At 69.2% G+C, this 52,516-nt stretch carries 49 protein-coding genes; 28 read left to right on the top strand and 21 right to left on the bottom strand.

What is annotated here, in order from left to right:
• On the top strand, nt 1-4,009 hold a 4,009-nt coding region (locus EOD73_RS17425), incomplete at its 5' end, for a cadherin-like domain-containing protein (protein WP_127684317.1).
• Between the two features lie 11 nt (nt 4,010-4,020).
• A complete protein-coding gene (locus tag EOD73_RS17420) occupies nt 4,021-4,356 on the top strand; it encodes a hypothetical protein (protein WP_240660773.1) in 336 nt (111 codons plus the stop codon).
• 94 nt (nt 4,357-4,450) lie between these two features.
• On the opposite strand, the gene EOD73_RS17415 is transcribed toward EOD73_RS17420, so the two are convergent.
• From EOD73_RS17415 to EOD73_RS17350, 14 genes are all read right to left on the bottom strand, one after another.
• Nucleotides 4,451-5,164, bottom strand: a complete 714-nt coding sequence (locus tag EOD73_RS17415; protein ID WP_127684332.1) for an RNA polymerase sigma factor FliA — start codon at nt 5,162-5,164, stop codon at nt 4,451-4,453.
• Between the two features lie 37 nt (nt 5,165-5,201).
• On the bottom strand, nt 5,202-5,957 hold the full coding sequence (locus EOD73_RS17410; RefSeq protein WP_127684316.1) for a MinD/ParA family ATP-binding protein: 756 nt from the start codon (nt 5,955-5,957) through the stop codon (nt 5,202-5,204).
• Between the two features lie 11 nt (nt 5,958-5,968).
• The gene (flhF, locus tag EOD73_RS17405) at nt 5,969-7,651 is read right to left on the bottom strand and encodes a flagellar biosynthesis GTPase FlhF (protein ID WP_127684315.1); all 1,683 of its coding nucleotides are present in this window, start codon (nt 7,649-7,651) and stop codon (nt 5,969-5,971) included.
• Nucleotides 7,648-9,735 (bottom strand): flagellar biosynthesis protein FlhA, encoded by a 2,088-nt coding sequence (gene flhA, locus EOD73_RS17400; protein WP_127684314.1) that lies wholly within the window; start codon nt 9,733-9,735, stop codon nt 7,648-7,650. Before flhA ends, flhF begins: the two co-directional genes overlap by 4 nt.
• Nucleotides 9,732-10,898, bottom strand: a complete 1,167-nt coding sequence (flhB, locus tag EOD73_RS17395) for a flagellar biosynthesis protein FlhB (RefSeq protein WP_127684313.1) — start codon at nt 10,896-10,898, stop codon at nt 9,732-9,734. The genes flhA and flhB overlap by 4 nt, the downstream gene beginning before the upstream one ends.
• Nucleotides 10,899-11,054: 156 nt before the next feature.
• On the bottom strand, nt 11,055-11,693 hold the full coding sequence (locus tag EOD73_RS17390; protein WP_240660772.1) for a protein phosphatase CheZ: 639 nt from the start codon (nt 11,691-11,693) through the stop codon (nt 11,055-11,057).
• Between the two features lie 16 nt (nt 11,694-11,709).
• Entirely contained in the window at nt 11,710-12,099 is a 390-nt protein-coding gene (gene cheY / locus EOD73_RS17385) for a chemotaxis response regulator CheY (RefSeq protein WP_127684312.1), read from the bottom strand.
• 24 nt (nt 12,100-12,123) lie between these two features.
• Nucleotides 12,124-13,047 carry a flagellar motor protein MotB gene (gene motB / locus EOD73_RS17380; RefSeq protein ID WP_127684311.1) on the bottom strand — a complete coding sequence of 308 codons (924 nt, stop codon included), beginning with the start codon at nt 13,045-13,047 and terminating at the stop codon, nt 12,124-12,126.
• A 29-nt stretch (nt 13,048-13,076) separates the two neighbouring features.
• Nucleotides 13,077-13,934 (bottom strand): flagellar motor stator protein MotA, encoded by an 858-nt coding sequence (gene motA / locus EOD73_RS17375; RefSeq protein ID WP_127684310.1) that lies wholly within the window; start codon nt 13,932-13,934, stop codon nt 13,077-13,079.
• Nucleotides 13,935-14,057: 123 nt separating this feature from the next.
• Nucleotides 14,058-14,795, bottom strand: a complete 738-nt coding sequence (locus EOD73_RS17370) for a class I SAM-dependent methyltransferase (RefSeq protein ID WP_127684309.1) — start codon at nt 14,793-14,795, stop codon at nt 14,058-14,060.
• Complete coding sequence (locus EOD73_RS17365) at nt 14,785-15,834, bottom strand: glycosyltransferase (protein WP_127684308.1); 1,050 nt, start codon at nt 15,832-15,834, stop codon at nt 14,785-14,787. Before EOD73_RS17365 ends, EOD73_RS17370 begins: the two co-directional genes overlap by 11 nt.
• Before the next feature lie 4 nt (nt 15,835-15,838).
• On the bottom strand, nt 15,839-16,375 hold the full coding sequence (gene flhC / locus EOD73_RS17360; protein ID WP_127684307.1) for a flagellar transcriptional regulator FlhC: 537 nt from the start codon (nt 16,373-16,375) through the stop codon (nt 15,839-15,841).
• A gap of 9 nt (nt 16,376-16,384) precedes the next feature.
• Nucleotides 16,385-16,699, bottom strand: coding sequence for a flagellar transcriptional regulator FlhD (gene flhD / locus EOD73_RS17355; RefSeq protein ID WP_127684306.1), 315 nt, complete (start codon nt 16,697-16,699; stop codon nt 16,385-16,387).
• Nucleotides 16,700-16,838: 139 nt separating this feature from the next.
• Nucleotides 16,839-17,333 (bottom strand): tetratricopeptide repeat protein, encoded by a 495-nt coding sequence (locus EOD73_RS17350; RefSeq protein WP_164846124.1) that lies wholly within the window; start codon nt 17,331-17,333, stop codon nt 16,839-16,841.
• Nucleotides 17,334-17,745: 412 nt separating this feature from the next.
• Between EOD73_RS17350 and EOD73_RS17345 the strand changes: the two genes are divergently transcribed.
• From EOD73_RS17345 to EOD73_RS17310, 8 genes are all read left to right on the top strand, one after another.
• Entirely contained in the window at nt 17,746-18,579 is an 834-nt protein-coding gene (locus tag EOD73_RS17345) for a flagellin N-terminal helical domain-containing protein (RefSeq protein ID WP_127684304.1), read from the top strand.
• A gap of 346 nt (nt 18,580-18,925) precedes the next feature.
• On the top strand, nt 18,926-19,762 hold the full coding sequence (locus tag EOD73_RS17340) for a flagellin N-terminal helical domain-containing protein (RefSeq protein WP_127684303.1): 837 nt from the start codon (nt 18,926-18,928) through the stop codon (nt 19,760-19,762).
• 164 nt (nt 19,763-19,926) lie between these two features.
• A complete protein-coding gene (locus EOD73_RS17335; protein WP_127684302.1) occupies nt 19,927-20,793 on the top strand; it encodes a flagellin N-terminal helical domain-containing protein in 867 nt (288 codons plus the stop codon).
• A gap of 144 nt (nt 20,794-20,937) precedes the next feature.
• Nucleotides 20,938-22,359, top strand: coding sequence for a flagellar filament capping protein FliD (gene fliD / locus EOD73_RS17330; protein ID WP_127684301.1), 1,422 nt, complete (start codon nt 20,938-20,940; stop codon nt 22,357-22,359).
• Between the two features lie 170 nt (nt 22,360-22,529).
• On the top strand, nt 22,530-22,958 hold the full coding sequence (gene fliS, locus EOD73_RS17325) for a flagellar export chaperone FliS (RefSeq protein WP_127684300.1): 429 nt from the start codon (nt 22,530-22,532) through the stop codon (nt 22,956-22,958).
• A 44-nt stretch (nt 22,959-23,002) separates the two neighbouring features.
• Complete coding sequence (locus EOD73_RS17320) at nt 23,003-23,302, top strand: flagellar protein FliT (RefSeq protein ID WP_127684299.1); 300 nt, start codon at nt 23,003-23,005, stop codon at nt 23,300-23,302.
• 34 nt (nt 23,303-23,336) lie between these two features.
• Nucleotides 23,337-24,056 (top strand): flagellar brake protein, encoded by a 720-nt coding sequence (locus tag EOD73_RS17315; RefSeq protein ID WP_127684298.1) that lies wholly within the window; start codon nt 23,337-23,339, stop codon nt 24,054-24,056.
• Between the two features lie 75 nt (nt 24,057-24,131).
• Complete coding sequence (locus EOD73_RS17310; RefSeq protein ID WP_127684297.1) at nt 24,132-26,252, top strand: DUF1631 family protein; 2,121 nt, start codon at nt 24,132-24,134, stop codon at nt 26,250-26,252.
• A 26-nt stretch (nt 26,253-26,278) separates the two neighbouring features.
• On the opposite strand, the gene fliE is transcribed toward EOD73_RS17310, so the two are convergent.
• A complete protein-coding gene (fliE, locus tag EOD73_RS17305; RefSeq protein ID WP_375137445.1) occupies nt 26,279-26,602 on the bottom strand; it encodes a flagellar hook-basal body complex protein FliE in 324 nt (107 codons plus the stop codon).
• A gap of 111 nt (nt 26,603-26,713) precedes the next feature.
• Here fliE and fliF point away from each other — a divergent pair, with 111 nt between their 5' ends.
• The 13 genes from fliF to fliR all read left to right on the top strand — a co-directional run bounded on the left by fliF (nt 26,714) and on the right by fliR (nt 38,448).
• Complete coding sequence (gene fliF, locus EOD73_RS17300) at nt 26,714-28,429, top strand: flagellar basal-body MS-ring/collar protein FliF (RefSeq protein ID WP_127684296.1); 1,716 nt, start codon at nt 26,714-26,716, stop codon at nt 28,427-28,429.
• Nucleotides 28,430-28,441: 12 nt separating this feature from the next.
• Nucleotides 28,442-29,437: a flagellar motor switch protein FliG gene (gene fliG / locus EOD73_RS17295; protein WP_127684295.1), complete on the top strand. Its 996-nt coding sequence runs from the start codon at nt 28,442-28,444 to the stop codon at nt 29,435-29,437.
• 18 nt (nt 29,438-29,455) lie between these two features.
• Entirely contained in the window at nt 29,456-30,253 is a 798-nt protein-coding gene (locus tag EOD73_RS17290) for a FliH/SctL family protein (protein ID WP_240660771.1), read from the top strand.
• A gap of 6 nt (nt 30,254-30,259) precedes the next feature.
• Nucleotides 30,260-31,687, top strand: coding sequence for a flagellar protein export ATPase FliI (fliI, locus tag EOD73_RS17285; protein ID WP_127684294.1), 1,428 nt, complete (start codon nt 30,260-30,262; stop codon nt 31,685-31,687).
• Nucleotide 31,688: 1 nt separating this feature from the next.
• Nucleotides 31,689-32,156, top strand: a complete 468-nt coding sequence (fliJ, locus tag EOD73_RS17280) for a flagellar export protein FliJ (RefSeq protein WP_127684293.1) — start codon at nt 31,689-31,691, stop codon at nt 32,154-32,156.
• Nucleotides 32,157-32,177: 21 nt separating this feature from the next.
• Complete coding sequence (locus EOD73_RS17275) at nt 32,178-33,632, top strand: flagellar hook-length control protein FliK (RefSeq protein WP_127684292.1); 1,455 nt, start codon at nt 32,178-32,180, stop codon at nt 33,630-33,632.
• A gap of 71 nt (nt 33,633-33,703) precedes the next feature.
• A complete protein-coding gene (locus EOD73_RS17270; RefSeq protein WP_127684291.1) occupies nt 33,704-34,309 on the top strand; it encodes a flagellar basal body-associated FliL family protein in 606 nt (201 codons plus the stop codon).
• Nucleotides 34,310-34,451: 142 nt separating this feature from the next.
• Complete coding sequence (gene fliM, locus EOD73_RS17265) at nt 34,452-35,456, top strand: flagellar motor switch protein FliM (RefSeq protein ID WP_127684290.1); 1,005 nt, start codon at nt 34,452-34,454, stop codon at nt 35,454-35,456.
• The gene (gene fliN, locus EOD73_RS17260; RefSeq protein WP_127684289.1) at nt 35,446-35,901 is read left to right on the top strand and encodes a flagellar motor switch protein FliN; all 456 of its coding nucleotides are present in this window, start codon (nt 35,446-35,448) and stop codon (nt 35,899-35,901) included. Before fliM ends, fliN begins: the two co-directional genes overlap by 11 nt.
• Nucleotides 35,902-35,974: 73 nt before the next feature.
• Complete coding sequence (locus EOD73_RS17255) at nt 35,975-36,301, top strand: FliO/MopB family protein (protein WP_127684288.1); 327 nt, start codon at nt 35,975-35,977, stop codon at nt 36,299-36,301.
• Entirely contained in the window at nt 36,298-37,035 is a 738-nt protein-coding gene (fliP, locus tag EOD73_RS17250) for a flagellar type III secretion system pore protein FliP (RefSeq protein ID WP_127684287.1), read from the top strand. Before EOD73_RS17255 ends, fliP begins: the two co-directional genes overlap by 4 nt.
• Before the next feature lie 266 nt (nt 37,036-37,301).
• Nucleotides 37,302-37,571: a flagellar biosynthesis protein FliQ gene (fliQ, locus tag EOD73_RS17245; RefSeq protein WP_127684286.1), complete on the top strand. Its 270-nt coding sequence runs from the start codon at nt 37,302-37,304 to the stop codon at nt 37,569-37,571.
• Nucleotides 37,572-37,683: 112 nt separating this feature from the next.
• On the top strand, nt 37,684-38,448 hold the full coding sequence (fliR, locus tag EOD73_RS17240; protein ID WP_127684285.1) for a flagellar biosynthetic protein FliR: 765 nt from the start codon (nt 37,684-37,686) through the stop codon (nt 38,446-38,448).
• A gap of 17 nt (nt 38,449-38,465) precedes the next feature.
• Here fliR and EOD73_RS17610 read toward each other — a convergent pair whose 3' ends face one another.
• From EOD73_RS17610 to EOD73_RS17215, 5 genes are read right to left on the bottom strand one after another with little or no spacing between them, the layout of a single operon-like run.
• Entirely contained in the window at nt 38,466-39,017 is a 552-nt protein-coding gene (locus EOD73_RS17610; protein WP_164846123.1) for a YfiR family protein, read from the bottom strand.
• Complete coding sequence (locus EOD73_RS17230) at nt 39,014-40,972, bottom strand: TonB-dependent receptor (protein WP_164846122.1); 1,959 nt, start codon at nt 40,970-40,972, stop codon at nt 39,014-39,016. Before EOD73_RS17230 ends, EOD73_RS17610 begins: the two co-directional genes overlap by 4 nt.
• Before the next feature lie 4 nt (nt 40,973-40,976).
• A complete protein-coding gene (locus EOD73_RS17225; RefSeq protein ID WP_127684283.1) occupies nt 40,977-42,254 on the bottom strand; it encodes a sensor domain-containing diguanylate cyclase in 1,278 nt (425 codons plus the stop codon).
• Between the two features lie 10 nt (nt 42,255-42,264).
• Nucleotides 42,265-42,906 (bottom strand): response regulator, encoded by a 642-nt coding sequence (locus EOD73_RS17220; protein WP_127684282.1) that lies wholly within the window; start codon nt 42,904-42,906, stop codon nt 42,265-42,267.
• Entirely contained in the window at nt 42,903-44,042 is a 1,140-nt protein-coding gene (locus EOD73_RS17215) for an ATP-binding response regulator (RefSeq protein ID WP_127684281.1), read from the bottom strand. The genes EOD73_RS17220 and EOD73_RS17215 overlap by 4 nt, the downstream gene beginning before the upstream one ends.
• A 169-nt stretch (nt 44,043-44,211) precedes the next feature.
• Here EOD73_RS17215 and EOD73_RS17210 point away from each other — a divergent pair, with 169 nt between their 5' ends.
• The 5 genes from EOD73_RS17210 (at nt 44,212) to EOD73_RS17190 (ending at nt 49,908) form a co-directional block, all read left to right on the top strand.
• Complete coding sequence (locus EOD73_RS17210) at nt 44,212-44,703, top strand: hypothetical protein (protein ID WP_240660770.1); 492 nt, start codon at nt 44,212-44,214, stop codon at nt 44,701-44,703.
• Nucleotides 44,704-44,748: 45 nt separating this feature from the next.
• Nucleotides 44,749-45,111, top strand: a complete 363-nt coding sequence (locus EOD73_RS17205) for a response regulator (protein WP_127684280.1) — start codon at nt 44,749-44,751, stop codon at nt 45,109-45,111.
• A gap of 19 nt (nt 45,112-45,130) precedes the next feature.
• A complete protein-coding gene (locus EOD73_RS17200) occupies nt 45,131-47,272 on the top strand; it encodes a chemotaxis protein CheA (protein ID WP_127684279.1) in 2,142 nt (713 codons plus the stop codon).
• 33 nt (nt 47,273-47,305) lie between these two features.
• Complete coding sequence (locus tag EOD73_RS17195) at nt 47,306-47,806, top strand: chemotaxis protein CheW (protein ID WP_127684278.1); 501 nt, start codon at nt 47,306-47,308, stop codon at nt 47,804-47,806.
• 107 nt (nt 47,807-47,913) lie between these two features.
• Complete coding sequence (locus tag EOD73_RS17190; protein ID WP_127684277.1) at nt 47,914-49,908, top strand: methyl-accepting chemotaxis protein; 1,995 nt, start codon at nt 47,914-47,916, stop codon at nt 49,906-49,908.
• Nucleotides 49,909-49,933: 25 nt separating this feature from the next.
• On the opposite strand, the gene EOD73_RS17185 is transcribed toward EOD73_RS17190, so the two are convergent.
• Complete coding sequence (locus tag EOD73_RS17185; protein WP_127684276.1) at nt 49,934-52,438, bottom strand: ABC transporter permease; 2,505 nt, start codon at nt 52,436-52,438, stop codon at nt 49,934-49,936.
• Nucleotides 52,439-52,516: the final 78 nt, after the last annotated feature.

Below are 52,516 nucleotides of genomic sequence, written 5' to 3'. Positions count from 1 at the left end.
GGCGGTGTTCGTGCCGCAGACCAACGTCGCCGGCGCCCACGGCACCTTCTCGGTCAACGCCGCCGGCCTGTGGACTTACACGCTGAACAACGCCGACCCGGCGGTGCAGGCCCTGGGCGCGGGCCAGACCCTGCCCAATGAGACCTTCACGGTCACGACGGCGGACGGCACGAGCAGCACCGTCACGGTGTCCATCACGGGCACCAACGACGCGCCGGTCATCACCAGCGATGGCGGCGGCGACACCGCCGCCCTGAACGTGGCCGAAAACACGACGGCCGTCACCACGGTGACCAGCACCGACGTCGACACCGGCGACACGCGCAGCTACGCCATCGCCGGCGGGGCGGACGCGGCGCGCTTCACCATCGACCCCACCACCGGCGCGCTGCGCTTCGTCACGGCGCCCAACCGCGAGGCCCCGACCGACGCCGATGGCAACAACGTCTACGAGGTGCAGGTGCGCGTCACCGATGCCGCCGGCGGCAGCGACCTGCAAACCTTGCGCGTCACCGTTACCAATGTCAACGAGGCCCCCGTGGCGCTCGTCGATGCCCTGAGCTTCAACGAAGACACCGTGGGCAGCGGCAACGTGCTGGCCAACGACAGCGACCCCGAAGGGACCGCGCTGAGCGTGCTCAGCTACAGCGTGGCCGGCGTGGCCACCAACGTCGCCGCGGGCACGCCCACCACCATCGCTGGGGTGGGCACCCTGACCCTGGCGGCCAATGGCGCCTACACCTTCACCCCGGTGGCCAACTACAACGGCCCGGTGCCGGTGGTGACTTACACCGTGAGCGATGGCAGCCTGCAAAGCACCGCCACCCTGACCTTGACGGTCAACCCGGTCAACGACGCGCCCGTCGCCGCCGGGGGCGCCGTGAACGGCACGGAAGACACCGCCCTGGTGCTGGGCTGGAGCGCCTTCGGCGTGACCGACGCCGACTCCAGCACCCTGAGCGTGCAAATCACGACCCTGCCGGCCGACGGCCAGCTGCAGTTCTTCAACGGCAGCGCCTGGGTGGCGGTCAGCGCCAACCAAACCGTGAGCGCCGCCGACATCAACGCCGGGCGCCTGCGCTTCGTGCCCGACGCCAACGAATCGGGCGACGGCAGCTTTGCCGGCAGCGGCGTGGGCAACCTGCAAAGCGACTACGCCCGCTTCAGCTTCCGCCCCTTCGACGGCAGCGACTACGGCAGCACGGCCAGCGTCCGCATCGACATCGCCCCCGTGGCCGATGCCCCGAGTCTGAGGGTCGCCCCGACCGCGGGCAACGGCCGGCTCATGTTCGCGACCTCGTTCGAAACGACCGACACCGGCCTGACCCAAAGCACCCTGAACGTTGACAACAGTTCGACGGTGTTGAGCCAAACCACCTTGGGCGGTTGGACTCGGGTGGAGACCTTGGAAAGGTCCCCTGGCGGAACCAACGGGCTGGAGATTTGGTCGAGCGGCGATCAGATGACTGGCGCGGACGGCAGCGTGTACACCGTCAACGCCAAGGCAGGCAACGGCAGCAACTGGCTGGAGCTGAACGACGCCACCAGCAACGCGCAGACCATCGGCATCGCCCGCACCGTGCTCACCCAAGCGGGGGCGGTCTATGTGCTCGACCTCGACTATGCCGGTCGCAACGGGTTCACCACCGACTTCACGCGCATCACGGTTCTGGTGGACGGCGTCCCCGTGGGCAGTTATGCCAACACCAGCCCCAACAGTTCGTTGAACTGGCAGCCCGTTCAGTTCAGCTTCGTGGGCACCGGCGGCAACCAGACCATCACGATCGTGACCGACCCGATCGCCACCAACCCCAACGGGCGCGGGGCGATGATCGACAACATCCGCCTGACCGAGTTCCCCGTTGCCAGCAATGGCAACGAAGACACGGCCATTTCGCTCAGCCCGGTGGCCGTCACGCTGGCGGACACCGACGGCAGCGAAACCTTGGCCCTGCAAGTGAGCGGTCTGCAGGTGGGAGCCGTGCTGTCGGACGGCGTGCGCAGCTTCACCGCCACCAGCGGCAACACCAGCACCAGCTTGCTGGGTTGGAACCTCAGCACGCTCACCTACCGGCCGCCACAGGACTTCAACGGCAACGTCACCCTCACGGTGACCGCCACGACCACGGAACCCAATGGCAGCACCGCCAATGCCGTGTTGAGCCTGCCCATCACGGTGCAGCCGGTCAACGACGCGCCGGTGGCAGCGCCCGACACTGGCTCGGTGCAAGCCGGCAGCACCCTGAGCACCACCGCCCCCACCGGTGTGATCCAGAACGCCGCGGGTCGCGACACCGACGTCGATGGCAATGCCTTGAGCGTCGCCCGCGCTGGCGCCGGCAGCGGCACTCCAGGCACGGCGGTCGTGGCCGGCGGTACCACGCTGACCGGTACCTATGGCGACCTGACGCTGTATCCCGACGGCCGCTACACCTACGTGGCCAACAAGGCCGCGGCCGTGGCCACCGGCACCCAGGTGAGCGACGTCTTCAGCTACGAAGTCTCGGACGGGAACGGCGGCACTGCCGTCACCACGCTGACCCTGAACGTGACGGGACAGGCCGATGTCGTCACGGCCCCAGCGCCCATCGTTTCTCCGCTGGCCCAGCAGGGCTTCGCAGGGGAGTACTACGGCTACAACGACTTCAACCCATCGGGCAGCAACGGCAACCGCCGACACAGCGACGACGGCAGCGTGGGCAATCTCGACTTGATCGCCGACGTCACGACCATCATCAACGGGCGCAACGTCGCCACGGGTGGCCCGGCGGTGGTGGGCACGGGCGCGGCGGCGAATGCCAACGCCACGGATGCGCAGTTCACCGTGCGCGCCATCGACTATGGCTTCACCCCAACGGTCAACGGGAGCCTGGGCACCACCAGTGTCAACGTAGCCGCAGGCGGCTCCATCTCGGGACTGACGAACGCCAACAACCAACTGTTCGCCTTCCTGAATGGCAATGGCAAGTCGGACGGCAGCACCCTGCGCGTGAATGCGGGCACGGCCGACAACGATGCGCAAGGCAGCGGTCCTACGAGCGGTTTGGGGGCCACCAGCGACGCCATCTTGCGATTGACCGGCTTCCTCCACCTGCAGGCCGGCAGCTACGACATCCGCGTCACCGCCGACGATGGCTTCCAGCTGCGCATCGGCGGCACGACGGTGGCGCAGTTCGACGGCAACCAGAGCCCCACCGCGCGCACCTTCACCGGCGTGTCCTTGCAAGACGGCATCCAGTCGCTCGAGCTCCTGTATTGGGAGCAAGGGGGCAATGCGCGCCTGCGCGTCGAAATCAAGGCATCCAACGAGCCCGACAGCAGCTACAAGGTGCTGGGCAGCGATGCCGTGCCCATCATGGCCACCAACCCCGGCTTGAGTGATCTGCAAGACATCGTCAACACCGGCACGGCCGCGGCGCCGGTTTGGCAGATCCGCACCGGCAGCAGCTTGGACGGCGGCGCGGGCAACGACCAGCTGTTCGGCTCCGACGGACGCGATCGCCTCAACGGCGGTGCCGACAACGACCTGTTGCGCGGTGGCGCAGGTCGCGACACCTTGCTGGGCGGCGACGGCAACGACATCTTGGTGGGGGGCAGCGGCAACGACGTGCTGACCGGCGGGCTGGGCAGTGACGTGTTCCGTTGGGAGCTGGCCGACCGCGGAACCGCTGGCCAGCCGGCGCGTGACGTCATCACCGACTTCGACGCCCGCAGCGCGGCCAACGGCGGTGACGTGCTCGACCTGCGCGACTTGCTGCAGGGGGAAACCACGGCCAACTTGGCCAATTACCTCGACTTCCAGTACGACGCGGCCACGGGCAACACCATCGTTCGGATCAGCAGCACCGGGGGCTTTTCGGGGGGCAACTACAGCGCCAGCGCCGAGGACCAGCGCATCACGCTGCAGGGCATCGACCTGCGCACCGCGCTGGGCTTGGGCAGCAACGCCACCGACGACCAGATCCTGCAAGAGCTGCTGAACCGCAACAAGCTGGGCGTCGGCCCCTGAAGGAGCGTGCCATGCCGTTCGTGACCCGAGACCTGACCGGCGCCATCAACGGCGTGCTGCGCGACAACCCCGGGGGGGCCGAGTTCCTTGAGCTCGACCACCCCGAGCTGCGCCAGTTCCTGGCCGCCATCGCACCACCGCACAACGAGTTCGACCGCCTCGACGCCGACTTCGTGCGCGTGCTGGAAGACGTGATCGAAACGCTGATGGCGCGCAACGTGATCGCCATCACCGACCTGCCCGAGAACGCCCAGGCCAAGCTCTTCGCGCGCAAGAGCTTCCGCGAACGCCGGCATCGGCATGCGCTGAACCTGTTCCGGGAGTCGGATTTCGGGGATGTGATCTGAGGCGCGTGCGCCTCTGAATGAGAGCCTGCACCGAGAAATTGATCGATCGGGTCGCCAGAGCGGCGAGCGGCGAGCGGCGAGCGGCGAGCGGCGCTCAATGCTCCCGCAACTTCACCCGAAGCCGTGCAATCGCCTGGCTGTGCAGCTGGCACACCCGGCTTTCGGTCACCTTGAGCACCGCCGCGATCTCCTTGAGATTCATGTCGTGCTCGTAGTACATGCTCATCACGTAGCCCTCCCGCTCGGGCAGGGCCTTGATGGCGTCGACCAGCGCGTGGCGCATGCGGTCGTCTTGCAGCACGGCGAACGGATTCGCGTCGCCGTCGGCGACGTGGCGGTCGAGGTAATCGTCGCCGTCCTCGCCCCCGCCGATGTCCTCCAGGTACACCAACTGCGTGCCGCGCACGCGGGTCAGCGCGTCTTGGTACTCAGCCAGGCTGAGGCCCATTTCCTTGGCCACTTCGCTTTCCGTGGCGGCGCGGCCCAGCTTCTGCTCGGCCTTGTGGATGCCCTCTTCGATCTCGCGCTGCTGGCGCCGCGTGCCGCGGCTGAGCCAGTCGGTGCCGCGCAACTCGTCGAGCATGGCGCCCCGGATGCGCTGCGTGGCGAAGGTTTCGAACTGCACGCCCTGGCCCACGTCGAAGCGGCTGAGCGCGTCGGTCAGGCCGATCATGCCGACCTGCACCAAATCGTCCAGCTCCACGTTGGCCGGGAGCTTGGCGATCATCTGGTGCGCCAAGCGGCGCACCAGGGGTTGGTACTGGCGGATCAGGGCATTCGTGTCGAGCTTGCCCTTGGCGGTGTACATCGTGACTGCAACTCCGTGGTCGTCCCGGTCGGCGTGGTCAAGCATGGGCTGCCGCCATCGCGCCGACGGGTCGGACGCCATTCTGCGCCGGGACCCCGAGGCTATCGCGGGCCAAACGCCGCAACGCCGGCGCCACGTCGGCGCGCAGGCCCGTGCGCACCTCCACGGCCACCGACTCGGCCAGGGCCACCCCCAGAAATCGCTCGGCCGTGTCGGCCAACTGGCGCATCACCCGCTGGGTCAGTGCCAGCTGCGGGTGCCCGGCCAACAACAGAGAGAACACGGACACGCCAGCGCGCTGGTGCAGCCACTTCATGGCCGCGTAGGCGGCGGTGATCGAGGCCTGCTCCAGGTCGGCCAGCAGCACCGGCCGGCAATGCGCCGCGCCGGGCAGCACGCGCGCCAGTTCGGCCACCGGGGCGTGCAGCAAGACGACGTCGGCGTCGGGCGCCGCATCGGCCAGGTGCTCGCGCAGGGCCGTGGCCTGGCCGCGGGCGTCGAGGTGGTGGGCCACCAGGCCCCGGGCTTCGAGCCAGCGCACCTCGCTGCTCAAGCGCTGCACGCAAGCCGCGAGGTCCACGCGGGCCAGCTCGGGCGCCGGCTGGGCGCGCGGACTGGCGTCCACCACCAGCACCTTGAGGCCCCGCTCCAGGTAGGCGCCCACCAGCTGGTCCAGCAGGTAGTCGCCCGCCGGCAAGGCGACGGGCGCGACCACCGGCACCAGGGTCGCGCGCGTGCCGCCGCCGGCGGCGGCGCCGAACATCCGACGAAGGCCTTCCGCCTGATCGCGCATGGGGAGGTCCTTCAGTGCGCCACCGGTTGGGCGTCGCCCGGCGCGCCAGCGAAGAGCAGGGTCAGGTCCTGCTCGTCCATGCGCCAGGGGCTGCCCGCGGCCTGGGGCTTGAAGGCCAGCTTCATCAGCTCGTCAGCCGGCAGGCGCAGCCAGTCTTCGGGCACGCGCTGGCCGTTGGCCAGGCCTTGGACCCGCAGGCGGTGGCGGATCAGGCTGTCCAGGGCCGGGCCGAGGCGCACCGCCTCGTCTAGCTTGGAGAGGATCACCCCTTCGCAATCGGCGGCGCGCCAGGCGCTGACCACCTCGTCGTTGGTCTCGCCCTGCGCGCTGGCGTTGACCACCAGCAGCTTGCGGATGGCCGGGTGGGCCAGCATGTCCAGCAGCTCGTGCGTGCGGGCGTCGCGCTGGGCCATGCCGGCGGTGTCGATCAGCACCAGCTTCTTGTTGGCCAGCAGGTCCAGCAGGTCGTCGAGCGAGGCGCGGTCGTGCGCCGTGTGCACGGGCACGCCCAAGATGCGGCCGTAGCCGCGCAGCTGCTCGTGCGCCCCGATGCGGTAGGCGTCCAGCGTGATCAGACCCAGCTGCGAGGCACCGTGCTTGGCGGCGAAGTTGGCGGCGATCTTGGCCGTGGTCGTGGTTTTGCCCACGCCCGTGGAGCCGATGAGCGCGAACACGCCCTGGCGGTCTTCCAGCGCGGTGTCGGCCACTTGCAGGTTGCGCGCCAGCACGGCCTGCGCCCATTGCTGCTCGTCGGCGCCCTGCACGAAGCTGCTGGGGCAGGCGTCCACCAGCTTGCGCACCATGGCCGGCGAAAAGCCCGCCCCGATGAGACGCTGGGCCAATTGCGCCTGCTGCGGCTGGCGCTGCATCTTTTCCATGAAGGCCAGGGCGCCGAAACGGGCCTCGATCAGGCCTTTCATGGCGCGCAGCTCTTGCGCGATGTCGGCCGACTCGCGCACCTGGCGCGCGGCCTGCACGCCGTAATCCGGGACGGGGGCCGTGGGCAGGGCCACCTCGTCGCGCAGCACCGGCGGGGCGCGGTGCAGCTCGGGCGCCGGGCGCACGCGCTCGCGCGCCGCGTCGCGGGCGTTGGCCGGCGGTGCCTTGGCAGCCGCGCGGCTTTCGGTCAGCAGCGGGTCGTGCTGGACCGGCTCGCGCGCCGCCGGGCGCTCGCCCAGGCCGGCGGCCGCCCAGCGCGCGGCGGCGTTGCTGGGTTCGCGCAGCACCGGGCGCTCCGGCAAGGTGCTGGCGGAGACCGGCTGCCGCGGTGCGGGCGCCGCCTCCAAGGTGGGCTCCACGCGCTGGGCGCGCAGGGCTTGCATCTGGGCCACGGCGCGGCGGGCGCGGGCTTGCGTGTCTTCGTTGAGGCGCACGGCCGGGGCCTCGCTGGCCACGGGGTCGGGCTGACCCTGCTGCTCGGCCGCGCGGCGGCGCAGCATGCGCTCGCGCACGTAGTCCTGGAACGACAGGGTGCTCATGGCCAGGGTGTTGACGTCCTGCGCCACGCTCGGGGCCTTGCCCCGGCCGCCGCCCTCGCGCGGCACGGCGTCGGGCGGCATGGCCAGCACCTCGATGCCCTCGGGGCAGGGCTTGGTGGACAGCACCACGGCGTCGTCGCCAAAGGCCGCGCGCACGCGCTGCATGGCTTCGCGGGTGGTGGGGGCGGCAAAGCGCTTCATCTGACCGGGGTTCATGCGGCACCTCCAATGACGGAGCCAATGCGGATCGAATGGGTTTCAGGCACTTCGCTGTGCGAAATGACCTTCAGGCGGGGCGCGGAACGGCGCAGCAAACGGGCCAAGGGCGCGCGGATGAGGTCGGGCACCAGCAGGCAGGCGGGCACGCCGCGTTCTTCCTGCTTGTCGCTGGTCTCGGCGGCGCGGCGGGCCAACTGGTCGGCCACGCCGGGGTCCAGGGCCGCCCCGTGCGGGCTGTTCAGGGCCTGGGTGACCAAGCGCTCCAGCTCGGGGTCCAGGGCGATGACGTCCAACTCCTTCACCGGGCCGTAGATCTGCTGCACGATGGCCGGGGCCAGGTTGACGCGGATGCGGCGGGCCAGCTCCATGGGGTCGGTGACGGTGCTGGCGTGCTCGGCCAGCGCCTCGACGATCGAGCGCATGTCGCGGATGTGCACGCCCTCTTCCAGCAGGGCCTGCAGCACGCGTTGCAGCAGCGGGATGGCAACCATCTTGGGGACCACGTCTTCCATCAACTTCGGGGCCAGCTTGGTGAGGTGCTCGACCAAGGACTGGGTTTCCGTGCGGCCGAGCAACTTGGCCGCGTGGACTTGCATCAAGTGTGAAAGGTGGGTGGCAATCACGGTCGAACAATCAACCACCGTGTAGCCCGCCATTTGCGCGCTTTCGCGCTGGCGTTCTTCGATCCACACCGCCGGCAGGCCGAAGGCCGGGTCGGTGGTGCGGGTGCCGGGCAGCTGCTGGGTGGCGTGGCCGGGGTTGATGGCCAACCACAGGCCGGGGTAGGCCTCGGCCTCGCCCACCACCGCGCCGCGCAGCAGCAGGCGGTACTGGCTGGGGCGCAGCTCCAGGTTGTCGCGGATGTGCACGCTGGGCGGCAGGAAGCCCACGTCCTGCGCGAACTTCTTGCGCACGCCCTTGACGCGGCTGAGCAGGTCGCCGTCCTTGGTCTTGTCCACCAGGGTGATCAGGCGGTAGCCCACTTCCAGGCCCAGGGTGTCCACCGGCACCAGGTCGTCCCAGCTGGCTTCGCCGCTGTCGTTTTTGGCCAGCACCGGGGCCGGGGGCGGGGCGTTTTTCGCAGCCTGCTCCTTGCGGCGCAGCCACCAGGCGAAGTAAGCCAGCAAGCCGCCCATGACCAAGAAGACCAGGTGGGGCATGCCCGGGATCAGGCCGAGCACCAGGATCACCCCCGAGGTGACCGCCAGCGCGCGCCAGCTGCCGAACATCTGCTGGCCGATCATGCTGCCGATGTCGCGCTCCTTGCCCACTCGGCTGACCACCATGGCCGAGGCCACCGAGATCAGCAGGCCAGGGATCTGGGCCACCAGCGCGTCGCCGACCGCCAGCAGCACGTAGGCATCGGCCGCCGCCCCGGCGCTCAGGCCGTGCTGGGCCATGCCGATGATGAAGCCCCCCACCACGGTGATGACCAGGATCAGGATGCCGGCGATGGCGTCGCCGCGCACGAACTTGCTGGCACCGTCCATGGAGCCGAAGAAGTCGGCCTCGTCGCCCAGCTCGGCGCGGCGGCGCTTGGCCTCCTTGTCGTCGATCAGGCCGGCCGACAGGTCGGCGTCCACCGCCATCTGCTTGCCGGGCAAGGCGTCCAAGGTGAAGCGGGCCGACACCTCGGCGATGCGCTCGGCGCCCTTGGTCACCACGATGAAGTTGATGACCACCAGGATGGCAAACACGATCAAGCCCACGGCGAAGTTGCCGCCGATCAGGAAGTGCCCGAAGCTCTCGATCACCTGACCCGCCGCGCCCGGTCCAGTGTGGCCTTCCATCAGCACCACGCGCGTGGACGCCACGTTCAGGCTCAGGCGCAGCAAGGTGGTCAACAGCAGCACCGTGGGGAAGGCCGCAAAGTCCAAGGGGCGGACCATTTGCGAGGCCACCATCACCACCATCAAGGCCATGGCGATGTTGAAGGTGAACAGCAGGTCCAGCACCAGGGGCGGCAGCGGCAGCACCATCATCGACAGCACGAGCAGCACCGCGATGGGGGCGCCCATGGTTTGCAGCACCCCGGCGTAGGGGCCAAGCCAGGCCTGCAGGCGTTGGGCGAGCGGGTTCATGCGAAGGCTTCCTCATCCGACGCGGCTTGCGCGTCCTTCTCGTGCGGGTCCAGCCCTTTGGGCACGGCAGGGTTGGGGGCGTCCGGCAGGCCGCGGCCCCCGATCGACGCGCGCAGTTGGTACACGTAGGCCAGCACCTGGGCCACGGCGGCGAAGAGGCTCATGGGCACTTCGCGGTCGAGCTTGGCGTGGGCGTACAGCGCCCGGGCCAGCGCCGGCGCCTGCAGCACGGGCACCTTGTTTTCCTTGGCCACGTCGCGGATGCGCAGGGCCAGCAGGTCGGCGCCCTTGGCCACCACCATGGGTGCGCCCATCTTGGCCTCGTCGTAGCGCAAGGCCACGGCGTAGTGGGTGGGGTTCATCACCACCAAATCGGCCTTGGGGACGGCGGCCATCATGCGCTGCTTGGTGATCTCGCGCATGCGCTGGCGCTGACGCGCCTTGATCTCGGGCGAGCCCTCGGTTTCCTTGTGCTCCTGCTTGGCCTCGTTGCGCGACATGCGCAGGCGGCGCAGGTACAACTGGCGCTGCAGCGGCCAATCCACGGCGGCGAACACGGCCAGCGTCAGCAGCATGAGCACGAAACCGCCCAGCAGCAGGCGACCGGCCTGCGACAGGGCGTCCTCCAGCGGCGCCGACATCAGGGCAACGTAGCGCGGGGCGGCGTCCAGCAGCACCAGCACGCCCACGGCGGCCAGCACCACGGCCAGCAGCGCGGCCTTGGCAGCCGTGCCCAGGTTTTGCCCGCTGAAGAGGCGCTTGATGCCGTCGATGGGGTTGAGGTGGCTCCACTTGGGGCCCAGGGCCTGCCAGGTCCAGTTCCAACCGCCGCTGGCCAGGTTGGCCGCCACCGCCGCGGCCATCAACACCCCCCCGACCGTGCCCACCGTCCAGGCCAGCTGCCACGACAGCTCGGCCAGCGCCGCACTCATCATTCCTGGGGTGGCCAAGGCCTGGGCGTCAAAGCGCAGGCCGGTGCGGAACACCGCCTGCCAGTGCGCCAAGGCCTGGGGCAGGCCGGCCCAGGCCAGCAAGGCCAGTGTTGCCATGACCACGGCATGCGGCAGGTCGCGCGAACGCGGCAGCTGGCCCTCCTCGCGCGCCTTTTTGATCTTGCGCTGTGAGGCGGGTAAGTTGTGGTCTTGGGCGTCTTGGTCGGCCATGGCTCCGAGCCCCAGGCAAACAGCCTGGGCGCTGGGCCGATTCTTGAGAGTCGCGGGCCGAACTTGAGCGAGAAAAGGGGGCGATCGGCCCCGCTAATTCCAGCCCCCAAATGCAACGAGGAGGCCGCGGCCTCCTCGTCGTGACATCGTGCCGGTTTAGAAGCCGAGGGACGCCAGCAGGTCGTCCACCTCGCCCTGGTCGGCCACCACGTCGGTGCGGCCTTCGGGGTTGACCACGGGGCCTTGCAGCACCTCGGGCGCCACCTTCTCGCGCTGCTCGGGCGGCACGACTTGGATCAAGAGCTTGACCAGGCTGTCTTCGAGGTCGCTGGTCAGCTGCACCACCTTCTTGACCACCTGGCCCGTCAGGTCGTGAAAGTCCTGGGCCATCATGATGTCGGTCAGGTGCGTGTCAATGGTGGCCGTCTTGTCTTCCACCAGCTTCACGAAGTTCAAGACCGCGCCGCTGGCCACGGCCCGCACCGGGTCGGCCACCAGCTTGGCGGCCAGCTCGCGCGTCGATTCGGCGATGGCCTGGTGCTCGGCCTTGGCGCTGTCCACCGAGTTCAAGACCTTGTTGGCCGCGTTGGCGGTCTTGTCGGCGATGTACGACAGGCGGCTGCGCGCATCGGGCAGGCCTTCGGTGGCGGTTTGCAGCTTGGGCATCACACCCAACTGCTGCATGGTGTCGTGCAGCAGGCGGGTGATCGAGCCCAGTTGCTGAAACACCGCGGGGTCCACCACCAAGGGCTGCCCCTGGGCCAGTTTGGCCAGTTCGTCCATCTGCGTGCTCATCGTGCGACTCCTGGCCTCAGGCCGCTTGCATCTTCTGGATGATCTTGAGCACCTTCTCTTCGAGGGTGGCCTTGGTGAAGGGCTTCACGATGTAGCCGGCCGCACCGCTTTGCGCCGCCAGCACGATGTCTTCCTTGCGGGCCTCGGCCGTCACCATCAGCACCGGCAGGTGCTTGAGGCTGGGGTCTTCCTTGATCGCCTTGAGCAGCTCGAAGCCGGTCATGTTGGGCATGTTGATGTCGCTGACCACGAAGTCGAACTTCGAGGCCCGCAGTTGGGCCAGGGCGTCCACGCCGTCTTCGGCCTCTTCCGCGTTGGTGTACCCGATCTCCTTCAGCAGACCGCGCACGATGCGGCGCATGGTCGAGAAGTCGTCAACGATGAGGAAGCGCATATCCATGCTCATGGCGATCCTTCAATTCTTCCAATGTCAACCCGACGCTGTTGCGGCCGGGGCTGCAGCAGCCTCGGGCTCTTCGTCGGGCAAGTTCTTGAGTACTGCGTCCTCGGCGTCCCGGTTCATCACGATGATGCTGATGCGGCGGTTCATCGGGCTGTTCGGGGCCTGGGGTTCAAGCAGCTTACTCGAAGCCAGGCCCTGCACGCGCAGCATCCGGGCCTCGGGCAAACCCCCTGTGACCAACTCACGGCGTGAGGAATTCGCACGATCGGCGCTCAGCTCCCAGTTCGAGTAGCCCCGCTCGCCGGCGCTGAAGGCCTGGGCGTCGGTGTGGCCCTCGATGGTCAAGCGGTTAGGCACGTCGGCCAGCACGGCCCCCAGCTCCCGCAACAGCTCCCGCATGTAGGGCTTCACGACGGCCGATCCGCTGTCGAACATCGGCCGGTTGCCCTCGTCCACGATCTGGATCCGCAGGCCCTCTTTGGTCATCTCCAGCTTAATCTGGCCGCCCAGGGCCGCCAGCTGCGGGTTGGCCGCGATGGTTTCCTCGACCTTGGTCTTGAGCTGCTCCATGCGGAACTTCTCGGCCCGCCGCTGCTCTTCCTTGAGCGCGCGAAGGTTGTAGGTGCGCTCGTCGGTCTTCACGTCGCCGCGCTTGACCTGCCCGCCCTGGCGGCTCAGGTCCTGGCCGCCCCCCTTGACCACGTGCGACGCATCGCCGGCGCCGGAGCCGCCCTGCATGGCCACCTTGAGCGGCGAAGCGAAGTAATCGGCGATGCCCTTCTTGTCGCCTTCCGTTGTCGAGCCCAGCAGCCACATCAACAAGAAGAAGGCCATCATGGCCGTCACGAAGTCGGCGTAGGCGATCTTCCAAGCGCCGCCATGGGCGCCATGGCCGCCCTTCTTGATCTTCTTGACGATGATCGGCTGTAGCTTTTTGGCGTCGCCGGCCATGGGCTGCTCCTGGGGGCGTTAGTGCCCGCTTACTTCTTCTTCACGTGGGCTTCCAACTCGGCGAAGGTCGGTCGCACGTTGGAGTACAGCACCTTGCGGCCGAACTCGACCGCCACCTGCGGCGCATAGCCCTGCATGCTGGCCAACAGCGTGGTTTTGATGCAGACCAGTTCCTTGCCGGCTTCGTCCAGCTTTTGCTCCAAAAGGCCGGCCAGCGGTTCGGCCATGCCGTACGCCAAAAAGATGCCCAAGAAAGTGCCCACCAGGGCCGAGCCGATCATGCCGCCCAGCACCGCCGGCGGCTGGCCCACCGAGCCCATGGTGTTCACCACGCCCAGCACGGCGGCCACGATGCCGAAGGCCGGCAATCCGCCGGCCAAGCGCTGCAGGGCGGCCACCGGGGCGTGCGCCTCGTGGTGGTGGGTTTCGATTTCGGCGTCCATCAGCGACTCGATCTCGTGCGCGTTGAGGTTGCCGCTCACCATCATGCGCAGGTAGTCGGTGATGAACTCGGTCACGTGGTGGTCGTGGCCGACGTTGGGGTACTTCTGGAACAGCGGCGAGTTGTGCGGGTCCTCGACGTCCTTTTCGATGGACATCAGGCCCTCTTTGCGGGCCTTTTGCAGGATGTCGTACATCAGGGCCATGAGCTCGAGGTAGCGGTCCTTGGTGTACTTGCTGCCTTTGAAGCACATGCCCACGCCAGCCAACGCCGACTTGATGACCGGCATCTGGTTGTTGGCCAGAAAGGCGCCGATGGCAGCGCCAAAAATGGTCGTCATCTCGAAGGGCAATGCCTTCAAGATGACACCGATGTTGCCGCCGTGGACGATGAAAACACCGAACACGCAGGCCAGCATGAGAACCCAGCCGACGATGACAAACATGGTGCGAAGCTGCTGGAGACGCTGGAGCGCCGGGCGCCCGCCTCGGACGGAGGCGGACTGACATCGAACGATTGTGCAGAGTTTTCTGGGGGCGTCGCCCGACAAACGGGCCCCGCCCCACGGTCAATTCCAACGATCGGCAGCGTACAGGTAAACCGTGTGCCGACCGTGCGCCCAACTTTGCGTGGCCTCCATGCCAGGCAAAGGGAAGTCCAGGCTGACGAGCCAAGCGCCGGGCGCGAGCTCGGCCTGGGCTTTGGCCAAGGCCTGCGGCATCGATTCCGGCCGCTGGAACAAGTACACCAAGGCGTAAGGGCGCCAGTCGGTGCGCCACAGGTCGCCTTGCCACACCCGGGCGCTTCGGCAGCGCCAGCGGCAGGCCCACACCAGGGCCCGGCTGCCCTCGACGCCCTCCAGCACCGTCCCCGGGTAGGCCCGGGCCAAGGCCAGCAGGCCATCGCCCGCGCCGCAGCCGCCGTCCAGCACCCGCGCCCCGGAAGGCAATGGTGCGTGCCGGGCCAAATCGTCCAGGGCGCCCAGCGGCGTGGGGTACAGCGGGGCGTCCTGCCAGTGCCGCCGGGGGTACAGCAGCACCAAGCCCACGCCCACGCCCGCCCAGGCCCAGGCGGGCACCGCCGCCGTCTGCAAGAGCAAGGCCGCCGGCCATCCCAGGGCCACCAGCCAGCGCCGCCAGGGGCGCCGGTGGCAGGCGGCCAAGGCAAACACCGTCGCGAGGCTCAGCAGCACCGGCCATGGGGCCGGCGCCCCCAGGCGGGACGCGCCCTGCAAGGCCGCCCAGGCCAAGGCCCAGGCGCCGAAGGCGCTGGCCGGCCACCAACGCGACCCGCCCTCAGTCGACATCGGCGGGCACGGGGTGGGCGGCTCGCAGGACCTGGGCTTCGTCGGCCCGGCCCGTGCCTTCCAACACCAAAGCGAGGTTGTGGGCCGCCCAATGGCTGCCGCGCCCGGCCACCGCGCCGGGCAGGTCCGGCCGCTCCCCCAAGAGCAGGCAGCGGCGCCAGCAGTGCTCGATCAGAGGCAGCAGGGCCTCGCCCCGCTCGGGGTGGTCGGCGGCCGCGTCCAACAAGAGGTCGCCCAGCGCGAAGAAGAAATCGGGCGACGCGCCGCAGGCCGTGAGCTGCGTTTCGGCCAAGGCCAGGCCTTCGTCGTGGCGCTTGAGCTGCTTGAGCGCGAACAGCCAGCGGGGCATGAGGTCCAGCCACCAGCCGTCGGTCGGCGGGGTCAGGGCAGCGGCCTGCGCGAAGGCCTCGTCAGCCTGCGCAGGCCGGTCGTAGACCGAGGCCTCCTTGCCCAGTTGGTACCAGAGGTAGGGGTCCAGGGGCGCGTCGGCCAGCATGCGCCGCAGCAGGGCCTCGTTGCGCCCGCGCTTGACCGCCAAGTCGCCTGGCAGGTAGCCGTCGTGCCCGACCACCAGCGGCATGGCCCGCACAGGCAGGGCGTGGACCGGCTGCTCGTGCACGCGGCCGGCGTAGCGCACGGTACCGGGCAGCACGCGGCTCACGCGGCAATGGCCGACTTGCGCCCGCCCGTCGTCGAAGGCGTCCAGGCGGTCGATGGTGCCGATGAAGGTCGGCGCTTGCTCGCGCAGGGCAGCCAAGGCCGGCCCGCCGTCGACCAACCATTCGTCGGCGTCGAGCACCAAATGCCAATCGGCCTGGACAGCGTCCAGCGCGGCATTGCGGGCGGCGGCGAAGTCGTCGCACCACTCGAAATGCCCCACCTCGGCGCCGGCGGCCCGGGCCAGGGCCACCGTGTCGTCGGTGGAGCCGGTGTCCATGACCCACATCCGGTCGACCCAGGGCGCGACGCTGCGCAAGAGGCGCGCGATGCGCGGCGCCTCGTTGCGGGCGATCACCACCAGGGCCAGGGAGTGGGGCATGCCCTCAATGTACGGGGGCGGTGCCGGTGCGGCCCTTGCCGGCCCGGGCCGGGGGGTTGCAAAGGCCGCACACGTACTGGCGGCTGATCTCGTGCGGGTGGGTCACGAAATGGCCGCCGCACTTCTTGCAGGGCGTGAGCGTGAGCATGCCGTTGTCGATGAACTTCACCAAGCGCCAGGCGCGGGTGACCGACAGCAGGGGCTCGATGGCCAGGCTTTGCGTCTGCTCGAGGTAGAGCTGGTAGGCCTTGATCACGGCGTCGATCTCGTCCATCGCCGAGGCCTTGTTCAGGTACTCGTGGATGTTGACGAACAGCGAGGCGTGGATGTTGGGCTGCCAGGTCATGAACCAGTCGGTGCTGAACGGCAACTGCCCTTTGCTCGGGCTGCGGCCGGCCACCTCCTTGTAGAGGCGCAGCAGGCGCTCGTAGCTCAGGTCGGTTTCGCTCTCCAGGACCTGCAGGCGGGCGCCCAGGTGGATCAGCGTGACGGCGCGCTCGATCTGGCGGGCCTCGTCGAGGATGCTCTTGATGCGGGCCATGCTGCCTCCTCAAGCCGACTGGGAGGCCAGCAGGATCTGCGCGTGCAGCTGGGCCGACTGCTCGTTGACGCTCGGCTTGTGGCTGCTGGTCAGCAGGCCCCACACCAGGTCGTCGTCCATGCGGAAGCGGCACAGCAGGGTGGCGTTGCCCGAGAGCTTCATCACCTGCGCCGGGCTCAGCGTGGCCAGCAGGGTGGCGGTTTCTTCGTTGATGCCCAGGCGGAACAGCGCCTGCTCGCGGTCCTGGCGAATGAGGCTTTGCGCCAGCATCAGGTAGGACAGGTTGGTTTCGCGAATCTCGGCCAGGATTTGATCGGGGGTCATGGGCGCTGCTCCGTGTTGGGTGCGATGGAGCCCATTGTTCGAAGCCCCCCGCATCGCCGGAATCAGGCGCGCGCTGTGCCCCGCGTCGGGCACGGCAGGGGGCTTTGTCAGAAAAAGCCTGACAAGGCCCCCCAATCCTTCAAGCGGACTTCTGGGTCTGTCGTGTCAGGCGCTGGATGCGGGCCAGCTCCGTCTTCACCAGAGGCAGGAGGTCGGGGGCCTCGGCCATCAAACTCTGCTTGGCCTTGCCGCGCAACAGCTTGCGCAGCGCCGCGCTGGCCTCGGCGGCCTCCCCCAAGCCGCTCAGGGCAAATCCCAGGGCGTACAGGCTGGGGCCGTGGTGCGGCTGCAGGGCCAGGGCGTCGCGGGCGTAGCGCGCCGCGTGGGCGTACTCGCCGGCGCTCAGCAGCATGGCCGCCATGTCGCTCTGCAACTCGAAGCTCATGGGCTGGGTGTTCATGGCCCGCAGCAGCAGGCTGACGCTGCGGCCGAGCTGCCCGCGGGCGGCCTCGGCGTAGGCCGCGTTGCGGGCCGCGGCCAGCAGGGCCATGGCCTCGGTCATCGACTGGCCGGGCGCCGCCACCACGCCGGCGGCCGCCACGCGGCGCGCGAGGTCCTGGGACGGGTTTTGCATCGAAAGCGACATGGGTTCCTCCGGGCGCCGGGCGATACCGGCTGATTGATCAAGTGCGCACGCGAGCGCGCGAATCGGCAGGGGGCGACCAGACTTTAGAAATTTGTGCATCACGCCAAGGCCTGGATTTGCCCCGCCTTCCCCGCCCAGCTTGCGCCGTGAAACGGTTCACGAAGAACTGGCGGCCGAGGCCCCTTCTTTTCAAAAGATCGCGCGTCTTGACAAGCGGCCCTCAAGTTCCTAAGGCCAGCCGCCGACAACCAACTCAACGGATCTGCGGATCGCGTTGTCCGGCTCACAAGGCCAGGGCCGTCACCCGGTGGCGGCACCGGTTGAGGGGTGTCGGGCGGGGTCGCAAGGCCCTTCTCTTCGGCCCCGCCGGGCCTTCATCACCAGCTGAAAGGAAATCACCATGCCCGCAGTCATCAATACCAACATCACGTCGCTGAACGCGCAGCGCAACACGGCCGCAAGCCAGGCCTCGCTGACCACGGCCGTGCAACGCCTGTCGTCGGGCTTGCGCGTCAACTCCGCCAAGGACGACGCCGCCGGTCTGGCCATCGCCGAGCGCATGAACGCCCAGGTCCGGGGCATGAACGTCGCCGTGCGCAATGCCAACGACGGCATTTCGCTGGCCCAGACCGCGGAAGGCGCGCTGTCCAAGGTCGGCGACGCACTGCAACGCATGCGCGAGCTGGCGGTGCAGGCCCGCAACGCCACCAACACCACCGCCGACAAGGCCTCGCTGGACAAGGAATTCCAGCAGCTGGGTTCGGAAATCGGCCGGGTGCTGGGCGGCACGACCTTCAACGGTAAGGCCATCGTCGGCGCCGATGCTGGGGCCCAGCTGTTCCAGGTGGGCGCCAACACCACCACGAACGACGAGATCACCGTGACGACCACGAACTTCGCCACGGACACCGACATCACCGCGGTGACCGGTGGCAACCTGAACGGCGATGCCGCCGCCTTGAAGACCGTGATCGACAACATCGACACGGCGCTGAACAAGGTCAACGGCGAACGGGCCACCTACGGTGCCGTGCAAAACCGCTTCGACGCCGTGGTCAGCAACCTGATGGTCTCGTCCGAGAACCAAGCCGCCGCCCGCAGCCGGATCACCGACGCCGACTTCGCCATCGAAACCGCCAACCTCAGCCGTGCGCAGATCCTGCAGCAGGCCGGCAACTCGATGATCGCCCAAGCCAACGCGCTGCCGCAGCAGGTCCTGTCGCTGCTTCGATGACGCCTGGCCGGCTTCGCTGACCTCAAGCGAAGCCGCCGCCGGTGGAAATCGGGGTCCTCCGCCGGTCCAAGAAGCGAGCGGCTTGAGTCCACCAGCACAAGCCCCTTGACCGCCAATTGAGTTCGCGCCAATTGGCGGTCTTTTCCCCCTCAACTCCAACGATCGAAACCCCGTCCTGAGCCCGCCCAGGCATCAAGTCGCGCCCAACCCAGTCGAAAACGGTTCCAACGGGATCGCAGGCCACGCGGCCCGGCAGCCCCACCCGGGGTGGCCGAGTGCAGTGCTGCATGCCGTCCAGCAGCAGCCCGCTGCCTCGACCCTGAACCGTCACTGAAAGGACCGCGACATGCCCGCCGTAATCAACACCAACATCGCCACGCTGAACGCCCAGCGCAACACGGCCATGAGCCAGTCGTCGCTGCTGACGTCCGTGCAGCGCCTCTCCAGCGGCCTGCGCGTCAACTCCGCCAAGGACGACGCCGCCGGCTTGGCCATCGCCGAGCGCATGAACTCGCAAGCGCGGGGCATGATGGTCGCCATCCGCAACGCCAACGACGGCATCTCGCTGGCGCAAACCGCCGAAGGCGCGCTGTCCAAGGCCGGCGACGCCCTGCAGCGCATGCGTGAACTGGCCGTGCAGGCGCGCAACGCCACCAACACCACCGCCGACAAGGCCTCGCTGGACAAGGAATACCAGCAGCTGGGCGCGGAAATCACCCGCGTGCTCGCCGGCACCACCTTCAACGGCAAGGCCATCGTGGGTGCCGACGCCGGGGCCCAGCTCTTCCAAGTGGGCGCCAACACGACGACCAACGACGAGATCACCGTCACCACGACGAACTTCGCCGCCGACACCGACGTGGCGGCCGTCATTGGCGGCAACCTGAACGGCGATGCCACCGCCTTGAAGACCGTGATCGACAACATCGACACGGCGCTGAACAAGGTCAACGGCGAACGGGCCGTCTACGGTGCGGCGCAAAACCGCTTCGAGGCCGTGATCAGCGCGCTGATGATCGCCCACGAAAACCAATCGGCCGCCCGCAGCCGGATCATGGACGCCGACTTCGCCGTCGAGACCGCCAACCTCAGCCGCGCCAACATCCTGCAGCAGGCCGGCAACTCGATGGTCGCCCAGGCCAACGCCCTGCCCCAAGGCGTGCTGGCCCTGCTGCGCGGCTGACGACCACGCCCTTCGGCGCCACGGGCGGCGCCGAAGGGCTTCAGTGACGGAATGGCGGCCAATCCGGCCGCTTTTCGGCGCTTTGCGGCGCGTCCGCCCCTCCAAGAATCTGTCCCATCCGGTTTGGCCCTTCGGCCCCGGCGCAGATTCGCAAGGAGTGCGTGATGCCGCAGATCATCAACACCAACATCGCTTCGCTGAACGCGCAGCGCAACCTGAACATGTCTCAGGGTGCGTTGCAAGTGGCGACCCAACGCCTGTCTTCGGGCCTGCGGGTCAACTCGGCGAAAGACGATGCCGCCGGCATGGCCATCGCCGAACGGATGTACGCCCAGGCCCGCGGCTTCGCCGTGGCCATGCGCAACGCCAACGACGGCATTTCGCTGGCCCAGGTGGCCGAAGGCGCGCTGGCCCGGGTGACCGACAACCTGCAGCGCATGCGGGAACTGGCCATCCAGGCGCGCAACGCCACCAACAGCCCCAGCGACAAGGACGCGCTGGACCGCGAGTTCGGGGAACTGGCCAAGGAAATTCAGCGCAACATCCGCGGCACGACCTTCAACGGCAAGCCGATCCTGGCCGACGCCGCTGGCACCCAGGTCTTCCAGGTCGGCGCGAACACGACGGACAACGACGTCATCGAGTTCACCACCACGAACTTGGCCACCGATGGCCTGGTGACCATCATTTCGGGCACCGACGCCACCGGCGCGGGTCGCGCTTCGATCAATGGCACGACCAACATCACCGACATCGCCACGGTGATCGCCAACATCGACGCCGCCTTCGACAAGATCAACGGCGACCGCGCCGTGCTCGGCGCCCAGCAGAACCGCTTCGAGGCGGTGATCAGCAACCTGCAGATCTCGTACGAGAACCAAATGGCGGCCCGCAGCCGCATCATGGACGCCGACTACGCCCAGGAAACTTCGGCCCTGAGCCGGGCCAACATCCTGCAGCAGGCCGGCACCGCGATGGTCGCCCAGGCCAACCAGCTGCCCCAGCAGGTGCTGCAACTGCTGCGCGGCTGATCGCCGACACGTCAGCGCCGCGGCGTGAGATTTTTCTCAGGCCTCACCCTAAAGTTGGCCGAAAAGCCGCCGAAACAGCGAGTGCGGACGTCCCGATCTGGGGCGGCCGCACTTGTGCATTGGGTCTTCTGAGGAGTTCGCACCATGGCCACCATCTCTTCCGCCGGCATCGGCAGCGGGATTGACGTCGAGTCGCTGATTTCGCGACTCGTCGCTGTCGAGCGCACCCCCATCACCCAGTTGCAGCAGCGCACCGACGGCCTGAAGACCCAGCTCTCGGCCTTCGGCAAGCTGCAATCGCAGCTGGCCAGCCTGAAGGACGCGGCCACCAAGCTGACGCGTGCCGACACCTTCACCGTCGCCACGGCCAGCAGCAGCGACGCCACCGTGGCCACGGCCACCACCGCGGCCGGCGCGGCCACGGGCAGCTACAGCGTGAACATCACCCGCCTGGCCGCGGCGCAGTCTTTGGCCAGCAACGCCGTGCCCACCGGCAGCAGCATCGGCACCGGCACCATCACCATCACCTTCGGCAAGTACAACGACGACCTGAGTGCCTTCGACGCCGACCCGGCCCGCACCTCCCTGGTGATCCCGGTGATCGCCGGCCAGGACCAGTTGGAGAAGGTGCGCGACCAGATCAACGTGCTCAAGGCCGGCGTGGTGGCCAGCGTCGTGACCGACGTCAACGGCTCCCGCCTGGTGATGCGCGGCTCCGATTCGGGCCAGGCCAACGGCTTCAAGGTCGAGGTGGCCGACGACGACGGCACGAACACCAATGCCAGCGGCCTGTCGGCCCTGGCTTACGACCCAACGGCCGCGGTCAACGCCGGCCTGTCGAAGCAGGCGGCGGTCAACGCCAAGGCCAGCATCAACGGCATCGACGTCGAGTCGGCGACCAACCAAATCAGCGGCGCCATCGAGGGCGTCACCGTGAACCTGCTCAAGCAGGGCAGCAGCGCCACCCTGACCGTCGGGCAAGACAAAGAGGCCATCAAGAAGGCCGTCACCGACTTCGCGACGGCCTACAACAGCACCATCACACTGCTGCGTGAGCAGGCCCGCGTCGACCCCGCCACCAACGGCGGCGGGCCGCTCAAGGGCGACTCCACGGTCACCGCCATCCAGAGCCAGCTGCGCAACCTGGCCGGCGGCAGCACCAGCTTGGCCGGCAGCTTGCAACGCCTCTCGGCCATCGGCCTGGACCCGCAGAGCGACGGCACGCTGAAGGTGGACAGCGCCAAGCTCGACGCCGCCCTGGCCAACCCGACCGATTTGAAGGCCTTGTTCGCCGCCGAGGACAGCGCCGACGCCAGCAACAGCGGCCTGGCCGTTCGCATGAAGACCCTGATCGACGGCCTGCTCGAGCCCGACGGCCGCATCGACTCCCGCCAAAAGGGCCTGCAAAGCCGCATCAGCACCAACGACAAGCGCAGCGAGGCACTCGAGTTGCGACTGACCCTGGTGGAGAAGCGCCTGCGCGCCCAGTACACGGCGTTGGACGCCACCATGAGCAAGGCCTCCAACCTGTCGAGCTACCTGACGCAGCAATTGAGCCGGCTGTGAGCCCCGCTCCCACCACACCCGGGCCGGCTTTGCCGGCCCTTGTCTTTGTGGGGTCAAAAGCGTGAAATGGGCCTTGGGTGGCAGGCAATCTCCCGGCTGATGCGGCTCAAGTCCGGGCGGTCGGGGTCGAAAACCTGCATAGACCCACCCTTGATGCGCCCAGGTGCTCCATGTACGGAACCAACTCCCCCTTCGCCTCGCGCTTCGCCCGCCCCGCCAACGTCTACAACCGCGTCGGGCTGGAAACCGAGGTCCACGACGCCAGCCCGCACCGCCTGATCCAAATGCTCTGGGACGGGCTGTTCGACACCTTGGCCCGCGCCGAGGGCGCCATCCAAGCCGGCCAGCGCGACACCAAGGCGCTGGCCTTGTCCAAGGCCGCGCGCATCCTGGACGAAGGCCTGAAAGCCGGCCTGGACCTCGAGCGCGGCGGCCCCTTGGCCCTGCAATTGCGTGACCTGTACGCCTACTGCGGCTTGCGCCTGACCCAGGCCAACCTGCGCGACGACCTGAACGCCTTGCACGAGGTGCGCGGCCTGCTGGCCCCCTTGCGCGAGGCCTGGTCCCAGATTGCCCCTGCCAGCGCTGCGGCGGCCTGACCGGCCCGCCGTCCCTTCCTCTTTTGCTTCGGACGACACCCACCGTGAACGCCCAACTCATCAGCTACTACGAAGCCATCGAACAGGCCAGCGCCGACATGCTGCAGTGCGCCCGCGCCGGCAACTGGGACGAAGTCGTCAAGCTCGAAGGTGCGTGCGCCTTGCTCATTTCGCAGCTCAAGCACGCGGCCACCGACCAAACCCTCAGCGCCGACGAGGCCCCCTTGAAGGCGCGCATCATGCAGCGCATCTTGGTCAACGACGCCGAGATCCGGGCCCTGGCCGAACCCTGGCTGGACGAGCTTGGCCGCTGGGTGGCCCCCGGCAACAGCTCCGTACACTGAGTTGGTCAGCCCCAGTGGGGCTCGCACCAACGCCATGTCCGACGCCGACATCGACCTCGTCCACCCCGCCGAAATCGCCGCGCTGCTGAGCGAGGCCGCCGAACAGCAGGTCCGCCTGGAACTGCAGGCCGGCGACGCCCCCCCGCTCTCACTGCCCATCGTTCGGGTCGACGCCAGCACCCGCCAATTGGTCTTGCGCTGGCCCGAACTGCAAGCCAGCGCCCTGCCCGATTGGCTGCAGCGCGGGCCGGTGCAGGCCCACGCCAGCCTGGCCAAGATCCGCCTCGACTTCGCCCTCGAAGGCCCGCCCCAGCTTCACCCCAGCGACGGCCTGCCCGAGCTGCGCCTGGCCCTGCCCCAGCGCCTGCGCCGGCACCAGCGCCGCGAATGGTTTCGGGTGGCGCCCCTCGGCCAAAGCTACCCCCGCATGCGCCTCACCCTGCCGGGGCTGGATCGCCCCGTCACCTTGGCCACCGTCGACCTCAGCGCGGGCGGCGTGGGCCTGCAGTGGCCCGACGCCCTGCCCCTGCCGGCGCTGCACACCCAGCTCGCCCCGGCCGAGCTGGAGCTGTCGCGGGACCTGCGCCTGAGCCTGCGCTTGCAGGTGCAGCACCTGCACACCCCGCCCGGCGGCCCGCGCACGGTCGGATGTGGCTTTGACGCCCTGGCGCCGCAGGCCGAACGCGTGCTTTTGTTGCAACTTCAGCAACTGCAGCGGCGCCACCGCACGCTGGGCAAGGGCATCGGGCTTTGAGGCGCGAGCGCCTGGGCTAGAGTCGATCGCACCCTGGCTTTCCAGGGGCTCCGCGCCCTTGTCGCTCCCGCTGCCATGCCCGATTCGTCGATGCTCGCCCGCCACCTGGCGACCCTCTCGGCCGACGCCCCTGCGCTGGCCCAGCGCTTGGTGGACGCCTGCCTGAAGCGCCTGCTCGACCCACAGGCCCAGGCCGGCGCCGAAGAGCTGCGAAAAGCCGCCGGTGCCGCCGCCAAGTGGCTGGGGCCTTGCGCCCCGGCTTTGGCCGGCGACTTGGCACAGCGGCTGCAGACCGCGGTGAGCGAGGCCCAGGCCCGCGGAAGGCCCGCAGCGCCCGCACCGCGCCCCATGGCCAGCCTGTCGCTGAGCGACCTGACCCTCGTGGACGAGGACCAGGCCGAGTTGGACATCGAGATCTCGCGCATCGTCCAGGCCATCGACCTGAAGGCCGAGTGGGAGTTGCGCGAGTTGATGGGCAAGGTTCGTGCCCTGGACGGCGGCCCGAGCGACGACCGTCGGTCCGTCGCCGATCACTACCCCGTGGCCCCAGGCGTGGTGGCCCGGGCGTTCAGCCACGCACTGCAGGGCCTGGGCCCGGATGCCGTCGTTCGGCGCGCCGTGATGCGTGCGGCCGCGCCGGCCTTGGCCGAGGCCCTGCGCGATCACTACCGCACGACCGGCGAGCAACTGCAGCACTGGGGCGCGCCCGAGCCCGAGTACAAGGCCATGAAGAGCCCCGTTGCGGGGCCCCAGGGCACGCCCCACGCCAACGCCTCGGCGGCGACCCATGCCCACCCGGGCGCCGGCATGGGCACCCCGGGCGCGGCCAGCGGCCCGGCGGCGGGCTTCGACCTGCAGGCCCTGGCCCAGTTGCTCGCCAGCCTGCCGCCGGGCGTGCAGTGGCGCCTGCAACCCACGGGGGACGCGGGTGCGTCGGCGCCTGCCGTGCCCGCGGCCGGCGCGGCTGGACCCGTCTCAAACGCCGTGCTGCACGGCCTCTTCCAGCAGATGAGCGCCGACACGCGCCTCGAAGGTGCCGTTCGTCGTGCCATCGGCCGGCTCGAAGAAACCGTGCTGCGCCTCGCCGAGGCCGACCCCACGCTGCTGACGAACGAGCACCACCCGACCTGGAACCTGATCAACCAGATCGCCTCCCACGCCGCCGAACACCCCATCGCCCAGGACCCGCGGGGCACCGACTTCCTCGAGTTCGTCGAACCCGTGGTGCAGCGCCTGGCCAAGGCGCCGCAGCCGGCGCGGGCCGACTTCGAACTGGCCCTGGCCGACGTGCAGAGCTACATCGCCGACGACCAAGCCCGCCAGGTCGCGCGCACCGCCCCGGCGCGCGAGGCCCTTCGCCAGGTCGAGCAAGAGCAGCAGCTCGTGCCCCTGCTGCGGCAGCAGGTCGAGATCCAGTTGGCCAAGGCGCCGCCCATCAGCAGCACCTTGCACCGCTTCCTGACCGGGCCCTGGAGCGAGGTCTTGGCCCACGCGATGAGCACCGAAGGCGACGACTCGCCGCAAACGCAGGCCCTGATCGGGACCGTGGACGAACTCCTGGCCAGCCTGCAGGTGCCGCGCAGCGACGCCGCCCGCGCCCGCGTGATGCAGGGCCTGCCGGCCTTGATCGAGCGCCTGAAAGAAGGCATGGCGCTGATCGACCTGCCGCGCGAGCAGGGCGAGCGGGTGCTGGACGACCTGATGGCGACGCACCGCCGCGTGCTGTTCCCCGCCCCCAGCCCCGCGCCCTCGTCGCCCGCCGCGCCACCGGCCGAGCGGGACGACGACCCGAGCACCGACATCCAGTGGGACGACAGTGCTTACCTGCAAGAAAAGCCCGGCGACCGCTGGCAGGGCAGCGACACCAACGTGGGCAGCCTGCCCACGGTGCCCATGGCCTTGGACGCGGCGGCCGCGGCCGAGTCCAGCAGCGCGTGGCTCGACACCTTGCGCATGGGCACGCGCTGCAAGGTCTTTTTGCAAGGTGAATGGACCACGGCGCGCTTGGTTTGGCGCAGCGACAACGGCCAGTTCTTCATGTTCACCTCGCCGCTGGCCGGGGGGGCGCACTCCATGACGCGCCGGGCCATCGAGCGCCTGCGCGCCGAAGGCCTGCTGACCGCCGTGGCGGAGCCCAACCTGGTGCAGCGCGCCATGCACGGCCTGCGCGAGCACCTCGACAGCGGGATGTACTGAGCGCCGGGCCGGGGTGCCCGGTCGGCTCACACCTGCATGTTCATGACCTCGGAGTAGGCCGACACGAGGCGGTTGCGCACCTGGAGCACCGCCTGGAAGCCGATCTGGCTCTTTTGCATGGCGACCATCGTCTCTTCGAGGCTGACGGTGGGGTTGTCCATCTGCACCTCGCGCTGCAAGCGCGCGGCCTCCGTTTGGCTCTTGCTGACCTGCTGCAAGGCCTGGCTCATCGCGTCGGCGAAGCTGGCCCCGCCCACGGCATTGGGCCTGGCCGCACCGGCGGGCGTCGCCATCCCCGCGCGGGCCACGGCGCTGGCGAAGTCGAAGGGCTTGAGTTGGACGGGGTTCATGACGGCACGAAGCCTAGGCCGCCCTCGGCCTCACCAAGCCGCGAAGTAGGGGGCGCTTTATCGGCTTGTTTGCCGCACGCTTGAGGGGCGGGCTCCAAATAATCGACCGCCATGGACACCACCCTTGCCCCGCCCGCGCCCGGCGCCGTCGTCGTGACGGAACCGGTGCGCCTGTCCGACCGGCTGCAAGCCCTGCCCCGCCGCAACCAATTGGGGCTGGGCCTGGGCCTCCTGCTCGTCATCGGCGTGCTGCTGGCCCTGTCGATGTGGAGCAAAACCGGCGACTACCGCCCGGTGTTCACCGGCTTGTCCGACAAGGACGGCGGGGCCGTGATCGCCCAGCTGGCCCAGATGCAGGTGCCCTACAAGAGCGAGCCCGGGGGCACGATCCTGGTGCCCGGCAGCCAGGTCTACGACGTGCGCATGAAACTGGCCAGCGCCGGCCTGCCCAAGGGCAGCCTGGTGGGGTTCGAGTTGCTGGACAAGCCCAGCATGGGCCAAACGCAGTTCAACGAACGCCTCAACTTTCAGCGCGCCTTGGAGGGCGAACTCACCCGCAGCATCACCGCCTTGGCCGACGTGGCCGACGCGCGCGTGCACCTGGCCATTCCGCAGCAAACCGGCTTCTTCCGCGAGCAGCAAAAGCCCAGCGCCAGCGTCATGCTGCACCTGCGGGGCGGCCGGACCCTGGACCGCGCGCAGGTGGCCGGCATCGTCCACCTGGTGTCGGCCAGCGTGCCCGAGCTCAAGCCCGGCGCCGTGAGCGTGCTGGACCAAACCGGCAAGCTGCTCAGCAACAACAGCGACGAGGGCGCGGGCTTGGGGCTGGAAGGCCAACAGCAAAGCTACAAGTCCCAACTCGAGGCCGGGCTGGGCCAACGCATCCAAGCCTTGTTGGAGCCCGTGATCGGGCCCAACAACCTGCGCGCCACGGTGGTGGCCGACCTGGACTTTTCTCAGGTCGAGCAAACCAGCGAGGCCTACGCGCCCAACCAAGGCGCCAGCGCCCCCCAGGCGGTGCGCAGCCAGCAAACCAACGAGAGCCAGAACGGCGCTGGCAACACCACCCCCACGGGCGTGCCCGGGGCGGTGAGCAACCAGCCGCCCGTGCCGGCCCAGGCCCCCATCAACGGCGCCAGCGCGCCCCTGCAAGCCGCCCAGGGCGGCGCCGGCGGCACCGGCTCGACCCGCCGGGACAACGTCGTGAACTACGAATTGGACAAAACCGTGCGCGTGGTGCGGCAGGCCACGGGCACCGTCAAGCGCCTGTCCACCGCCGTCGTGCTGAACCACCGCACCAAGACCGACGCCAAGGGCAAGACCACCACCGAGCCCCTGCCCGAGGCCGAGGTGGAGCGCCTGACCGCCCTGGTCAAGGAGGCCATCGGCTTCAACGCCCAGCGCGGCGACACCCTGCAGGTGATCAGCGCCCCCTTCGTCAAGCCCGACCTGACCGAACCCGACATTCCGCTGTGGCAACAGCCCTGGGCGCGCGACCTGGTGGGCTCCAGCGCCGTGCCCCTGGCCCTGGTGCTGGTGGCGCTGATCGTGGTGTTCGGCATGGTCCGCCCGGCCATCAAGGCCGCCTACCCCGAAGAGCCCAAGGACCTGGTCAAGGTGGTGCCGGCCGGCGCGCAGCTCAGCGAGGTGGTCGGCGACACGCCGCAGATCGAGCCCAACAAGGACGAACTGGGACTGCCTGCCTTGGAAGCGCCCATCGACGCGACGAAACTCGAGCGGGCGCGCATGCTCGCCGAGGCCAACCCCCTGGCCGTGGCCAACATCGTGCGCGCCTGGATGAACGGCGAAGAGCCGGTCGTCGGCTAACCGGAGCCCGCCATGGACGACAAAGGTTGTGAAGACGCCGCCATCCTCTTGATGAGCCTGGGCGAGCAGGAGGCCTCCGAGGTCTTCAAGCACCTGGCGCCCAAAGAGGTGCAGAAGCTGGGCGAGACCATCGCCAAGCTCAAGGTCGTGCCGCGCATCCGCGTGGAAGACGTGCTGGCCCGCTTTGAAAAGGTGGCGGGCACACAAAGCATGATCGTGAGCGACACCGACGAGTACGTGCGCCAGGTGCTGCGCAAGGCCCTGGGCGAGGACAAGGCCAACCTGCTGCTGGACCGCATCCTGCAAGGCAGCGACGTGTCGTCCATCGAGAGCCTCAAGTGGATGGACCCGGGCTCGGTGGCCGAGCTGCTGCGCAACGAGCACCCGCAGATCGTGGCCGCCATCCTGGCCCACCTGGAGTTCGACCAGGTCGCCGACGTGCTCAAGCAATGGACCGAGCGCCACCGCAACGAGGTGCTGATCCGCATCGCCACGCTGGATGGCGTGCAACCCACGGCGCTGAAGGACCTCAACGAGGTCATGAGCCAGATCCTGTCGGGCGGCGACCGCATGAAGAAGAGCAGCCTGGGCGGCGTGAAGAGCGCGGCCGAAATCATCAACATGATGGGATCCAGCGTGGAGGCCTCGGCGCTGGACTACATCCGCGAGCTGGACAGCGAACTGGCCCAGAAGATCATGGACAACATGTTCACCTTCGACGACCTGGAAAAGGTCGACGACAAGGGCATCCAGTCCTTGCTCAAAGAGGTGCAGTCCGAGTCGTTGGTGCTCGCCCTCAAGGGCGCCAGCCCCGACCTGCGCGACAAGATCTTCCGCAACATGTCGACCCGCGCGGCCGAGACGCTCAAGGAAGACCTCGAGTCCCGCGGCCCGGTGCGCCTGTCCGAGGTCGAGGCCGAGCAGAAGGAAATGCTCAAGATCGTCCGCCGCTTGGTCGACGAAGGCCAGATCGTGCTCGCCTCCGGCGGCGACGACCAGTTCCTGTAAGGTGCTTGGGTCTTCACGATGTCGGCCTACGGATTCATGAACGCCAAGCCGGTCAAGAACGTGCCCCCGCCGCAAGGCGGCGCGGCCAAGCCCAGCACCACGTATGGGCGCTTCATCCCCCGCGAGGAGATCGAAGACGCCCAGCCCTGGCGGCCCGACGCCCTGGGCGGCAAGCCCGCGGCCAAGCCGCCCATCTCTGCCCCTGCGCCGGCGCAAGCGCCCGCCGCGGCCAAGCCCCCCGCCCCGCCGCCACCCGACCCGCGCGAGCTGCTGGCCGCCGCCCGCCAAGCCGGTTACCAAGACGGCCTGCGCGACGGCCAGGCCAGCGCCGAGGCCTTCAAGCTGGCCCACGCCCGCCAGGTGGCGGTGCAGCTGGGTGCCCTGATCGAGTCCTTCGACCGCGCTTTGTCCGAGCTGGAAACCCACATGGCCGACGCCCTCACGCGCACGGCCGTGGAGCTGGCCAAGCAGGTGGTGCGCGAAGAGCTGAAGCAGCACCCCGAGCACATCGCCCGCGTGGCGCACGACGCCGTCGAGAGCCTGATGCTCAGCGCCCGGCACGTGCGCGTTCGCGTGCACCCTGCCGACCTGCCCCTGGTGCAGGAGGGCGCGGCCGACACCCTGCGCGCCCGCGGCGCGCAGCTGATGGCCGACGACAGCATCGAGCGCGGCGGCTGTCGCGTGGACAGCGACATCGCCAGCGTCGACGCCCTGGTGCAGCACCGCTGGCAGCAAGCCGCGGCGCAACTGGGCCAAAAGAGCGACTGGGCCCCCCTGCCCAGCGGCGACGGCCTGGTGGAGCCCGACGAGGCCTGAGCCCCCATGCCGCCCGTCACCTCCCCCGAGCAACGCAGCGCGCGCTGGCGCCAGTTCCTGGCCGACCTGCAAAGCCATGCCGCCGAGCCCCTGCCCATGGAGCCCGAGGGCAAGCTCACGCGCGTGGCCGGTCTGGTGCTGGAGGCCAGCGGCGTGAACGTGCCGGTGGGCTCGCTGTGCGAGATCCTGCGTGCCGACGCCAAGCCCGGCGAACGCGCCGCCCGCGCCGAGGTGGTGGGCTTCGGCAACGACCGCGCCTTCTTGATGCCCACGGACGAGCTGCAAGGCCTGGCCAACGGCGCCCGCGTGCGCGCCCGCAGCACGCCGCCGCGCCCGCCCCGCTTGGGCGAACCGCGCCACCCTTGGCGTCGCGACGCCGACCGCGGCCTGCACCTGCCCATGGGCCCCGGCCTGCTCGGCCGCGTGGTCGACGCCTTCGGCCACCCCATGGACCGCAAGGGCCCGCTGGACCACGTCGAGCGCGCGCCCATGGCCCGCCGTCCGATCAACGCCATGGACCGCGAGCCCGTGCGCACCCCGTTGGACACCGGCGTGCGCGCCATCAACGCCCTGCTCACCGTCGGCCGCGGCCAGCGCCTGGGCCTTTTCGCCGGCACCGGCGTGGGCAAGTCGGTGCTGCTGGGCATGATGGCCCGCTACACCCAGGCCGACGTGATCGTCGTCGGCCTGATCGGCGAGCGCGGCCGCGAGGTCAAAGAGTTCATCGAAGACATCCTGGAGGAAGAGGGCCTGGCCCGCAGCGTGGTGGTGGCCGCCCCGGCCGACGCCCCGCCCCTGGTGCGCATGCAGGGCGCGGCCTACGCCTCGGCCATCGCCGAGCACTTCCGCGACCAAGGCCAGCACGTGCTGCTGCTGATGGACAGCCTGACCCGCTACGCCCAAGCGCAGCGCGAAATCGCGCTGGCCATCGGCGAGCCCCCCGCCACGAAGGGTTACCCGCCCAGCTGCTTTGCCAAGCTGCCCATGCTGGTGGAGCGCAGCGGCAACGGCGTGGCCGGCGGCGGCAGCATCACCGCCTTCTACACGGTGCTCAGCGAAGGCGACGACCAGCAAGACCCCATCGCCGACGCCGCGCGCGGCATCTTGGACGGGCACTTCGTGCTCAGCCGCGAACTGGCCGAGGCCGGCCACTACCCGGCCATCGACGTCGAGCGCTCCATCAGCCGCGTGATGACCGCCGTGGCCCCGCCCCAGCACCTCGAGCAGGCGCGGCGCTTTCGGCAGTTGCTGGCCAAGTACAACAAGGCCCGCGACTTGATCCAGATCGGCGCCTACGCCCCCGGCAGCGACCCCGAGCTGGACCTGGCCGTGCGCTTGATGCCGGCCATGAACCAGCTGCTGCAGCAGGACATGCACGTGGCCGCCCCCCTTGGACAGGCCGTCGCCCACATGGGCGCGGTGCTGAACCCCTGACATGGCCAGCAACCTCGACACCCTGCGCTTGGTGCTGGAACAGGCCGAGCGCGAGCGCGACCAGGCGCAGGCCCAGCTGCTCCAGGCCCAGGCCCGGGCGCAGCAAGCCCGCACCCAGGCGCAAGACCTGCACAGCTACCAAAACGAGTACGACGCCCGCTGGCAGCGCCAGTTCCAGCAAGGCGGCACCGGCATCGAAACCCTCAACCAGTACCGCAGTTTTGGCGATCGCTTGGGCGATGCCATCCAGCAGCAAGGCCAAGTGGCCGCCGTGCTTGAGGCCCGCGTGGGCGTGGCACGGCAGCTGCTTGCCGAAAAGGAAACCCGCGTCGCCTCGGTGCGCAAGCTCATCGAACGCCGCCTGGCCGAGGCACAGGCCCTGGCCGCCAAGCAAGAGCAAAAGGCCATCGACGAGTTCGGCCAACGTGCCGTTTGGCGCGACCCCCACGCCGCTCGGCCCTCCGCCTGAGCGCCCTCCTTGGAGCCCCCCATGCCCGTGGCCCCCCGCCCCGACCCCCTGCTGATGCTCGGCACCGCCCCCGCCTCGCGCCCTGCCGCCGGCGGTGGCGGGATCGGGGCCGCGTCCGCCGCCGGCGCCGGCAGCTTCGTCAACGCCTTGGCCCAGGCCCAGTCGCCCGCGCGGACCCCCGAGCGGGGTGCCGAGCGCTCACCGACCGCGCAGCGCGACCCCGAACGGCCCCGTGCCCTGGATGCCACGCCGACCGCCTCGACCCGCGAAACCACGGGTCCGGCGCCCGAAGCGGCCCCGCGGTCTGGCAACCCCGCGCGGGGCAAGGTCCACCTGGCCGGCCAACGTCCTTCGAACGAGCCCGCCCCGCCTGGACCGGCCACGGCGAACGCCTGTGCCCCCGACCCGGACCCAGAAGACGCCACCCCCTTGGCCAGCGACGGCGGGGACGAGCGCGGGGCCGCTGCGGGCGAAGACAGCGCCTTGGTGCCGAGCCTCGAGGCCAGCGGCTCGCCGCTCGCTCCGGCGGCCGACCCACTTCGCCCCACGATGGCGCACCGGGCGACCGACCCGAGCGCCGGTGCAGCGACGGGCCACGACGCGACCGCGACCGCGGCCGAGGCCCTCCCCCTGACCGGCACCGGCCGCGACAGCCTGCGACCGATCGCCGCCTCGTTGCCGGCCGCGCTCACCCGTCCCAGCCCGCAGCTGGACGCGGACGCGGTCGCGGCTGCCGACGACGACGCCGAGAACGACCCCACGCCGCTCGCGCTGGTGGGCAGCACCCGGCGCGTGGCCGCGGCCCTGGGCGACCCCACCAAGGACAACGCCGCACCGCCCAGCGTCAATGCCGCGGTCATGGCCTTGAACGCTGTTGCCGAAACGCCGAGCCGCGGCGCGCTCGCTCTGGCCGGCGAATGGCGCAGCCTGGTCCCGGTGCGCGACGCCAGCGGCAGCCGAGGCGACGCCGGGATCCTTGCCCTGCCCACCGGCAACGCGCCATCGCTGTCGCCGAGCGACCCCGCGTCCGGCCCGGTCACGGCCAGCCTGGCCCCGCCCCTGGATCACCCCGATTTCGCCCAGGCCTTGGGCGCCCAGGTGGCCGTGTGGGCCGCCGGCGGGCAGCACGAGGCGGAGTTGCAGCTCAACCCCGGCACGCTCGGGCCGGTCCAGGTGTGGATCGGACTGGACGGGGCGCAGGCCCAGGTGCGCTTCACCGCCGACCTGGCCGCCACGCGCGACGCCCTGAGCGCCGCCCTGCCCCAACTGGAGCAAGCCCTGGCCCGGGAGGGCTTGCAGTTGGGCGGGGCCGACGTGCAAGCCCGTGACCCGCGCGCGGGCGGCGGTAGCGCCCCCGAGGACGGACGCGGCTCGCGTGCCCGGCCCCGCGGCGAAGCCGTCCCCGGCGCCGAGCCGCTGGGCCGGAGCACCCGCCCCCTGACTGCGTCGCGAGGCCTGATCGACCTTTACGCCTGATTTCCCTGCCTGATTTCACGATGGCGCCCTGTCCGGGCGCCGAATAATTGGGCCGTCACTCTGGAGTTCCCATGGCCACCGCAGCCCCCGAAGCCGCCGCAGCAGCCCCCGCAGGAGGGGGCAAGAAAAAGCTGATCATGATCATCGTGATCGCGCTCGTGGTCGTGATCGTGGGCGCCGGGGCCGCCGTGATGCTGCTCAAGAAGAAGCCCAAGGCCGAGGACGGTGAAGACCCCGAGGCCGACGCCCATGCCGAGCACGTCGAGGTGGCCAAGCCCAAGCCGGGCACGCCCCCCGTGTACCTGCCGATGGAGCCCTTCACCGTCAACCTCAGCGACAAAGACGCCGACCGCTACGCGCAGGTGGGCATCACGCTGGAAGTCACCGACCAGAAGACGGGCGACTTGCTCAAGGCCTACATGCCGGCCATCCGCTCCGGCGTGATCGTCGTGCTGTCGCACAAGACCGCCGTCGACCTGCTGACCACCGAGGGCAAGGCCAAGTTGCAGCGCGAAATCCTGGCCGAGGCGGTGCGCCCGCTGGGCTACGAGGTCGAGCCCGAGGAAGAAGCGCCTGCGGCCGACGAAGAGGCCCCCAAGAAGAAGAAAAAGAAGAAGAAAGCCGCCCAGGCCCTGCCGGTGACGCAAGTTCTCTTCTCCCAATTCATCGTTCAGTGATGAGCCCCCTCCCCCGAAGCGCAGCGCACCCTCCCCGGGATGGGGCGCCCCAAGTGGCCCGGCCCCACCCTGGCCGCTGGACGCCCGCGTTTGGGGGTGAGGCCTCGGCGTTCGGCCGCGAAGCCCGGACCAAGGAAGCGGCATGAACCAGCAAATCCTCTCGCAAGACGAAGTCGATGCGCTGCTGCAGGGCATCACCGGCGAGAGCCAAAAGCTCGAGCAGGAAGAGGTCCCCGAGGGTGGCATTCGCGAGTACCGCCTGGAGAGCCAAGAGCGGATCGTTCGTGGGCGCATGCCCACGATGGAAATCATCAACGAGCGCTTCGCCCGCAACATCCGCGTCGGCCTGTTCAACTTCATCCGCAAGAGCCCGGAAGTCGCCATCGGCGGCATCAAGGTCCACAAGTACAGCCACTTCCTGCGGGAGATCGTCGTCCCGACGAACTTCAACATCATGGCCGTCAAGCCGCTGCGCGGCTCGGGGCTCGTGGTGTGCGACCCGACGCTGGTGTTTGCCGTGATCGACGCGCTCTACGGCGGCCAGGGCAAGTTCCACGCGCGCATCGAAGGCCGCGACTTCTCGCCCACCGAACAGCGCGTGATCCTGCGCCTGATCGAGGTCATCACCGCCGAGTACCACAAGGCCTGGCGCGGCATCTACCCGCTCGAGCTGGAGTACGTGCGCAGCGAAATGCAGCCGCAGTTCGCCACCATCGCCACGCCTTCGGAAATCGTCGTCTCCAGCTCCTTCACGCTGGAGGTGGGCGAAACCACCGGCACGATCTACTTCTGCATCCCCTACTCCACGCTGGAGCCCATCCGCGACGTGCTCTACAGCACCACGCAGGGTGACAGCACCGAGCCCGACCGCCGCTGGGTCAACCTGCTCAAGAACCAGATCCAGGCCGCGCAGGTCGAGCTGGTGGCCGAGCTGGGCACCGCCCCGGCCACGGTGGAGCAACTGCTGGCTTTCAAGCCGGGCGACTTCATCGAACTCGACCTCGAGGCCATGATCAAGGCCAAGGTAGATGGGGTACCCGTGTTCGACTGCCACTACGGCACCAGCAGCGGCAAGTACGCGATCAAGATTCACGAGATGCTGACCGGCTCGCAAGCCAGTTGGCTGGGAGCACGCAATGACGCCTGACGATCCAAGCACTGGCGGCGACGACCAAGACGCCCTGGCCGCCGAATGGGCGGCGGCGCTGGCCGAGTCCGGCGCGGGCGGTGGCGACACCGCCGTGGTGGACGAACCCCCGCAGGTGGAGCAGGTGGCCCCGGCCGCCTTCACGAACTTCGCCCCGACGTCCTTGCCCAGCGGCGGCAACGACATCAACATGATCCTCGACATCCCGGTGCAACTCACCGTGGAGTTGGGGCGCACGCGCATCCCCATCAAGAACATCCTGCAGCTGGCGCAGGGCTCCGTGGTGGAGCTGGACGCACTGGCCGGCGAGCCCATGGACGTGCTGGTCAACGGCTACCTGATCGCCCAGGGCGAGGTGGTGGTGGTGAACGACAAGTTCGGCATCCGCCTGACCGACATCGTCACGCCCTCGGAGCGCATGCGGCGCCTGTCCAAGGGACAGTAAGCCCCGAAAAGACCCCGGATAGGGCCGCAAAAGCGGCCTTTTCGCCATGGGGCGGCTGCCCACAATGGGCCGCATGACCTCCTCCTCTTGGCTCCCGGCGCTGTGGTTCTTGGCCATCGTGGCGCTCATCCCGCTGGTGCTGTGGCTGCTCAAGCGCTCGCCCTTGCAGGGTGGCCTGGTGCAGCGCGGCACCAAGGTGGTGGGCAGCACCTACCTGGGCCCCGGCCAACGCCTGCTGACCGTGGAAGTGGGCGAGGGCGAGACGCGGCGTTGGCTGCTCTTGGGGGCCACCGCGCAGCAGATCAACCTGCTGACGGAACTGCCGCCGCAGGACCTGCCGACCCCCGCCGCCCCGAGCTTCGCCAAGCTGCTGCAGCGGGCCCGAGGAGGCTCGGCATGAAGCGCGCGATCGCGGCCGTGGCACTGCTCTTGGGCGGTGGCGCCGCCTGGGCGCAAGCCCAGGGCAACCTGCCTTTGCTGGTCGGCCAAGGCGCGGGCGGCACCAGCTACTCGGTGCCCATCCAGACCCTGCTGTTCTTCACCGCGCTGGGCTTCTTGCCCGCGGTGCTGCTGATGATGACGGGCTTCACCCGCATCGTCATCGTGCTCAGCCTGATGCGCCAAGCCCTGGGCACGCAGGCCGCCCCCCCGAACCAGGTCATCATCGGCCTGAGCCTGTTCCTGACCTTCTTCGTCATGAGTCCCACGCTCGACAAGGTCTACGCCGAGGCCTGGCAGCCCTACTCCACCGGGCAGATCGGCTTCGACCAGGCCCTGGACAAGGCGCAGCAGCCCATGCGCGCCTTCATGCTGAAACAAACGCGGCAAAGCGACCTGGCGCTGTTCTCGCGCCTGGGCAAGGTGGACCCCAGCGTCAAGCCCGAAGCCGTGCCGTTTCGCGTGCTGGTGCCCGCCTTCGTCACCAGCGAGTTGAAGACCGCCTTCCAGATTGGCTTCCTCATCTTCATCCCCTTCCTGGTCATCGACATGATCGTGTCCAGCGTGCTGATGAGCCTGGGCATGATGATGTTGTCGCCGGTGCTCGTCGCCCTTCCCTTCAAGCTGATGCTGTTCGTGCTGGCCGATGGCTGGAACCTGCTCATCGGCTCGCTGGCTGCCTCCTTCGCCGTATGACGTGCCCCCAGGCTCCGGGCCTGTGGCCCTCCTCCACCCCCCGAGGGGGCGCTTCGGGCTTGGGGCGGCCCGGCGCCCTGTCAGTTGGCCCCCAGGCTCCGGGCCTTTGGCCCTCTTCCACCCCCCGAGGGGGCACTCCGGGCTCAGGGCGGCCCGGCGCCCTGTCAGTTGGCCCCCAGGCTCCGGGCCTGTTGCCCTCCTCCACCCCCCGAGGGGGCACTCCGGGCTCGGGGCGGCCCGGCGCCCTTCGGTCACGCTAGGCTGCTATGGACCCTCAACAAGTTTTCACCGTCGGGCAGCAAGCGCTGTGGATGCTGCTGCTCGTGGCCGCGCCCATCTTGGGCGTGATCCTGGTCGTCGGCGTGGTCATCAGCGTGCTGCAGGCCGCCACCCAGATCAACGAGGCCACCCTGTCCTTCGTGCCCAAGATCCTGGCCGCCATGGCCACCCTGGCCATCGCCGGGCCGTGGATGGTGACGCAGTTGGTGGAGTACATCCAACGCGTGCTGCAAAGCATTCCGGGCGCGGTCGGCTGAAGAACGTGGCCCCCGGTCTCCCTTCGGTCGCCACCCCCCAAGGGGACGCGCGCCGCCTTGGGGCGGCCCGGCGGCGGCGCCTCCGCGGGCGCAAGCAATCGGCGCCACAACCATGATCGGGTTCACCGAAGCCGAGATCCTGGCCTGGCTGAACCCGCTGCTGTGGCCGTTCGTCCGCTGCTTGGCCCTGTTCGCTGGCATGCCCTTGTTCAGCCAGCGCACGGTGCCCATGCCCGTGCGCACCGGCTTGGCCCTGTTCTTTGCCGTGGCGGCGCAGCCCAGCCTGCCGCCGATGCCGGTGCTGCCCTTGGACAGCCCCCCGCTGCTTTTGATGCTGGTGGCGCAGCAGTTGCTCATCGGCTTGTCCATGGGCTTTGCGGTGCGCATCGTGTTCGCGGCGCTGGAGTTCGCCGGTGAGCTGATCGGCTTGCAAATGGGTTTGAACTTCGCCGGCTTTTTCGACCCCGCCACGGGCAGCCAGGGCACGGCCACGGCCCGCTTTTTTGGCACCTTGGTGGCCTTCTTGTTCGTCGTCACCAACGGCCACCTCATGTTGATTCAGGCCTTGGCAGCCAGCTTCCACGCCTTCCCGGTGGGGCAAGAGCCCTTCGCCTTCTTGCGGGCGGCGCAGCCGCAGGTGTGGGGGGCGGAGATCTTCCGCATTGGGCTCTGGGTGGCCTTGCCCGTCGTCGCCTTGCTGCTGTTCGTGAACCTCATGCTGGGCGTGATTTCGCGCGTGGCGCCGCAGCTGAACGTGTTCTCGATCGGCTTCCCCGTCACCGTCAGCGTGGGCCTGCTCGGCTTGGTGGCCACCTTGCCGCTCATGCAAGTGCCCCTGGCCACGGCCTTGGAGCGGGTGCTGGCCGGCTTCAGCTGACGGCCCCTCCCGCCGGCTCAGCGCACCTCGCGCGCCAGGCGCAACACTGGCGCATCAACGCTCAGGCCGCGGCGGCGCAGTTCGCCGTGGTTGACGCTGAAGGCCATGCCCTGGGGCTCGTTGATCAAGGCGATGCAAACGCCGGCCCGCAGGGCCTCGGGACTGGTGCCCACCACCAGCACCGGCGCCTCGGCCAACGGGGCCATCCAACGGCGCAAGGCCGCCGCATCGCCGTGGCCGAGCAGCAGCAACTGGCACTGCGCCCCGACGTCGCGCGCGTGCTCCAAGCGCCGAACCCGCACGGTTTGCGCACCCACCCGGCGCTGCGCCAAGGCTTGCAATTCGGCGTCGCCGCGCGACAGGCCGGCCACGCACAGCTGGAACTCGCCATGGGCGACCTCCGGCCACTGCGTGTATTGCGCCAATCGCAACACCAGGGCCGCGCGCAACTGTGCTTCGTCCATGGCAAGTTCGGCCCGCACGGGGGACACCAGCCCCAACCCGGCCCACGCGATCCCCCACAGGCATCGCCGCAGCCCGTGGCCCCAGGGCGCGCGGCGCGTGCTCATGGCTGCTCTCGCCAGACCAGGCCAGCCTGCCACTGGGCACCCCGGCGTTCGATGAGGCCCGTGCCGGCCCCGGCGGAGGAGTCGCGGTAGCGCCGCGCTGTCAGGTTCTGCACGCCCAGGGACCAGGTCCACGAGGCCTGGGGCTGCCACTGCATTTGCGCATGGGCCAGGCCGTAACCCGGCAAGCGCACGCTGCCGTCCCGCTGAGCGCTTTGCACTCTGCCGTGGAGCGACAGCCGCCACGCCCCGTCCCACAGGGGACTGCTGACCCGCCAATGACCCACCCAATGCGGGCTCAAGGGGGCCGCGGTGCCATCGGCCAGGCGACTGCGCTGCGCACTCAGCCCCCCCTGCACTTGCCAGCCCGCGTCCCAACGTCGCTCGGCACTCACGTCCAGCCCGTGGCTGCGCTGGCCCACTTGGGTGAGGTAACTGCCATCGCTCTGTTGCGCCGACGGGTCCAACAGCGCCAGGTGGTAGGCCGAGGCCCGCACCGCCCAATCCTGGGCCAGGCGCCCTTCCCAGACGATTTCGGTGCTGCGCACCCGCTCTGGGCGCGGAGGCAGCAGGCCCGCCTGCTCGTTGTTGACGCGCTCGAAGCGGTTGGGGGCGCGGAAGGCGCTGCCCCACAGCAACTTCAGGCTGTGCCCCGGTTCGGGCGACCACACGTAGGCCAAGCGCGGGCTGCTGCGCTGCACCCCCTGGCTCGTTCGATCGTGCCGAACACCGAACACCAAGCGCTGGCGTTCGGCCCACTGCCATTCGTCCTGAACGAACAGGCCCCAACGGTGTCCGCGTTCGTCCAAGGAATCCGACGCCAGGTCAAGGACTTCAAAGCGAAAGCGCTGGCGCTGGTCGCGCTGCAACTCCACCCCCGCGGTCAGCAAATGGTCCCCCAGGGCCCGGGCAGCCCGCAACTCCCATTGCGACCAGCGCCCCAAGGCCTCGAAGCGGTAGGTATCGGGGGGCTCCGTGCCGCGCAGCGCCCAAGGTTCGTCGAAGCGGTAGCGGCTTTGCTGCAGGGCCGCGCTGGCCGACCAGTCCCACCCCCAAGCTTCGCCCTCCCACGCCACTTGGCCGAAGCGGAAGTAGGTCTGGTCCGTGGCCTGGCCGAGCCGGTCCAACTCCGGAATCACCGCGAACTGACCGCGCACGCGGTCCGATCCGCCCAAACGGGCCAGCCAGCCGCCTTGGCGCACACTGGCCACCAACCGGCGCGCACGGTCCCACTCAAAAGGCCGCACCGCGCGCGCAATCTCGGGGTCGAGCGCCTGAGGCGCCAGCGCGTCGGGCACCTCGGCCGTGCTACCCGCCACGGTCCACTCCCAACCCCCTTCGGTGCGCATGGTCCAGCTGAAACGGCTGTCCCATTGACCGCGGGCACCCAGCCCAACGCGGGCTTGTGCGCCGGCCAGGCGGTCCGCCCGCTGCGTGATCACGTTCACCACGCCCAGAAGCGCATTGGCACCGTACAAGGCCGACCCAGGCCCTGGCGCGAACTCCACGCGCTCCACCAAACTCAGGTCGAGGACGAAGTCGAGATCGATCTGCGCGGCGTCGTAGATGTTCTCGTTCAAGCGCAGGCCGTCCAGCAGGAAAAGCACGCGCCCGTTGAAATCACCGGGACCGACGCCGCGCACGCTGACGCGGGTGAAGAGGCTGTCGTCGCGAACCTGCAGGCCCGTGAACCGCCGCAACACTTCGCCCAGATTGCGCAGGCCCAAGCGCTCGATGTCTTGGCGCGTCACCACCTGCGTGACGGCGGGGGTCAAGTCGGCGCTGCGACTTTGACGGCTGGCGGCGCTGACGGCCACGTCGCCGGCAGGGCGCTGCAGCTCGGTGCGCAACAGCGACTCCAAGCTGGGCCCCTCGTCGCTCTCGGGCGAGGGCGTTGCCCCCGCCGCCACCGAGATCGCACACCATGCGATCCCCGCCCCGACCAGGAGCAGGCGCAAGGTTTCAGGCAGGCGGGGCCAAGTCGGCCACGCGGCGGTAGGTGTTTTTGCCGGCACGCTTGGCAGCGTACATGGCGGCGTCGGCCGCGCGCAACAAATCGCTGGCCGTTCCTGCGTCATCTGGCGCAAAAGCCAGACCCACGGTGGCCCCCACCGGCACCGACTGGCCCTGCAGATTCAAGGGCTCGCGAACCGCTGCCACGAGGCGACCGGCGAGGTGGGCAACGGCCCCCGGGTCGCTGACCGGGGCCACCAAGAGCGCGAACTCGTCCCCGCCCAATCGGAACAGGCTGTCGGTGTTGCGCAACTCGCGAGACATGCGGCGCCCCACCTCCACCAAGACCGCGTCGCCCGCCGCATGGCCCAGGTTGTCGTTGACCCATTTGAAGTTGTCCAGGTCGATGAACAACAGCGCCAGGCCCCCGCGGCCCAACTGCGCAAAGCGCTCGGCCAATTCGGTTTCGAAAGCCAGCCGGTTGAGCAGGCCCGTCAAAGGATCGCGGTGGGCCAACTGGTGCAGCGCCTGGCCGGCCCGCTGCTCCTGCCGCAGTTGTTGCTTCAACTCGCGGTCGGCGGCCTCGATGCGCGCCAACATGCCGTTCAAGCGCGTGGCCAGGCGGCCGACCTCGTCCTGCCGCCCCACCTGGGCGCGCAACCCGTAGTCCTGGCCGTCGGCCACCTGCTCGGCCAAACGGCTCAGGTCCACGAGCGGTGTCAAGGCCTGTCGCTGCACCCACGCCAAGGCCAAGCCGGCGGCCGCACATGCCGCCAGGGCCACGCCCAACGCCCACAGGGCCAGACGGGCCAAGCTGGCATTCAGGCTCGAGAACGACTCGCGCCACACCAACCAACCCAGCAACTCGCCCTGCAGTCGGATGGGGCGCACCAAGGTCATGCCCTCGTGGTCCAAGTGCGTGCCCTCGCCCCCACGCGTCCAGGCCGTCATGCCGCGCCCTGCAGCGCGCCAGTCGGCGAAACCGGTGTTTGCCGCCGTCCACACCTGCAACTCCAACAAGTCGCCCCGTTGGCGCAGGCCACGCAAGACGCGGTCGGCGGCCACGGGGTCCTTGAACGCCAAGGTCGGCGCCAGGTTCTCGATCAACAGGCTGGCCCCTTGTTCCGCACTGCGGACCTGCTCGCCCTGGAGGTGGCGGTAGGTGACCCAAGCCAACAAGGCGGCACTCAGCAAGAGGGCCAGGGCCATGACCCCCAAGCTCGTCCAGGTCAAACGCCGAACCAGCGACGGACGGCGGCGATCTGGGGTCAGCGCGGTGGACGGCATGGGCCCGGCGTCAATCGGCCACCAGTCCGTGGCGGATGGCGTACACGGTCAGCTCCGCGTTGTTGCGCAGCTTGAGCTTCTCGAGCACCCGCGCGCGGTACACGCTGACGGTCTTGGGGCTCAGCATCAACTCGTTGGCGATGTCCGACAGGCGCTTGCCCGACGCGATCATGGTCAGGGTCTGCAGTTCCCGGTCGCTGAGCTTGTCGTGGGCCTGCTCGGGTTCGGGCGTGGTGAGGCTTTCGACCAGCATTTGCGCGATCTCGGGCGTCACGTACTTGCGACCTTGGGCCACGGTGCGCACCGCGCCCACCAACTCGCCAGGGTCGCCCCCTTTGTTGACGTACCCGAAGGCGCCCGCGCGCAAGCAGCGAATCGCGTACTGCTCCTCGGGGTACATCGACACCACCAGGGTCCGCAGGCTTTCGCCGGTGTCTTTGAGGGACTGCAGCACGTCCAAGCCACTGCGCCCGGGCAGATTGATGTCCAGCACCAGCACATCGGCTTGTCCGCCGTCCCGCAGCCACTCGCGCAGTCCCCCGTAGTCGCCCACCTCGCCCACGACCCGCAGGTCGCCCGCGTCATTCAAGGTATCGCGAATGCCGCGCCGAATCAGCGCGTGGTCGTCACACAACAGCACCCGGGTGCTCATCGGGCCTCCTCCAGCCAAGCCGCATCGGCATCTTCCATTGGCGCTGCGCCCTGCAAGGGCAGGGAGAGCAGCAATTGCGTGCCCGCGCCCGTGCGCGAACTGACATCGACCCAAGCGCCCACGGCCGCGGCCCGCTCTTGCAGGCCGCGCAGGCCCAGACCTCGCAAGCCCTGCAAGGTGCCCGGCGGCAGCCCGACCCCGTCGTCGCGCACCTCCACGGTCAGCACGCCGCCCGCCTGCGAGACCTCCACGTCCACCCGACCGGCCTGCGCATGCTTGGCCACGTTGTGCAGGGCCTCCTGCACGAAGCGGTAGGCCACCAGCGCCCGCTCCTCGTCAAGCGCGACAGCCTCCCCGGGCAAGGCCAGCCTCAAGACCAGCGCTTCATGCTGGCGCTCGAACTGCTGCACCAGCCACTGCAATGCCGCCGTCAGGCCCTCCTGCAAGATGGGCGGCCGCAGGTTCAGCATCAAGCGCCGGCTGGCCTCGATGGCCAGGTCCAGCGTGGACGAGGCGCGTTGGGCGCGCACGACCAGGCTTTCGTCATGCGCGTGGCGGGCCAACCAAGCCAGGTCGAACTTCAGGGCCGTCAGGGCGCTGCCCACGTCGTCATGCAACTCGCGGGCCATCGCGGCGCGCTCGGCCTCGACCCGCGATTGCAGGTGACGGGCCAAGGCCTGCAACTGTCGCTGGCTGTCGCGCAAAGCGGCATCGGCCGCGGCGCGCTGCCGTTGGGCCTCAGCGGCTTTGACCGCCTGCAGCAGCGCCGGTGCCAAGCGTGTCAGGTGGGTCTTAAGCAAATAGTCCGAGGCCCCCTCGCGCATCGCAGCCACGGCGGTCTCCTCGCCGATCTCGCCCGACACCAGCAAGAACGGAATGGGCTGCCCGCCCTCTCGCAGGTAGCGCAGCATGTCCACGCCGGAGGCCGTGGGCAGGTGGTAGTCGCAAATGATGGCGTCCCAGTCCTGCTCCAGGGCCTCGACGAAGGCCTCGAGGGTCTCCACCCGCAACCAAGTCACTTGCAAGCCAGCTTGCTCGAGCAGGGCCTGCATCATGAGGTGATCGACCTCCGAATCCTCCACGTGCAGGACGCGCAAGGCGACCGGTGCGGGTGCAAGGGCAAGGGGCGAGTTCATGCGCGGCAGTATGCCCACCGGCGACCGGTGCACCGTGCGCCATAGGCCACACGCCGAAGGGATTACCCTAGCGATTGACGGGGCCCATGCCCCTGGGCTTCGAGTAGGCTAATGCTGCCTTTCGACGGTGCGCCACGGGGCGCGGCACCGGAAAGGCCACGGAGGCTCCATGCAGGATCCATCACCGTCCGACCCGCCGATCGCCGATGCGAGCGAAGGGAGCGCTGCGCCCGAGGGGCCGGTGCTCAACTTCCTGCTGTCGGCCGAGTTGCAGGACCACTTGATGACGGTCGCCAACGACCTCGAGCGCCTTTTGCGTCTTTTGGAAGACGCGGGTGAGGCTTTGTCCACACACTTCTTCTCCGCGTCAGGCCACGTGCAGGGCTTGGCTGAGAAGATCAACGACGGCGCCAGCCTGCCTCCGGGCTCGCTGGCCCCCGTGCTGCAGGACATTGCCGGTGCGGTGACCGCCATGCAGTTCCAAGACATGTCCACGCAATTGATCAATCACACGATGCAACGCATTCGCAACTGCGCCGACCGACTCGCCAGCGATGCCTTTGGCGACGACGGCGACGGTGCTGCCGTCGTCGAGGCCCCGTTGCGCCCGAACCCCGTGACCCAAGACGAAGTCGACGCTGGCTCCGTCGAGCTGTTCTGACCCCGCCCTGATCCCGCCTGCCCAGGCCGAAACGGAGAAATAGCAATGCCTTCCATCCTTGCGGTTGACGATTCCGCCTCGATGCGCCAGATGGTCACCTTCACCCTGAAGAACGCCGGCTTCAACGTGGTTGAGGCGGTGGACGGCCAAGATGCGTGGGAAAAGGCCAGCCAGCGCGACTTCGACCTCGTGCTGACGGACCAAAACATGCCCCGCATGGACGGTATCAGCCTGACCAAGAAGCTGCGCGAGAGCCCGAAGTTCAAGGCGACGCCCATCCTGATCTTGACCACCGAGTCGAGCGATGCGATGAAGCAAGCCGGTCGCGCCGCCGGCGCCACCGGCTGGTTGGTCAAACCCTTCGACCCGGCGAAGCTGATCGAAGTCATCGGCAAGGTCATCAAGTAAGCCAACCAGGGAGCAGGCCATGGGCGAAATGACCAACGAAGGCAGCAACCTCGGGGCGGGCATCGACCTCAGCCAGTTCTACCAAGTCTTCTTCGAGGAGGCGGGCGAGAACCTCGACAACATGGAGCAGTTGCTGCTCAATGTGAACGTCGACGCCGCCGACGACGAAGAGCTGAACGCGATTTTCCGCTGCGCGCACTCGATCAAGGGTGGCGCCGCCACCTTCGGCTTCAACGACGTGGCCGAGTTGACGCACATCATGGAGACGCTGCTGGACAAGCTGCGCCGCCATGAGTTGCAGATCACCACGCAGATGGTCGACATCCTGCTGCAAGCGGGTGATGCCCTGCGCGGCCTCCTGGCGCGGCACGCGGGCACGAGCACCGACGTGCTCGACAGCTCCGGCTTGGTGGCCAGCATCAAGACCCTGGTGGACGGCGGCACCCTGGAAGGCGCCGCCCCGGCGCCGGCACCCGCCGCTCCGGCACCTGCGCCGCGGGTGCAAGAAGACGACGAGCCCCCGGCCGACGGGAAGCGCCACCTGGAGCTTCAGGTGGGCCCCCTGGACAACCCCCAGCAAGCCGACAACTTGCTCGAACTGTTCAAAGAGATCACCGACCTGGGCCAGATTGAAATGCTGGACGGGGGCCAATCGGCCGACGGCATGCGCCGCTTCAAGGTGGTCACGACCTCCAGCGACAACGACCTGCTCGACCTGTTCACCTTCCACGTGGCCCGGGAGCAGGTCAAGATCATCCCGCTGACCAAGGGTTATGGCTTTTACGCCGGCGCCCCTGGGGCACCGCAAAGCGCAGCCCCGGCGCCCGCCCCTGCCGCCGACGCCGGCTACGGCTTCTTCGACGACGCCCCTGGCGCCCCCACGGGCACTGCCACCGCGGCACCCGTGCCCGCACCAGCGCCCGCGCCAGTCACCGCCGTCGTGGCCGCCCCGAAGCCGGCCCCCAAGGCCGAGGGACGACCCGCCGCGGCCGCGGCCGATCAGTCCACCCTGCGCGTGTCGATTGAAAAGGTCGACCAGCTGATCAACCTGGTGGGCGAGTTGGTCATCACCCAGGCCATGCTGGCGCAAAACAGCCGCGACGTGGACCCCGGCCTGTACCAACAGCTGACCGCTGGCTTGGCCGACTTGGAGCGCAACACCCGCGACCTGCAAGAAGCTGTGATGTCGATCCGCATGATTCCCATGTCGGTCGTCTTCAACCGCTTCCCGCGCATGCTGCGCGACCTGGCGGCCAAGCTGGGCAAAAAGGTCGACCTGGTCACCCAGGGCGAAGCCACCGAACTCGACAAGAGTTTGGTGGAGAAGATCACCGACCCCCTGACCCACTTGGTGCGCAACAGTTGCGACCACGGCATCGAGATGCCGGCCGACCGGGCGGCCAAGGGCAAGCCCGAGATGGGCACCATCACCCTGGTGGCCAGCCACCAGGGCGGCAGCATCGTGATCGAGGTGCGCGACGATGGCCGCGGCCTGAACCGCCAAAAGCTCATCAGCAAGGCGCAAGAAAAAGGCATCGAGGCCCACGAGGGCATGAGCGACGCCGAGGTCTGGAACTTGATCTTCGCCCCGGGCTTCTCTACCGCCGACCAGGTGACCGACGTCTCCGGACGTGGCGTGGGCATGGACGTGGTGAAGAAAAACATCACCTCGCTGGGCGGCCACGTCGAGATCGATTCGGCCGAGGGCTACGGCATGAAGGTCTCGGTGCGCCTGCCGCTCACCCTGGCCATCATGGACGGCATGAGCGTGGGCGTGGGCGAAGAGGTCTACATCCTGCCGCTGTCCTCGGTGGTCGAGTCCTTCCAGGTCAAGCCCGACACCGTCAAGACCGTGGCCGGCTCGGGCCGCGTCGTGGAAGTGCGCGACGAGTTCATGCCGGTCATCGAACTGGAGAAGATCTTTGACGTGCCCCGCTTCGACTTCGAGCACGTCTCTAACATCATGGTCGTGGTCGAGGCCGAAGGCGGCCGCGTGGCCTTGCTGGTCGACGAACTGCTCGGCCAGCAACAGGTCGTGGTCAAAAACCTCGAAGCCAACTACCGCAAGGTCAACGACGTGTCCGGCGCCACCATCATGGGCGACGGCCGCGTGGCCTTGATCCTCGACATCGGCAGCTTGGTCCGCAAATCGCGGCACTGAGCCCCCAGCGCACCCCCACTCCAAAGGACCCCCATGGAACTCGTGCAAGCAGCCCCCACCGGTCGAGTGATGGCCATGGCGCACAGCGGTGAGTACCTGACTTTCCGCCTGGGCACCGAGGAATACGGCATCGACATCCTGAAGGTGCAGGAGATCCGCTCCTACGAAGCGCCGACCCGCATCGCCAACGCCCCCGAGTTCATCAAGGGCGTGGTCAACCTGCGGGGCGTCATCGTGCCCATCGTGGACTTGCGGGTGAAGCTCAACTGCCCGAGCAGCGAGATCAACAGCTTCACCGTGGTCATCGTGCTGAACGTGCGCGGCCGCGTCGTGGGGGCGGTGGTCGACTCCGTTTCCGACGTGCTCGAGCTGACCAAGGACCAGATCCGGCAAGCGCCCGAGATGGCCACCGCGGCCGTGGACACGACCTACATCACCGGCATCGCCACCGTCAGCGATCGCATGCTCATCTTGATGGACATCGAGGGCCTGATGAGCAGCGCCGACATGGGCCTGATCAGCGCCATCGCCTGACCGCCCCCCGGTCAGCGGCAACCCGCCGCCCCGCAAACGGCGGCCCTTGGGCCGCCGTTTTGTTTGGTGCCACCGCCAAGCTTTCTCAAGAAACGCAGGAGAACCGCATGAAGAGTCTCAAGCAACGCCTGTTCGCGCTGGGCACGGGCGTCGTGCTGCTCGCTTTGTTGGTGGCCACCGCGGCCAGCTACTTCGACGCGCGCGGTCACGTTCGCGCCCAGAGCCTGGCTTTGCTCGACGAGGTGGCGCAGGGGCAAGCCCAGGCCATTGGCGCGTGGGTGGAGGTGCAGCAGAACATCGTCGAATCCCTCAAGCCCGCGGTGGCGCTCGACGACCCCCGCCCTTTCCTGGCCCAGGCGGCGCAATCGGGCTCCATGGACCTGGCCTACATCGGTCACGAGGACAAGCGCATGCTGCAGCACAAGGACATGCCCCTGTCCGACGGCTACGACCCCACCAAGCGCCCCTGGTACCTGCAGGCCGCGGGCAGCGACAAGGTCGTGCTGACCGAGCCCTACATCGACGATTCGACAAAGAAGCCCGTGATCACCTTCGCCAAGGCCGTCAAGGACGGTGGCGGCACGAAGGCCGTGGTGGCCAGCGACGTCTACATGGACGGGGTGGTGGCCACGCTCAAGCGCATCAAGCCCACGCCCTCGGGCTTCGCGCTGCTGGTGTCGGCCGACGGCCGCGTGATGGCGCACCCCAACCCGGCGCTGCTGCTCAAGCCGGCCTCCGACTTGGCCGCCGTGCTCACACCGGCGGGCTTGAAGGCCCTGAGCGCGCCGGGGGGTGGATGGCTTGAAGGCCAATCGGGCACCCAGTCGCTGCTGCTGCGCGGCGCGCCGGTGGCCGGCACCGACTGGATGCTGGTCGTGGCCAGCGACGCGGGCGAGGCCTTGGCCCCGCTGAAGTCGCTGCTGCTCAAAGCCGTCGGGGTCACGGTGGTGATGGTGGCCTTGGCCGGCGCCCTGATGGGCGGCATGGTCAATCGCATGCTCGGCGGCCTGCAGCGCACCCGCGAGGCCATGGACGAAGTGGGGGCCGGTGGTGGCGACCTGACCCGGCGCTTGCCCGTGGAAGGCGAGGACGAAGTGGCCCAGATCGCCAAGGCCTTCAACACCTTCGCCGAGAAGCTCCAAGGGATCATGCGCGACGTCAACGCATCGACCGGCTCCATCGGAACGGCTTCCAGCGAGATCGCGATGGGCGCGCAGGACCTGTCGCAGCGCACCGAGCAAACCGCCTCCAACCTGCAGCAGGCCAGCTCGGCCATGGACAACCTGACCGCGGCCGTGCGGCAGACCGCCGACTCGGCCACCACCGCCAACCAACTGGCCGCATCGGCCGCCGAAGCCGCCGCCAAGGGCGGGGCCGTGGTGGGCCAGGTGGTCAGCACCATGCAGGACATCAACACCAGCTCGCGCCGCATCAGCGACATCATTGGCGTGATCGACGGCATTGCCTTTCAGACCAACATCCTGGCGCTGAACGCGGCCGTGGAAGCCGCCCGCGCCGGCGAGCAAGGGCGCGGATTCGCCGTGGTGGCGGGGGAGGTTCGCAGCCTCGCGCAGCGCAGCGCCGAGGCGGCGCGGGAGATCAAGGGCCTGATCGGCGCCAGCGTGGAGCGCGTGGAGGCCGGCTCCAGCCTCGTGCAAGAGGCCGGCGCCGCCATGGACGAGATCGTGGCCGGCGTGCGCCGTGTGACCGACATCATTGGCGAAATCTCGGCCGCCGCGCGCGAACAAAGCGAAGGCATCGGCAGCGTCAACGGCACCATGGCCCAGCTCGACCAGGCCACGCAGCAAAACGCCGCGCTCGTGGAGCAGTCGGCCGCCGCGGCCGAAAGCCTGAAGGACCAAGCCCAGCGCCTGGCCGACATCATTGCCGTGTTCAAAGTGGGCCAAGGCACCCTGCATCAGCCCCCGGCCCTGCGCAGTGCACCCGCCGCCAAAGGCCCGGCGCCCGCCCCACGCCCGGCCGCCGCCAAAGCAGCGCCCCCGGCCGCCCGGCCCGCCATGGCCGCTCGCAGCGCACCGGCCGCCGCCCCCGTGTCCGCGCCCCCCGCTTCCGGTGGCGACGGCGACTGGGAGACCTTCTAAGCGACGAAGGGCGTGCCGGCGCGGCTCACTCCGCGCTGGCCTGCCGCAGCGTTTGCACCACGGGGCGGCGCAGCACCCCGCGCAGGCTCCACCAACCGGCGCCCCAGGCCAACAAAGCCCCGCCGAGCACGCTGCCCAGCGGCACCCAGGGCTGGGGCTGCCAGGCGAAGTCGAAGACCTGCCGCGCCAGCAAGGCGCCCACGCCCAGGGACAAGGCCCCGGCCAGGAAGCCGGCCAGCGCCCCCACACCCAAGAGCTCCGCCCGTTGCATGCGGGCCAGCAACGCTTGCTGAGCGCCCATGGCCCGCATCAGCGCGGTTTCCCGCTGCCGGGCTTCGCGGCTCGCGCTCACGCTGCTCACCAGCACCACCACGCCAGCGGCCAGGGTGAAGCCGAACAACAGTTGCACCGCGTCGGCCACCTGGCCCAGCACCTTTTGCACTTGGGCGATCTGCGCCGACACGTCCACCAAGGTCAGGTTGGGGAAGGCCGCGCTCAAACGCCGGTCCAGGCCGCGGTCGGCCGGCGCGCGGTAGGTGGCGATCCAAGTGCTGGGCACGGCCAGCTCGGCCTGCTGAAAGATGACGAAGAAGTTGACCCGCATCGAGCTCCAGTCGACCTTGCGCAGGTGCGTCACCTCCGCCGTCATCACCTGGCCGGCCACGTCGAAGCCCAGGCGGTCGCCCAGCTTCAGGCCCAGCTCTTGGGCCAGGCCTTGCTCGACGCTCAGGCCCTCGCCCCGCCAAGCGCCGCCCACGGTTTGGTTGTGCCCCGGCATCTCGCCGGCATGGCTGAGGTTGAACTCGCGGTCGGTCAGGCGCTGGGCGCGCTCGGTGGCGAACTTCTTGCCGGCCACGGCCTCGTCGTTGATCGTCACCAAGCGGCCGCGGAACATCGGGTGCCAATCCAGGGGCTGCACCCCAGCGGCCGCCAATTGCGCCTTGAAGGGCTCGCCCTGGTCGGGCAGCAGGTTGATGACGAAGCGGTCCGGGCCCCGCTCGGGCGTGGCCGCGCGCCAGCTGTCCAGCAAGTCGGTGCGCACCATCACCAAAATGGCCAAGGCCAAGAGGCCCATGCCCAAGGCCGCCACCTGGGCCACGGCCGCCCCGGGCCGCGAGCCGAGTTGCTGCACCGACAGGCGCAACCACACCGGGGCGCCGCGCCCCACCCCGCGTCGCAGCACCTGCAAGGCCGCCCAAGCGATCAGGCTCAGCACCCCGGCGGCCACCGCGAAGCCGGCCAGGGTGATGCCGCCCAATTTGGCGTCCCCAGCCACCAGCATCAGCAGCCCGGCAAAGCCGGCCAGGCCCAGCAGGGCCACGCCCCAAGCGCCGCGCGAGGACTCGCCCAGGTCGCGCCGCAGCACGCGCAGCGGCGGCACCTGGGCCAAGCGCAGCACCGGTGGAAGGCCGAAGGCCACCAACAGGCACAGGCCCAAGCCCAGGCCCAGGCCCACCGGCAACCAGCCCGGCGGTGGCAAGTCGCCCGCCACCAGGCCCTGCAGCAACTGCAGCAGCAAGGCCTGAACCGCCAAACCGCCCAGCAGGCCCAGCAGGGTGGCCCCCAGACCGACCAGCAAGAACTCGAGGGCATAGGCCGCCGCCACGCGCGCCCGGGTCAGGCCCAGCACGCGCAGCAGCGCGCACTCGTCCAGGTGGCGCTGTGCAAAGTCGCGCGCCGCCAAGGCCACGGCCACCGCACTCAGCAAGGCCGCCAGCAGGGCCACCAGGCTCAGAAACCGTTGCCCGCGCTCCAGCGTCTGGCTCAACTCGGGCCGGCCCCCCTCCAGGGTCTCGACGCGTGCCCCCCGCAGCCGCCCGGCCTCGATGTCGGCCTTCCACTCGGCCGCCAAGGCGCGCAGGGCAGGCCCCTGACCGCTGCCGGCAGCCACGGCCACGCGGTAGGTGGCGCGGCTGGCCGGCTGGATGAGTTGGGTGGTGGCCAGATCGGCCTGGGCCAGCATCACCCGCGGCGCAAAGGCCAAGAAGCCGGCCCCGCGGTCGGGCTCGTTGTCGATGACCGCGGCGATCCGCAAGCGCGCTTCGCCCAGCCACAGCGGGTCACCCACCTGCAGGCCCAGGGCGTCCAGCACCGGGGCATCGACCCAGACCGTGCCCGGCGCCGGCGCCGCGGCGAGCTGGCCATCGGCCAGGCGCACCTGGCCCCGCAGTGGGTAGGCCCCATCGACCGCTTTCAGGGCGGCCAGTCGGTTGGCGCCCCCTTGCGCGTCGTCGGCGCGCACCATGCTGGGGAAGTTCACGCTCCACGAGGCGCGCAGGCCCGACTGCTGCACCCGCTGCTGCAGGGCCGGCGCGGGCGCCTTGTCGGTCAGCAGCACGAGGTCCCCGCCGATCAGCGCCGCCGCGTCGCGCTGCAGCCCGCGCTCCAGGCGATCGCCCAGGAAGGCCACCGCGGTGACCGCGGCCACCGCCAGGGCCACGCCCACGATGAGCAGGCGCAGGTCGCCCGCGCGCGCGTCGCGCCACAGGCGCTGCCAAACCAAGGACACGAGGGAGGGGGCTGCGTTCATGGGGCGCATTCTGGCCAGTCTGCGTCCCGCCCACCCTGCAAGGGGATTGGCGGCGGCGGCGCCATTCGGGTTGTCCCG

Origin of the sequence: Inhella crocodyli (genome assembly GCF_004004565.1) — a bacterium.
GTDB lineage: Bacteria > Pseudomonadota > Gammaproteobacteria > Burkholderiales > Burkholderiaceae_C > Inhella > Inhella crocodyli.
This window is presented reverse-complemented; position numbering and strand designations above follow the sequence as displayed.

What these genes read in the sequence shown, in the direction of transcription:
- EOD73_RS17420 (WP_240660773.1), top strand. Translation starts at nt 4,021, where the DNA reads ATGCCGTTCGTGACCCGAGACCTGACCGGCGCCATCAACGGCGTGCTG.
- EOD73_RS17415 (WP_127684332.1), bottom strand. Translation starts at nt 5,164, where the DNA reads ATGTACACCGCCAAGGGCAAGCTCGACACGAATGCCCTGATCCGCCAG.
- EOD73_RS17410 (WP_127684316.1), bottom strand. Translation starts at nt 5,957, where the DNA reads ATGCGCGATCAGGCGGAAGGCCTTCGTCGGATGTTCGGCGCCGCCGCC.
- flhF (WP_127684315.1), bottom strand. Translation starts at nt 7,651, where the DNA reads ATGAACCCCGGTCAGATGAAGCGCTTTGCCGCCCCCACCACCCGCGAA.
- flhA (WP_127684314.1), bottom strand. Translation starts at nt 9,735, where the DNA reads ATGAACCCGCTCGCCCAACGCCTGCAGGCCTGGCTTGGCCCCTACGCC.
- flhB (WP_127684313.1), bottom strand. Translation starts at nt 10,898, where the DNA reads ATGGCCGACCAAGACGCCCAAGACCACAACTTACCCGCCTCACAGCGC.
- EOD73_RS17390 (WP_240660772.1), bottom strand. Translation starts at nt 11,693, where the DNA reads ATGAGCACGCAGATGGACGAACTGGCCAAACTGGCCCAGGGGCAGCCC.
- cheY (WP_127684312.1), bottom strand. Translation starts at nt 12,099, where the DNA reads ATGAGCATGGATATGCGCTTCCTCATCGTTGACGACTTCTCGACCATG.
- motB (WP_127684311.1), bottom strand. Translation starts at nt 13,047, where the DNA reads ATGGCCGGCGACGCCAAAAAGCTACAGCCGATCATCGTCAAGAAGATC.
- motA (WP_127684310.1), bottom strand. Translation starts at nt 13,934, where the DNA reads ATGTTTGTCATCGTCGGCTGGGTTCTCATGCTGGCCTGCGTGTTCGGT.
- EOD73_RS17370 (WP_127684309.1), bottom strand. Translation starts at nt 14,795, where the DNA reads ATGTCGACTGAGGGCGGGTCGCGTTGGTGGCCGGCCAGCGCCTTCGGC.
- EOD73_RS17365 (WP_127684308.1), bottom strand. Translation starts at nt 15,834, where the DNA reads ATGCCCCACTCCCTGGCCCTGGTGGTGATCGCCCGCAACGAGGCGCCG.
- flhC (WP_127684307.1), bottom strand. Translation starts at nt 16,375, where the DNA reads ATGGCCCGCATCAAGAGCATCCTCGACGAGGCCCGCCAGATCGAGCGC.
- flhD (WP_127684306.1), bottom strand. Translation starts at nt 16,699, where the DNA reads ATGACCCCCGATCAAATCCTGGCCGAGATTCGCGAAACCAACCTGTCC.
- EOD73_RS17350 (WP_164846124.1), bottom strand. Translation starts at nt 17,333, where the DNA reads ATGCAAAACCCGTCCCAGGACCTCGCGCGCCGCGTGGCGGCCGCCGGC.
- EOD73_RS17345 (WP_127684304.1), top strand. Translation starts at nt 17,746, where the DNA reads ATGCCCGCAGTCATCAATACCAACATCACGTCGCTGAACGCGCAGCGC.
- EOD73_RS17340 (WP_127684303.1), top strand. Translation starts at nt 18,926, where the DNA reads ATGCCCGCCGTAATCAACACCAACATCGCCACGCTGAACGCCCAGCGC.
- EOD73_RS17335 (WP_127684302.1), top strand. Translation starts at nt 19,927, where the DNA reads ATGCCGCAGATCATCAACACCAACATCGCTTCGCTGAACGCGCAGCGC.
- fliD (WP_127684301.1), top strand. Translation starts at nt 20,938, where the DNA reads ATGGCCACCATCTCTTCCGCCGGCATCGGCAGCGGGATTGACGTCGAG.
- fliS (WP_127684300.1), top strand. Translation starts at nt 22,530, where the DNA reads ATGTACGGAACCAACTCCCCCTTCGCCTCGCGCTTCGCCCGCCCCGCC.
- EOD73_RS17315 (WP_127684298.1), top strand. Translation starts at nt 23,337, where the DNA reads ATGTCCGACGCCGACATCGACCTCGTCCACCCCGCCGAAATCGCCGCG.
- EOD73_RS17310 (WP_127684297.1), top strand. Translation starts at nt 24,132, where the DNA reads ATGCCCGATTCGTCGATGCTCGCCCGCCACCTGGCGACCCTCTCGGCC.
- fliE (WP_375137445.1), bottom strand. Translation starts at nt 26,602, where the DNA reads ATGAACCCCGTCCAACTCAAGCCCTTCGACTTCGCCAGCGCCGTGGCC.
- fliF (WP_127684296.1), top strand. Translation starts at nt 26,714, where the DNA reads ATGGACACCACCCTTGCCCCGCCCGCGCCCGGCGCCGTCGTCGTGACG.
- fliG (WP_127684295.1), top strand. Translation starts at nt 28,442, where the DNA reads ATGGACGACAAAGGTTGTGAAGACGCCGCCATCCTCTTGATGAGCCTG.
- EOD73_RS17290 (WP_240660771.1), top strand. Translation starts at nt 29,456, where the DNA reads ATGTCGGCCTACGGATTCATGAACGCCAAGCCGGTCAAGAACGTGCCC.
- fliI (WP_127684294.1), top strand. Translation starts at nt 30,260, where the DNA reads ATGCCGCCCGTCACCTCCCCCGAGCAACGCAGCGCGCGCTGGCGCCAG.
- fliJ (WP_127684293.1), top strand. Translation starts at nt 31,689, where the DNA reads ATGGCCAGCAACCTCGACACCCTGCGCTTGGTGCTGGAACAGGCCGAG.
- EOD73_RS17275 (WP_127684292.1), top strand. Translation starts at nt 32,178, where the DNA reads ATGCCCGTGGCCCCCCGCCCCGACCCCCTGCTGATGCTCGGCACCGCC.
- EOD73_RS17270 (WP_127684291.1), top strand. Translation starts at nt 33,704, where the DNA reads ATGGCCACCGCAGCCCCCGAAGCCGCCGCAGCAGCCCCCGCAGGAGGG.
- fliM (WP_127684290.1), top strand. Translation starts at nt 34,452, where the DNA reads ATGAACCAGCAAATCCTCTCGCAAGACGAAGTCGATGCGCTGCTGCAG.
- fliN (WP_127684289.1), top strand. Translation starts at nt 35,446, where the DNA reads ATGACGCCTGACGATCCAAGCACTGGCGGCGACGACCAAGACGCCCTG.
- EOD73_RS17255 (WP_127684288.1), top strand. Translation starts at nt 35,975, where the DNA reads ATGACCTCCTCCTCTTGGCTCCCGGCGCTGTGGTTCTTGGCCATCGTG.
- fliP (WP_127684287.1), top strand. Translation starts at nt 36,298, where the DNA reads ATGAAGCGCGCGATCGCGGCCGTGGCACTGCTCTTGGGCGGTGGCGCC.
- fliQ (WP_127684286.1), top strand. Translation starts at nt 37,302, where the DNA reads ATGGACCCTCAACAAGTTTTCACCGTCGGGCAGCAAGCGCTGTGGATG.
- fliR (WP_127684285.1), top strand. Translation starts at nt 37,684, where the DNA reads ATGATCGGGTTCACCGAAGCCGAGATCCTGGCCTGGCTGAACCCGCTG.
- EOD73_RS17610 (WP_164846123.1), bottom strand. Translation starts at nt 39,017, where the DNA reads ATGAGCACGCGCCGCGCGCCCTGGGGCCACGGGCTGCGGCGATGCCTG.
- EOD73_RS17225 (WP_127684283.1), bottom strand. Translation starts at nt 42,254, where the DNA reads ATGCCGTCCACCGCGCTGACCCCAGATCGCCGCCGTCCGTCGCTGGTT.
- EOD73_RS17220 (WP_127684282.1), bottom strand. Translation starts at nt 42,906, where the DNA reads ATGAGCACCCGGGTGCTGTTGTGTGACGACCACGCGCTGATTCGGCGC.
- EOD73_RS17215 (WP_127684281.1), bottom strand. Translation starts at nt 44,042, where the DNA reads ATGAACTCGCCCCTTGCCCTTGCACCCGCACCGGTCGCCTTGCGCGTC.
- EOD73_RS17210 (WP_240660770.1), top strand. Translation starts at nt 44,212, where the DNA reads ATGCAGGATCCATCACCGTCCGACCCGCCGATCGCCGATGCGAGCGAA.
- EOD73_RS17205 (WP_127684280.1), top strand. Translation starts at nt 44,749, where the DNA reads ATGCCTTCCATCCTTGCGGTTGACGATTCCGCCTCGATGCGCCAGATG.
- EOD73_RS17200 (WP_127684279.1), top strand. Translation starts at nt 45,131, where the DNA reads ATGGGCGAAATGACCAACGAAGGCAGCAACCTCGGGGCGGGCATCGAC.
- EOD73_RS17195 (WP_127684278.1), top strand. Translation starts at nt 47,306, where the DNA reads ATGGAACTCGTGCAAGCAGCCCCCACCGGTCGAGTGATGGCCATGGCG.
- EOD73_RS17190 (WP_127684277.1), top strand. Translation starts at nt 47,914, where the DNA reads ATGAAGAGTCTCAAGCAACGCCTGTTCGCGCTGGGCACGGGCGTCGTG.
- EOD73_RS17185 (WP_127684276.1), bottom strand. Translation starts at nt 52,438, where the DNA reads ATGAACGCAGCCCCCTCCCTCGTGTCCTTGGTTTGGCAGCGCCTGTGG.